The sequence below is a fragment of the Shimia marina genome (genome assembly GCF_001458175.1).
GTDB classification, from domain to species: domain Bacteria; phylum Pseudomonadota; class Alphaproteobacteria; order Rhodobacterales; family Rhodobacteraceae; genus Shimia; species Shimia marina.
Genome location: NZ_CYPW01000013.1, coordinates 1 through 57671 on the forward strand (window position 1 = coordinate 1; position 57671 = coordinate 57671).

Genomic DNA, 57671 nt, shown 5'->3' on the forward strand with positions numbered 1-57671 from the left:
TCGTCCGAAAATCTGCGTTTCATTGTCCATCCTTTGCTTGGACGGATTACTAACATCTCAATGGCCCGATTTCAGGGGGCTGGGTCAACCAGTACCAGCCCGAAGAATATGTGCTTGTGATCAACAAGGAACGTGACGCCGATCTGATGCGCGTGGCCGATCTGGCGACCGCATCAACCAGCGAAGGTTTGTCAGAACCAGTACTCTGGGGGGATGCCGGAGTGGAAACCACATCGCGCCCGCTCGGTGCGGTGTTGCAAGCGGATGATCAGGATGAACAGTATCTTCTGACACTGAAGCGGAACCTCGACACCGGCGATGTGGATCTCGTGTCTTACCGCAAGGGGGCATACTTCCGCCTGAATGACTTTGTCAGCGAATACAACTTCCCGGACTACGCCTATTCCGAAGAGCAGGAGTTTTACCGCACCTTCCAGAACCTTTTGAAGGTGGATGCAGGCTATCCAGATCTGCAACGGTACCATGCAGATGCGAAGCCTGATTGTATCAGCGGGCGCTGCACTGGCCGGTTTTATATCGGCCAGCGCGACCGCACATGCCTGTGAGAGCGGCACAACACCCACGGCATATGTGGAACAGGTCTACCCAACAGCGGAGGTTTTGCCTGAGAACCTGCTGCGCTTTTATATCTATTTCTCTGAACCAATGGCGCGAGAGTGGATATGGAAGTCAGTTGTTCTGCTGGACGCCAGTGGCGCGGTTGTTCCCGGTGCCTTCATCGAGAATAAATTTGATCTCTGGTCGCCAGATGACCGGCGTCTGACAGTGCTTTTTGATCCGGGTCGTGTGAAAACAGGGCTTGTGGCTCACAACACATTGGGCCGGGCTCTGGAGGCTGGCGAGAGTTATACCCTAAGGGTTGATGTGGGTGCGGAGGCACGCAGTGGCTGCGCTATGAGCCGCGCATACAGCAAGACCTTTGGCGTTGTTGAGGCTGACTTTGCGGTGCCAGACCTGGCCGACTGGCAGATCTTCGCGCCGTCAGCAGGTTCCAAAGACACCCTGCGCGTGGTCCTTGATGGCCCAACGGACCACCTGTCACTGGCCTACAGAATTCGGGTCAAGGATGCGCAAGGCAATCTGGTCCGTGGCGCTCTGCGCTTAGGCGACGAGGAGCGGGAATGGCTATTCACCCCCACAGCACCTTGGGCCGGCACTGCCTATCACCTCGAAGTCAACACAACACTGGAAGACATCGCTGGAAATCGCCTGACCGGATTGTTTGATCGCCCTTTGGTGACGGACGGCTTTAGCGAACCGAGCGGGGCGGTGGAAACGCTGTCATTCACCCCACGCCCAAACTGAAATTACACACAAAAGGACGACCAAAGTGAAACTCTACTACGCCCCCGGAACCTGTGCCCTTGCCCCTCATATTGCACTGGAATGGATAGGTGCTTCTTATGAGGCAGAACGTGTTGAGTTGGGCTCTGAGGATTATCTGAAGATCAATCCACTTGGCATGGTGTCCGCGCTGAAAGATGGCGACCACCGGATCATGACACAGGCAGATGCGATCCTGAAATACATTGAGATGTCATTCCCGGATGCAGATCTCGGCGTTGCCAAAGATCCGCTCAGCCAGTTTGAGCTAGATGAGGCATTGGCCTTTCTGACAGGCGATTTCCACCCGGCCTTCTGGCCCTTTTTCTCAGCTCCCCGATTTACGGTGAGCACGGAAGACAGCGCGATCAATGATGTGCGCGAGGCGTCCTTTGCCCGCATTGATCGGGTGATGACCCACCTTGAGGCACTTCTGAAGGATGGCACATATGTGGTCGGCGGCAAGCGCACCATTGCGGATCCCTATGCTTTTGCCATGACCCGCTGGACAGCGCACACCCCCAAACCTTGGCAAGACTACCCTGCTGTGAAACGCTTTATGGAAACCATGCTGGACGACAAAGGCGTGCAGAACGCGATGAAAGCGCAAGGATTGAGCTAACCATGACGCCCTATGACTACAACGCCCGTCAATACCATGTTGCGACACGTGACATGGTGAGCACGGAACTGTTGCAGGGCATCTTTCCTGCGGATCGTGCCACTTGGGACGACGATCCGCAGTTTCTGGGCTGGCCTGCCCATCTGCAACGACTGCACGCCGCAATATCAGAGGCCAGCGCGCGGTTGGTTGGTGGATTAGAGGCTGTGCTAGATGAGCCCGAAGGCAGTGTGCAGGAGGTGATGGGGCTGAGCGGCATGAACAGACTGGGCCTTGATCTGGTCGGTCACGTCCATGCGCATCACAGCTTTGAGGACAGCAATGTGCTGCCGGGGTTTCTTGACCGATTTCCCCAGCTCGTACAGGCGATAGACCTGCTGGAAAACGATCACAGCTACCTTGATCAAGCGCTGGACCAATCCGAGTTGGTATTCGCACGCCTCAATGGTGAAGGCACTTCGAAGGTAGCGGTGGCGGAAGCGCTTAAGCAGGCCGAGGCGCTCAAAAAGATATTGCATCGGCACACCTATGATGAAGAGGATATCCTGATCCCTGCAGTTCTGAGCGCCTATGGCTGACACACCCGAAGATATCCCACACCTCTTTGCCAAGGCCTGGAATGCACGAGACGCCCACGCGCTTGCCTCCCTCTTTGTTGAGGATGCAGATTTTGTGAATGTGGTTGGGCTTTGGTGGCACAACCGAGATGACATCGCGCGTGCGCATCACTATGGGCTCACAACCTTTTTCCAAAGCTCCGAGATTTCACCGCGACGCATCAAGGTGCGGCAGGTCAGTGATGATATCGCCATCATCCACACGCGCTGGCGACTGCAGGGCCAGCTTGGCAAAGAAGGCGAACAACTCAACACGCGTTTTGCGATTATGGTGTTTGTCGCAGAGCGACAGCGCTCTGGTTGGGCTGTTTTGGCTGCGCAAAACACCGATATTGTCCCAGGCGCGGAAACCAACACGATCAGCGACGGAACGATGCGAGCCGCAGATTATCGAAAATGAGACGGCCTTGGACAGGGCTTGCTCAATCGCACCTGATAATGATTGTTGAGTGCCGGCAAGTTGCCAAACTGCGATTCAAAATCATTTCACTGCGCCCCTACAGATTAGCCAGCTTATCAAGGTGCATGAGCCTAAGTGCACCAGCTCTTGGCTGAACGCCTATGTAAAACCACAAGTTCTTCAGCGGTTTTTGATCGCAAGAAATTTGTTTCGAAGACAACCATACCACGGCTGACAAACTGATCCTTGTGCACATTTGCTTTGGCTTCCGTAACAAATGGATGTTCGGAGACCAGGCAGTCTTGCACCCTCTTGGAAACGATGTAGCCCTGCAGATCCATATCGATCGTCTGAAATTGCAGCGTTTGGCCAGTTTGACTGGTGAATGTAAAATTTGCTGGGATGGCCATGCCAAACTCACAAAGTCTTCTTGCACTGACCTGCCCCCCGAAACCTCCCGCACTTTAATGTAGAGTTTGCTCAACCTTTTGAAGGAGTAAACGAATGCGGAAGACCGCCCTTCAATCGATTTATGCGACAAAGCGCCCGGGAGCAGTTAGCGCCCCCGGAAGTGTTTGGCTTAGAGACCTGCAGCGACTTCGGTGATGGCGTCGCGCAGGGTGCTTTCGATTTGATCAATCATGGGGGCATCCATGATCAGGGTCGGAGACAGGATCAGGACATTGCCAAGAGGACGGGCAATCAGGCCGCGTTTCTGGCAGGCGCGAGCGACTTTGAGACCAACTTGGGCCTCTGCTGGGTGGCTTGCTTTGGTCGCGCGATCCTTAACAAATTCGATCCCCATCATGAAGTGGCTGCCGCGCACTTCGCCAACCAGTTCGATATCCATCAAACCTCGCAGGTTGTTCTCGAACTGCTTACCAGTTGTCTGCACTCGTTCAGGAATGCCTTCACGTTCCATGATGTCGATATTAGTCAGACCTGCGGCGGCAGCGGCTGGGTGACCGGAATAGGTCATCCCATGCAGGAACATTCCATCAGGGCCTGAGATCACCTCGTGAATATCATCGGACACAATGGTTGCAGACAGCGGTTGATAGCCAGATGTCAGGCCTTTGGCAGTGGTGATAATGTCTGGCACCATTCCAAAGACATCTTCTGAGGCAAAGAAGTGACCAAGACGGCCAAAGGCCGTTACCACCTCATCGGCCACATATTTGATGTCATTGGCCTGGCAGATCTCCCATGCGCGTTTGTGGTAGCCCGCTGGCGCGGTTACAACTCCACCTGCACCTTGAATCGGTTCAGCGATGAACGCGCAGATGTTTTCCGCGCCGATGCGCTCAATGCTTTGTTTCAGATCGTCAATGAGGGCGTCGAGAAATTCGACTTCGGTCATCTCCCCGCCTTCGCGCCAGTGATGTGGTGAACGCAGGTGGTGCACCAGTTCGCTGGCAGCGTGCCAACCTTCAGAATAGCCCGGAGTCGTCATTGCCATCGCAAGGTGCGTGGAGCCGTGATAGGCACCATGCCGGGACAGAACCAGCTTCTTGTTCGGCTTGCCTTTGCGAATGTTGTAATGGTGCAGCATACGAATGGCACTGTCATTCGCGACCGAGCCGGAGTTGCCAAAATAAACGGCATTCAGATGCCCAGGTGCGAGTTGGGCGATTTTCTCGGCCAGAGCGGCAGCCGCTGGGTGTGTGAAGTTGTAGAAGGTCGAGTAGAAATCGAGCGTCTGAAGTTGGTTGGAAATCGCGGAAACCATTTCCTCATTGCCGTGACCGATATTCACGCACCAAAGCCCACCGATCCCGTCAATCAGCTCGTTGCCTTCACTGTCGTAGACATAAGCTCCCTTGGCTCGGGAAATCACAGTGCGGGCGCCTTGTTGTTTCAGCGCGTTCAAGTCAGCAAAGGACTGAATCAAATGCGCGTCCTGTGCAAGAATGTCGTTTGTATCTTTGGCCATAGTAAACCCCTTTGTTTTCTTGGTGCAATTCCGACAGGGAGGCGCACCGTGCATCGTAGCAGGCACTGGCACCCATATCGTATACCACTCATTTTCACAATTTATGTTACTTTCCTGATTTTGAGGGGTATATACCCCCAGAGGGGTACACTATGACTTTGTCTGTTTACGCATCAGATGCCTTGGCTGCTGCAATTCTTGCAGTTGGGACAGATAAATTCAGCGAAGCATTGCATCGCTGGATGGGGGCGGCATGTGTCTTCGATAATATCGCGATCATCGCGTTTTTCCAAAGCTGCGGGCCACAGGTCTTGATGACACATGCTAGAGACAGCCGCGTTTTTGAACGCATCGACAGCCACTATGTCAAAGGTGCCTATATGCTAGATCCATTCTATGGGCTGCACCAAAAACAGGCGGCAGATGGCGTTCACAGGCTCACCGAAGTTGCCCCTGACCAGTTCCAGCGGAACGAATATTTCAAATCATACTACGCCAATACCACCTTGATTGATGAACTCGCTTTCTTTTCCAGACTGTCGTCTTCGAGCTCGATCACAGTTTGCATCGGTCGAGATGCCACGACCGGTTCGCGATTTTCACCAAAAGACTACATGACTGCCCAGAACATTGCTCCTGTAGTGAATGCTTTGGTCAAGGCAAATTGGTCTGGTCTCACCTCCGAAACGCAAAGTGAACCAGAAGACATCGTTGAACACCTGCGCCAAAGACTGTCAGTCGATCAAAGCATCAATCTAAGTCCACGACAGGCTCAGGTAGCGCTATTGATTTTGCAGGGTCATTCCTCGATTTCAATTGGTCTGACGCTGGGTATCAGCCCCCAGACGGTGAAGGTTCTGCGCAAACAATTGTATCGTAAGTGTCAGATCTCTTCACAGGGAGAGCTCTATTACCTCGTCGCACCCTATTTGTCTGAAGCCGGGTAAATATCTGGGTCGCAACCAGAAATCCAATCTGGTTAGTCGCAGCCTAATTAGACGTAAGTTAGACAGTAATTTTACTCATTCCGAACTTGTGAAACCTTAGCTGCGAAACGTGCAAAGCGTGCTGTTGCGGCACCGAAAGCGTCAATTCGAACGGGGGGATACCTCGGGGCCGGTCACCGAAAGGATTGTGCGCCAAAGTCCGAGCTGTGGACCCTCAAGATGATTGCCTGATTGCGACCTCGTGGCCCCAAGCAGCACAAAACACATCAAAGCTTTGACCCAATGAGGTCAACGCAAGACGCAGACATAGGAAAGCGACACATGGCCATCGAGAAAACGGATACGCTGGTTGTTGGTGGTGGACAGGCGGGTATCGCGCTCAGCGAGCACCTTGGCGACAACAATGTGCCACATATCATTCTGGAGAAGAACCGCACCGCCGAAGCATGGCGGACGGGGCGATGGGATGCGCTGGTTGCGAATGGTCCTTGCTGGCATGACCGTTTTCCCAGCCTTGAATTCGAAGGCGATGATCCAGATGCATTTGTGCCAAAGGAACGCGTAGCTGATTATCTGGTAGAATATGCCGAGATGATCCAAGCTCCGATCCGCGAGGGTGTGGAAGCGCTGAAGGCTGAACGTCTTCCGGGCAAAGGTGGTTTTAAGGTGGAAACATCCGCTGGTGAAATTCACGCCAAACGTATCGTTGCGGCTACTGGCGCATTTCAGCATCCGGTTATCCCACCAATTGTACCTGAAACAGCGGGCGTCACTCAACTTCACTCGTTCTATTACAAGAACCCAGAGCAATTGCCTGAAGGTGCTGTTATGGTTGTCGGCGCCGGGTCTTCTGGGGCGCAGATCGCTGATGAGCTGAACCGTGCGGGCCGCAAGGTCTTCCTCTCTGTTGGACCACATGACCGTCCTCCACGCCGCTACCGTAGCCGTGATAACGTCTGGTGGCTTGGCGTTCTGGGGCTCTGGGACATGGCTGCTCAGAAGCCGGGCACAGAGCATGTGACCATCTCGGTCAGCGGTGCGCATGGCGGCCACACGATGGATTTCCGTCGTCTGGGCAATGAGGGTGTGACCCTTACAGGCATGACCCAGAGCTTTGAGAACGGCGTGCTGAGCTTTGCTGATGATCTGCAGAATAATGTTGCAGCCGGGGATGCTAACTATCTTGATATGTTGGATATGGCGGATGCTTATGTGGAAGGTATGGGACTGGATCTGCCAGAAGAACCAGAAGCGCGCGAAGCTTTTGCCGATCCGTACTGTCTGACAAACCCGCTGACTTCGGTCGATTTTGCCAAAGAGAGCATAGCCACCATTATCTGGGCCACTGGGTTCCGTCAGGACTTCAGCTGGATCAAAGCGGATGCCTTCGACGGTAATGGCGTCCCTATCCACACGCGCGGGGTTTCGAATGAACCCGACATCTACTTCCTTGGTCTGCCATGGCAGTCACGTCGCGGCTCTACCTTCATTTGGGGGGTATGGCATGACGCGAAGTATGTCGCCGATCAGATCGCGATTCAGCGTGCATACGCAGACTATGAAGGCGAGGCAGCCATCATCGCACCGGCAGCAGAATAAACACAGGACTTCGAAATGGCGCACACACGCATTCGCAAATTCAATACTGCAGAGACTTATCCGGAACAGAATCTAGACAACGACCTGTGTCAGGCTGTTGTTACTCAAGGGGGGAAAACTGTTTACTTGCGCGGTCAGTGCCCACAAAATCTAGATGATGCGGTTAACATCGACAGCCATGATCCTGTCGAACAAACCCATAAGGTGATGCAGAATATTAAGCAGCTGATCGAAGAATGCGGCGGCTCGATGGAGCATCTGGTCAAAGTTGTCGTCTACATCACCGATGTTCGCCACCGGGAAGCGGTTTATCGCACGATGGGTGAATATATCAAAGACGTGCATCCAGTGTCCACAGGGTTGGTGGTTCAAGCCCTCGCTCGCCCGGACTGGTTGGTCGAAATCGACGGCACCGCTGTCATTCCAGATTGATCCTTCTCTGATCAATCGAACATACCGGATAGCGCCTCTACTTCTCCCCAAGAGGTGCGGTCCGGTAACTGTGTTTTTAGGAGAGCATAATGACTTTTTCTTTGGTTGCCCGCTGCGCTGAGACTGGGATGTTTGGCCTGGCGATTTCTTCTTCTTCACCTGCGGTTGCAGCCCGCTGTTCATTTGCTCGTGCAGGTGTGGGTGCTGTAGCTTCACAAAACGTAACCGACCCCAGCCTAGGTCCGCTAACACTTGATCTTATGGGACAAGGTAAATCTGCGGGAGAAGCTATTGAGGCCATAAAAGCGCAGGCAAAGTTTATCGAGTACCGTCAGGTTCTCGCAGTGGACACGAACGGGCTTTCGGCAATTCACTCTGGCCCGAACAGCCTTGGCATATGGACCCAAGCTCAGGCTGAAAACGTCGCTTCAGGTGGTAACCTTTTGGACAATGACGAGGTGCCACAGGCGATTGTCGATGGGTTCCTGTCATCAACAGGTCACATCGGTGACCGCTTGATCGCTGCCATGCGTGCTGGTTTGACTGCAGGCGGTGAAGCAGGCCCGGTTCACTCTGCGGGGATGAAAATTGTCGATAAAGTCAGTTGGCCCGTGGCTGATCTGCGCTGTGACTGGACCGAAGACTGCCCCATTGAAACGATTGCGACGGCTTGGGACGTCTACAAACCACAACTGGACGCCTATATCCAGCGTGCCTTCGACCCGCGCGGGGCACCTTCTTACGGCGTACCAGGCGACGAATAATCAGGGAGAAATTCCATGTTGGACTACACTTACGAAGATTGGAAAAGCCGCGCTGATGCTCTATCCTTTCGCGGACAGGCCTTTATCAACGGCAAATTTGTTGATGCCGCATCGGGTAAGACCTTTGATAGCATCAACCCGGCCACTGGCGGTGTTCTGACTGCGGTTGCAGAATGCGACGAAGAAGACATCAATCGCGCTGTCGCTGCGGGTCGCACCGCGTTTGAGGGTGGACGCTGGTCTCGCATGGCGCCAGGGGATCGTAAGGCTGTCATGCTGAAACTGGCAGATCTGATCCGCGACAATCTGGAAGAGATGGCACTGCTGGACAGTCTTGATATGGGTAAGCTGGTCACCGACGCGGCTACAATCGACGCACCGGGATCTGCACATTTTTTCCAATGGTACGCTGAAGCCATCGACAAAGTGTATGACGAGGTCGCGCCAACGGGTCCCGGAGATCTGGCATTGGTCAGCCGTGTGCCTCTGGGGGTTGTCGGTGCCGTGACGCCTTGGAACTTCCCTCTGGATATGGCCACATGGAAAGCTGCCGCAGCTCTGGCCGCAGGCAACTCGGTTGTATTGAAACCAGCGGAGCAGTCGCCTTTGTCAGCCCTGCGCCTTGCAGAACTGGCCGCCGAAGCAGGCATTCCAGAGGGGGTCTTCAATGTCGTACCCGGCTTTGGTGTGACCGCTGGTAAAGCGCTGGGATTGCACATGGATGTGGATTGTCTCGCATTCACGGGGTCAACAGCCATCGGTAAGATGTTTATGCAGTATGCGGGGCAATCCAACCTGAAACAGGTCTGGCCGGAAACCGGAGGCAAAAGCCCAAACTTGGTGTTTGCGGATTGCGAGGATCTGGACGCCGCTGCTGACATGGCTGCCTTTGGCATCTTTTTCAATCAGGGCGAGGTCTGCTCGGCCAACTCGCGGCTTTATGTGGAACGCTCAATCAAAGACGCATTTGTCGAAAAGTTGATTGCCCGGGCGCAGGCTACGCAGCCAGGTGATCCGTTGAATCCGGCATCCAAAATGGGTGCGATTGTTGATGAAAAGCAAACTCAAGGCATCATGCGCTTTGTGGAACAGGGCAAAACCTCTGCCAATCTGGTGATAGGTGGCGAACGGGTCACCGTCGATGGTAAAGGTTGCTTTGTGCAGCCAACCATTTTTGATGACGTTGCGCATGACAATCCACTGGCCCGGGACGAGATCTTTGGCCCGGTTCTTTCGGTCATTCCCTTTGACACCGAAGAGCAAGCCGTGACCATGGCCAATGACTCGATCTACGGGCTGGCGGCATCGGTCTGGACTGACAACCTGTCCCGTGCGTGCCGTGTGTCTGACAAACTTATGGCAGGCACGGTTTCTGTAAATACAGTGGATGCCCTGTCTGCAATGACCCCATTTGGCGGCATGAAGCAGTCAGGCTTTGGTCGCGATTTGTCATTGCATTCGCTTGAAAAGTATACTGCTTTGAAGACCACATGGATCAAGTACAAGGCTTGATCCGTGCAACCACGGAGACGCGCCTTTGCCTTTCAGATATACGCTGCGACAGCTTGAGTACTTTGTTGCCGTCGGGAAGGCTGGAAGCATCGCCGCTGCCAGTGACCAACTCAATGTATCGTCGCCGTCCATTTCGGCGGCGATTACTCAGTTAGAGGTCGAGTTTGGCGTGACGCTTTTTGTACGAGAACACGCGCGTGGTTTGACACTGACGAAAGCTGGCCACAGGTTTATGGAACGCACAGAGTTTGTGTTGCGTGAAGCAGAATTGCTGGCGACGCTGGCAGGGGAGATCACCGGAAAGGTGCAGGGTATCCTCTCGGTGGGCTGTCTGGTGACATTTGCGCAAATTATCCTGCCGGGGCTGCGGCGGGATTTTGAACGCGATTATCCAGAGGTGCGGATCGAACAGCGAGAGCTTAATCAGGCCGATATCTTCAGCCAGCTACGCCGGTCAGAGCTGGATGTTGCCCTGACCTATGATCTGGATATTCCTAATGATCTGGAGTTTCAGCCGCTGCATGATCTGCCGCCCTATGTGGTGCTTGGGGAACATCACGCGCTCGCAGATCGCAGCGCACTGACGATTGACGACCTGCGGGATTTTCCTATGGTTCTGCTAGATCTGCCTTTCAGCGCTGAGTATTTTCTGTCGTTTTTCAGTGAAGCTGATTTCAAGCCCAACATCGCAGAACGTACCGCGGATATGTCGGTCATGCGCTCTCTGGTCGCCAATGGTTACGGATTTTCGATAGCCAACATTCGCCCTTTGAATACTTTGTCACCGGATGGCAAGAAACTGATGTGCGTGCCTTTGGTTGGAGATGTGCGGCCCATGCGCCTTGGGCTGCTGCGCGCACGCGCGGAGAACGAGACCAACACGCTCAAAACCTTTGTTTATCACTGTGCGAAAGCGGTTCGGTCGGGAACCCTTCCGGGGCTGCACGCTATGCATGATCAGACACATTAGCGATCTCCTAAGCTCTGCTTCGTCATTCCCAGATTTAAGTATTGGCACCGTTGTATAGAATTTGACCATCGCATCCCGCCGAGCGTGGATTGACCCGAAAAACAGGGATAATTCTGATGCCATCCACTCTGGATATCCTCGATAAGCTGATCGCCTATGATACGGTCAGCAAGAATTCTAATCTCGAACTGGCCGCTTATGTCGAAGACTATCTACAGGCGCGCGGCTTTATAGTTCATCGCATCACCGATCCCGGAGGCGAAAAGGCTGGACTTTATGCCGAAAAAGGCCCTGACGGTGACGGTATTCTGCTTTCGGCGCATACGGATGTTGTCCCTGTAGAGGGGCAGAATTGGACGAAAGATCCGTTTCGACTGACCCGTGATGGGGAGCGTATCTATGGTCGTGGCACCACAGATATGAAGGGCTACGTGGCTTCGGTCATGGCTTTGGCTGATCGTGCCGCCGACGTTGCGCTGCGCGAACCGCTTAAGATTGCATTGTCTTATGACGAAGAGGTCGGCTGCGTCGGTTTGCAGCATATGCTAGACCGCCTTGCACCAATGCTTGGGCAGCCACGTGCGTGTTTTGTTGGTGAGCCTACCGAGATGCAGGTGGCCGTTGGGCACAAGGGTAAAGCGGCGCTTCGGGCCGTTTGCCACGGTCAAAGCGGGCATTCGGCATTGGCACCGAAGTTTGTAAATGCCCTGCATCTCGCAAATGATTTCATGTACGAGCTACGCGCCTTGCAAGAGTTCTATGCCACAAGTGGGAATAGCGATCCGGCGTATTCGGTGCCATATTCGACGTTCCACGTCGGGATGATGTCTGGGGGGCGTGCGCTGAATATCGTCCCTGACACTGCTGAACTTACCTTTGAATATCGTCACCTCGCTTCTGATCTTGGCAAAGACATCCTGACGCGCATTCAAGCAGCAGCGGATAAGGTGAGCGCGCGTTACCAGCACCTCTGTTCTGAAGCGCGTGTAGAGGTTGAGCAATACAATGCTTATCCGGGGCTGGATGTCGCGGAAACGGATGGCATTGTGCCTTATGCTCAAAAGCTTGCCCAAAGCAACGCAACCACAAAGGTTGCCTTCGGGACCGAAGCAGGGTTTTTCAGCGAGCTGGGCATACCCACAGTTGTTTGTGGACCCGGCTCAATGGAAGGGCAGGGACACAAGCCAGATGAGTATCTTGCTATCGCCCAACTTAACGCCTGTGACGCGATGATGGATCGTATTCTGGAGGAGCTCAGGCATTGACCTGTTCGAACCCTTCCAACACATTGACCGCGTTCACGCCGATTTCGTCCACATCATAGCCGCCCTCCATCACAAATTGCGTGGGCAGGCCCAGTTTTGCAATGTCGCCGCCCATGGTCAGAAAGTCATCAGATTTGAGTTTGAAAAAGCTGATGGGGTCGTTTTCAAACGTGTCCACGCCCAAGGAAATGATAAGAGCATCTGCGCCGAAGTTTCGCACCTTTTCCAAACCGACCCTCAGCGCGTCGCGCCAGATTCTAAAGGGGGTTCCGGCGGGCATTGGGATATTCAGATTATACCCTTCACCTGCACCTTTGCCGGTTTCATCCGCGTGGCCCAAGAAATAGGGAAACGTCTCTAGTGGATCGCCATGCAGGGATACAAACAGAACATCCTCCCGGTTATAGAAAATGTCTTGCGTTCCGTTGCCGTGATGGAAATCGACATCCAGAATGGCCACCCGCGCCGCGCCCTGATCCAACAACGACTGTGCTGCAATGGCGGCATTGTTCAGAAAACAGAACCCGCCATAGCTGTCGGCAAAGGCATGATGGCCTGGTGGGCGGCACAGAGAAAACACGCCTGGGGCGCCCGCCTGCAAACGCGCGGCCCCTGTGAGCGCCACTTGAGCGCTGGCATAGGCGGCCTGCCACGTGCCTTGGGTCAGGCTGGTTTCGACAGAATTGGCGTAAAAACCCAGCTTACCTTCGACAAAGTTCGGGCAGGTCTGGGCCATGCGCCGAACGGGTAGGGCGGTGGGCATAGCTTCGCCTTTGAACCCTGCGGTGGTCCATTCGCCCCAAATAGTTTGCAAAAAGTTGACAAACCCGGCGTCGTGGATGGTATGGATCGGGTCCAGCCCAAAATCTTGCGGGTCTGATACTGGTCCAAGCTGTCGTTTTTTGATACGCTCCAGCACGTATTCGGCGCGGCTGGGTTTTTCATGTGGGGCGATCAACTCTCCGCCGAAGAACTCTGTTTTGGCGTCCCGCAGCCGGTGTTGTTCCGAAAAGATGGTTTCCATGGCCAGCCCAGTGTCTCAAACTTATAAAAAGCGGGCCACGCATTTGGCATGGCCCGTGTCAAATGGATCTGATTATTTCTTCAGTTCGGTCCAGATCTTGTCATAGACCGCTTGGGTCTGTTCGTCACAAACCTCGATGAAGACGCCGGGTCCTGCAGTTTCTGGAGGATTGTTTTCAGGTTGCGCCAGCAGATCGGGATCGAGGAACTCAGATGTTCCGGTCAGGCCATTGTTGTAGCGTGCAAAATTGGACACAGCTGCGATATTCTCAGGCTCCAAAAGGAAGTCCATGAACTTCAACGCGCTGTCCCGGTTCGGTGCGTCTTTCAACAACACGACACTGTCCATCCATGCCACATAGCCCTGGGTGGGAAAGGCGTATTCCACCGATGCCTTTTCCTGACGAGCCTTGGCGGCAAATCCGTCATAAATCATGCCGACATCCGCATCGCCGGAGACCAGAACCTCTTTGGCGGTATCTGAGTTGAACGAGGCCCAGTGCTGCTTGGCTTCTTGTAGCATGGCGTTGAGGGCTTTCAACTGCTCACGATCCGTGGAGCATTGTGGAATGCCCATGTGAATGGCAGCCAGTGCCATCACCTCGCCTTGGCTATCGAGCACATTGATGCGTCCTTGTAGCTCGGCCGGTGGGTTGAACAGAATATCGGTGGTCTGAATGTCACCATCATAGGCGTCGCGATTTACCGCAAAGCTGGTTGAGCCCCATTGATACGGGATCGACGAGGCGCGACCGGGGTCAAAGCTTGGATCAGACCAGTCCGGTGAGATATTGCCTTTGTTCTTCAGCTCACCCTCAGCAATGGTGTCCAGCATACCTTCGCCGGCCATGATCGCCACCATGTAGTCGCCGGGAACCGATACGTCATATGTCCCGATGCCGCCTGCTTTCAGGGAAGCCAGCATCGCTTCGTTGGAGTCATAGGTGTCCATGGTGACCGTGATGCCGGTCTCAGCTTTGAACTTGTCCAGCAATTCTTGGGGCATGTACTCAAACCAGTGGTACAGAACCAGTTCGCCTTCGGCAGTTGCCGCATTGGCACCAATGGTCAGGGCTAACGCAGCGACACCGCTTTTCATCATATTTTTCATGTATGTCTCCATCTGTTGGTTATTTTGTGTTGTCGGATTTACTGACGAAATAGCTGATGGTGACCATTACGATAGACAGGCTCAGCAAAAGGGTCGAAATGGCCATGATGTTTGGTTTGATGCCTTGTTTGACCGATCCAAAGATTGCCGTTGGAAGTGTCTCGACACCTGCACCTTTCACGAAGTTGGTGATGATGAAGTCATCAAGGCTCACGATGAAGGCCAGTAGGAAACCTGAAATGATTCCCGGCATCATGAGGGGCATAAGGATCTTGGTGAAGGCTTGTCGCTTGGTCGCGTAGAGATCAAGTGCGGCCTGCTCATAGCTGTCTTCAATGCCCTGCATTCGCGCCGAAATCGGCAGGTAGGCAAAAGGGATACAAAACGCGATATGGGCCAACAGGATGGTCAGAAGGCCACGCTGAAACCCAATCGAGTTGAAGAAGATCAGGGTCGCAACCGCCAAGACGATCTCGGGCACCATCAGTGGCAGGCTGATCAATCCAAAAGATACGGGACGTAGTCGGAAGCGTCCGCCGCGTACCATGCCCGTCGCAGCCAGAGTGGCGATGGCTGTGGCGGTCGTGGCGGCAATGATCGCAATGACAAAGCTGTTCCATGCGGCGGTTTTGAACTTCGCACTTTCTGGCCCGGAGAAGACATCCACATACCAACGCAATGAGAGACCTTCCCAATTGGTCAAAGACTGTGAGGCGTTGAAGCTGTAGATCGTAACCACAACCAAGGGCGCATAGAGTATGATCAGGCACAGCAGTGTGATGCCTTTGAAGCCAGTATAGGACTTGATGTCGAATTGCTTGCTTGCCATCGGTCAGCCCTCCGCCTTGTCAGCTTTTGCTTGTTGACGCGCCGAGAACATCAGGATGATCAACACCATACTCAGCAAGATCATTGATGCGGCAGCTCCGAACGGCCAATTGCCAGCGTTGCCCTTAAACTGTTCTTCAATCAGAGAGCCGATCATGAAATTCTTGGCCCCGCCCAGCAGGTCAGGTGCAAGAAACGATCCCATCGAAGGCACAAAGACCAGAATGCAGCCTGCGATAACACCGGGTTTGATGGCCGGGAGCACAACGCGACGCAGCGTGGTCAATTTCGAGGCGTAGAGGTCTGCTGCCGCTTCCGAAAGCGAGAAGTTATAGCGCTCAACCGCCGCATAGATCGGCAACACCATGAAAGGCAGGTAGGAGTAGAACAGCCCAAGTTGCACTGCGAAGTTGGTATTAACGATATGCAGAGGGCTGTCGATCAGGCCAATATTGATCAGGAAATCATTCAATGGCCCCTGATCGCGCAGCAGGAACTTCATGGACACGGTGCGGATCAACAGGTTGACCCAGTAAGGGATCGTGATCAGGAACACCCAGACCGGGCGCATTTCCTCGGATCGAGTGGCGATGAAGTAGGCTGTTGGGAAACCAATCGCGAGGCTCAGCAGTGTTGCTACACCTGCCTGCCAGATTGAACGCCAGAAGATGGAAATATAGGTCCATTCGAGCTTGGGTGGTTCGTCTCCGAACAGGCCACGATCAAAAAAGAACTGATCATAGGCCGACAGGGAAAATTCCCAGATCACACCGCCCCGAAACTCCTTTGTCAGAAAAGAGTAGATCAACATCATGATCACGGGTGCCAGCACGAGAATGCTGAGCGTTACCCATGATGGCAATAGCAACCATGTCCGGGCTTCTTTATAGGTATCGGTTGTCGCGCTGCCGCCGCTTGTTGCACCTGCTGCCATCAGTCAGCCAGGAGGCGGCCCGCCCCCAGCTCCATATTGACGTACATTTCAGTGCCCGGTTCAAAGATACGCTTGTTGCCGCGATCTGAGTTCGAAGTGCGAACGACAAAATCTGGACCGTCCTGTAGGTCCACGATGGTGGTGATGTCTGTTCCGACAAAGATGTTCTCTTTGATCCGCCCTTTCAGGCTTTCGGTTTCAGCTGGATTCTCAGACATAAAGAGGCGTTCGGGCCGGATCGACATATGTACCTTGGACCCGATATCGACCCCTTCGACCGCGTTACAGGTCAATTCGTGTCCGCCACCCAAGTGACAAACAGCTCGCCCATTGTTAATCGCGTCAACCGAAACTTCGAGCAAGTTGGTCTCGCCAATGAAATCCGCAACAAACATATTATGTGGGCGTTCATAGATATCTGTGGGCGACCCCAGTTGCTGCATTTCACCTGCTGACATGACCGCAATACGGTCGGACATGGTCAACGCCTCTTCCTGATCGTGTGTCACAAAGATGAAGGTGATCCCGGTTTCGCGCTGCAGGTGCTTCAATTCAAGCTGCATGGCCTTGCGAAGCTTCAGATCAAGTGCTGAGAGCGGTTCGTCCAGCAGCAGCACTTTTGGCTGGGGCGCCAGCGCACGCGCGAGCGCAACGCGTTGCTGTTGGCCCCCTGAGAGTTGGCTAGGCTTGCGGGCAGAGAATTGGGAAAGCTGTACAAGTTCCAGCATCTCACCAGCCTTAGTGCGGGCTTCGGACTTTGATTTGCCCCGCATCTCCAAGCCAAAAGCCACATTGTCCAGAATAGTCATATGCGGAAAGAGCGCATAGTTCTGGAAAACCGTGTTCACGGGGCGTTTGTTTGGGGGCAGGTTCGCGATTTCATCACCAAAGAGGTAGATGGCCCCTTCTGTCACGGCCTCAAATCCGGCGATCATGCGTAGCAAGGTGGTTTTGCCGCAACCGGATGGTCCCAGAAGCGTGAAAAACTCATTGTCCATAATGGACAGTGAGATCGTCTTGAGCGCTGTGAAGTCTCCATAACGTTTGACCGCGTCTCTTACATCGATTGCGATCTGTTTATTCTCAGCCAATTTGGCCTCCCCGAGGTGCCGCATGTTCTACCATGGGTATATCCGGGCGCTGCCACCTGTCTAAGAACGGACTTCCTCACTTTATCTTAGGTACAACCTAAGTACTGATTTTTGTGTTTAATATCAGTTTTTTACGTGGTTTTTTATCATTCACTCCGCGTGGCGATTTTGTGGGCTTAAACACCAATGGGTCCAATTCGGGCAGTTTAAAAAAGGCAAATTGTCGATCCGAATTGATCCACCGCTCAGCTTGAAAAAAACAACGGCACTTCCACAGCTAGATCTGCTGCTTTAAGCAGCGGCTATTGTACCCCTGTCTTCTATGCTGTTGTATTTTTGGCCGTGGGCCCGGCCCATATCGCGCAGACAGATGTCTACCTGAAGTGTCTCGTATAGATGTCGCAATCCGCGCAATGGTCACGCGGGCAACCTGGCATCTACATAAAGCGCGCCGCGCTCGGTGCGCGCCAAATCTGTTTCCACGCGATACGTGTGGCCAATTTCTGGCAAGGCGAGGATCCGATCTGGTGGCCCATCGGCAAGAATGACCCCATCCCGCAACAACACCAGCCGGTCACAGAATTTCGCCGCAAGGTTCAGATCATGTAGAGCTGCGATGACAACTGGCTTGCGACGTAGCATCTCGCCGCGGATTGATGTCATGATGGACAGTTGGTGATGCAGATCCAGGGCACTGGTCGGTTCATCCAGCAAGATGACATCCGGCGCACGTACAATTGTTTGCGCAACAGAAACCATCTGCGCCTGACCTCCGCTCAAATCCGCGATGCCGCGGTCTGACAGATGGGCAAGTTTCAGAGCGTGAAGTGTTTCGGCCACCCGATCAAGATTGTCAGATTTTACCCGCCAGCCGCTGGTTTGTTTCAACGCCAGCAAAACGCTTTCAAAGACGGTCAGCAAGGCGTTGCAGCCAAAGGCCTGCGGCATATAGGCGACCTTCTGTGCGCGGTCTCTCCGACCCATCCCAGCAATGTCGTTTCCGTTTAAGCTGATCCGCCCGGCAGTTGGCGTGATCAATCCGGCCAGCGTTTTAAAAAGCGTGGATTTGCCGGAGGCATTTGGCCCAATCAAACCGACAAATTCGCCGCCTTTCAGGTTGGGAACGGAGACGTCATGTAGAATTTCGACGCGGCCGTAGCCTGCTTTTAAGTTCTCGATATTTAGGGTCATGACAGTTTCTCTCGCCGTGTTCCGAGGATGATCGAGATAAACACGGGTACGCCGATCAATGAGGTGATGATGCCAATGGGATATATGATGCCCGGTGTGATGGATTTGGAAATCACCGAGGTCAGTGACAGCACAACCGCGCCAACCAATGCTGAAAGGGGTACAAAAAACCGCTGATCCTCGCCGACAATAAGCCGCGCGATATGCGGGCCGACCAGCCCGACAAACCCCACCGTGCCAACAAAGGAAACCGCCGTGGCCGCCAGAAGTGACACACAGATCAGCATCTCAACCCGCAGGCGCGCCACATCCACACCCATGCTTTCCGCTGTGGCCTCGCCCATGCGCAGCGCGGTCATGGGCCATGTGCGCAGCAGGCTGAAGGGAATGGCCAGGCCAAGCAGTAAAACGCCAATGCTGATCTTTTCCCAGCTGGCACGGCCAAGCGAACCCATCATCCAAAACACAATGCGCGCGATCTGATCTTCGGAGGCCATATATTGCATCAGTGCCAAAAGCGCCGAAAAAGTGAAGAAAATCGCAATGCCAAACAGGATCATGGTTTCTGATCCGACACCCTTCAGCCGGGTGGCCAACAGGATAAACCCACAGGTGAGCAGGGCAAAGACAAAGGCATTGATGGAGACCAGCAATGGGCCGACGGCGGGTATGATGCTGAAGCCCAAAACAATTGCCAGTGAGGCACCAAAGGAGGCGGCAGCCGAGACCCCTAGGGTAAATGGCTCGGCAAGCGGGTTGTTTAGAATTGTCTGCATCTGCGCGCCAGCCACAGCCAGCAATGCCCCAACAATCACGGCGGTGATGGCCACCGGCAGGCGATAATCCCACACAATCACCTTGAGCCGCACGCCGTTCGAAAGCGGATCTGTCAGAACCTGCCACACCGTTGACAGGCTGTAGTTTCCCGGCCCGGTGGCGATATCCACCAGAAAGCTCAGCAGAAGGATGGCGGCAACGACGAAGATCATGCCGTAGCGCCGCGCGGTTTGAGACGCATAGGACCGTCGCATCTCTGAGACGTATATATCGATTGTCATGGGGAATACCTTAAAGATGTTCGGGCCCGCCAAGGCGGGACCGAATTTTTGGCGGTGTTACATACCAGAGTTCAGCGTGCCCCAGAAAACGCCGGAGTATTCAATCGGCAGGAACTTCTCATGCAGCTCTTTCATGGTCGCCTCTGGATCCACATCGGCAAACAGCTCTGGATGTGCCCATTTGGCAAAGGCCTGCATCGCCACAAAGTGGTAAGGGCTGTTATAGAACTGATGATAGACGGAGTGGAAACGACCGTTTTTCACCGCAGACAGCTCTGGCCAGCCTTCGCGTGCCGCAAGACCTGCAAGGCGGTCCTGAACGGTTGCGTCATCCGCCTCATAACCGAACAGAACTGCGATGGTGTCTGGATTGGCTTCAGACCAGTTTGCACCTGTGCCGATGATCACAGCAGGGTCATCCGCAAACAGCGCTTCAAGGCTGACTTTGGTTTTGAAACCTGGGAATTTCATTGACCCCCAATTGCGCCCGCCGGCCAGATCCACCAAACGTCCAAGATTGGCCGCGCCATAAGTGGTGCAACACTTGGACGGGTTATAGCCAGCCGCGTTTTCAATAAAGACAATCGGGCGATCTTCGACCGGGATCTGCGACACGCGGGAATAGATCAGCTTGGTTTGCTGCTGATAGAAATCGGAGAACGCGTCAGCCTGATCCCGTTTGTCAAAAATTCGCCCCATCAGCTGGATGCTGGGGATAGAGTTTGCGGTTGGATCTTGGCGGAAGTCCACAAAGACGGTGGCCACACCCGCCTCTTCCAATTTTTCGATAATGTCGCTTTCCTGCGCCTTGAGCAGGTTGCCGAGGTTCATGAACACCACTTCGGTGCCCAGAGAAATCACCGCCTCAAGGTTCCACTCATCGGCATAGGGGCTGCCAAAGCTGGGGAGGTTCTTGATCTCGGGATAAGCGGCCAGATACTTGCGGTAAGCATCTGGGTCATAGTTGATCATGTCGTCTTTCCAGCCGACGACACGCGCAAATGGATTTTCTTGGTCCAGAAGTGCGATCGAATAGATCATGCGGCCTTCGCCGATCACAACTTTAGATGGGTTTTTTTCGACTTCGACAACGCGGCCTGCGATGTCGGTCACTTTGATGGTCTCTGCAAGGGCGATCGTGGCGGACGCAAAAGAAAGCGTGAGTGCTGCGGCAGCGGAGCAAAGACCCCGCGTCAGATTTTTGACGGTCATAGGTCTCTCCTTATTTCAGCGGCAGCAGGTGCCGCTCGCATGCGTAACTAATAATAATTGACTAAATTTGTCAAACTACTAGCGAGCTGCAATAGGTGAGGCTTATACGACTTACGGTTCTTTGCTGACTGTCTATGTGCGGGCCGCTTCAAAAGCCTGCCAGGCTGCCTCAAACTGTTCAAAATCAAAGCCTTCCTTGCGGGCGGGCTCCAGAACCAGTTTTTCGGTTTCTAGCAGTTTGAGGATGGCGGCTTCCAGCATTGGAATGACATCTTCGGGAATGACCAGCGCGCCGTGGCGATCGGCGTGGACCAGATCACCGTCCTGCACCGCCATGCCAAAAACCTCAACCGGGGTGCCCACCTCGCGCACATGCACAAAGGCGTGGCTGGGGCCGATGGAGCCTGCGACCACTGGAAAGCCCTCAGGCAGATCTCCAAGGTCGCGCATCACGCCGTTGGTGAGCGCGCCAGACACGCCTAAGCCCTTGTGAACATTTGTGTTTATCTCCCCCCAAAATGCGCCGACGGCATTGGGATAATCGAGATCTTGGACGACGGTGACACGGGGGGAGGGGCCTTCTGACATGTGTTTGTAATAGGCCATGCGGCGGGCGCGGATCACATCCGGGGCCTCTTGTGAGGGCTCCTGTGCGGCGATTTTGGCGGTGCGGGCGTAGCCGACCATGGCACCCTCTTCGGGGGCGGAGCAGAGCATGGTGCCCCGGGTGAACTGGGCAAAACCGCGCTGACCCTGTGCCACTTCAATGGCGTTACAGACGGTTGGTGTGTCGACAGATTGCAGGAGTTTGAGCAGGGAAGGGGTCATAGGGTTTCCAACCATGTTGTGAGCGCCGCTGTGGTGGCCTGAGGCTGTTCCAATGTGGGCAGATGACCCGCATCCGGCAGCACGGTGAGGGTGCTGTTGGGCAGCAGCTCATGCATAAGTTCGTGGCGCGCCACAGGGCAGAGGCGATCTTGTTCCCCACAGAGCACAAGCGCAGGATTGTCAAAGTATTTCAGCGTCTCGGTTTGATCAGGACGGTCGCGTAAGGCAATGGATTGGTTGATAAAAACCTGATCGCCCAGCGCCAGGGCCATATCTTCGCAGATCAGCTCCAGCGTGGCCGCATCCGAGCTTTCCGCAAGATAATGCGGGATCATCTGATCGCGCATCACATCGCGCAGCTCACCGTTTCGCACCATCTCGATCTGCGGGCCGCGCTTGGCTTTCACAGCCTCCAGTTCGGCCAGCGGGTTGGTGTCCATCAGGGCCAGACCGGCCACCCGTTCGGGCGCCAAACGGGCCACTTCCATGGCGAGAATGCCCCCCATGCTGAGGCCAGCAAGGGCAAAGCGGGGCGGGGCGTTTTGCAGCACATCCTGCGCCAGTTCGGTCATGGTGGCAAAGCCGCCAATGGGCGCAACAGAGACCATATGGCGCGCGGACAGGGCGGCAATTTGGGGGGCAAATAGCCGAGCATCACACATCATGCCGGGCAAGAAAACGATGGGTGTCATTGGCGACAGTCCTTCTAAAGCGCACGGGGAGGGCGGTGCGTTAAACACTTGCGCATCGTGCCAAAACCACCTGTCTGTATTACGTCGGTATTGCGTCGGTATTGCGGAGGTGTCATTTTCGGCATCTCGCTGTTAACTTTTGCGGCTGTTGCGTGGCGACCGTTGCGCCGCGCAAGTCCTTTCGTTAACCGACCCACGTCGCCCCGGCGGGGTCATTGGTTGCGGTGATGCGGTAAAGCCCGGCCTCACCTGTCATGGAGGGTGCGACGCTGTAGCTTTCGCCGGGCATGGTCAGAGCGGTGTCCCCGGCGGAGAGGGTGACCTCTACGTCATCAATCTTGATGCGCCAGTGGCCGCTGGCGGGCATCAGCACCACGGGCTGATCGGTTTTGATCTGCTCGGTCACAGCAGAGCCACGGGTGAGGAAATCCACCTCAAAGCCGGGCTTGTCTTTGATCATGGCATCTTCGCCAATCACCTTGGCGGGTTTGCTGGATCCCAGCGCCATCAAATCCCAATAGCGGGCGACATATTTGCCAACCACATCCTCAACCGGCACTTCGGGGTAGGCTTTCAGCTCTTCCTCAGACAGCAGCGGCATGGCGCGCACATTGTGGGGGAGCTCCTGCCCTTTCTTGCTGTCATAGAGCACGCCGTTGTCGCCCAGCATCAGGCCGTGGGCCTGTGCGTCCTCGATCACCTGCGGCGCCCATGTGACGCCGCCACCAGCGTCGTCGCCGCCAAGGATCGACATGATCATGCCGTAGTCCTGACCGACGTTTTCAAAGCCGCGGAAGATGCCGGTGGGAATGTTAAAGATGTCGCCTTCTTCGGCGATGAATTCACCGGCGGTGCCATAGCGGCCCCAGAAGAAGCGCCAGCGGCCTTTGGCCACAAAAAACACCTCGGCGGTGGTGTGGCTGTGCAGGGAGTTGCGGCATTTGGGCGGCTGGCCTGCGGCGCCGATGTTGAAGCCGATCTTGTCGGTGATGTGGACGTGCTGATCGGGGGATTCCGAGACACCGCCACCGACGATGGTGAAGTTCTCTTTCTGATCAGAGCCCGGTGTGTGGGCGTCAATGAAGGCAGTTTTGCAGGGTTGCAGCTCGCCGTAGCGGACGATGCGGGATTGGATGGTGCTCATGATGTGTCTCCGTTTGTTTGAGCCCCGCGCCCAGATGATCGATCGGGCGGAGGCGTTTGAGAGGGCGCGGTCCCGGCTCAAGGCCGGGACGGGGCGCGCACTCCGGGAGGACGGTTGTTCAAACGTCGGGCACGCAGAGAGGCGCGGTGTGCATGAAAGCGCCGCGCCGCCTGTGTGGCGTTGCGATATGAGTTTTTACCCTGCACCAAACGCGCCCTACAGCTCGCCGGTGTGCAGCAGGATCTGTTTCCAGATCGCGGTTTCGTCAAACAGGGTCCATTCGCGGCGCAGGCGGATGTCGCCGCCGATCAGCTCACCCCATTCCGCGTGGCTGATGCCGAGCACATAGAGATCGGCCCCTGTGGGTGCGCCAAGCGCGCCCCAGCCGTCGTGTTTGCCATGCAGGCTCCAGCGGATCGCGGAGCGAGGCGGCATGTTAGGATCGTCGCGGCCGATCTGGTGGTGGATGGTGAATTTTGCCGAGGGGAGAGAGGCGCGCAGGGACATCCAGAAGCGTTCGACCGGATCCCAGCTGTGGCCGGTGGCCCCGCCGGGATATTCGCTTTGCACCGCGCGATTGTAGTGCCGTTTGATCGCCGCCATATCGGCATCCATCATCGAGGTCAGCAAGTCGGCGTGGCGCTGGCCCCACGCATTGTCGTTGCCGGTGCCCTTGTAAGGGCCGTCGATGTCATTGGCCGGGGTGAAAGGTTTCACGCAGGCCTCGTGGCCGCCTTCGCGGGCAATCAGATCGCGGGCGAAGTCTTTGGGATCCCAACCCATCTGGCGCACCACCGCGCCGTTGTCGCGGATCAGCCATTCATCGTCGATGGCGTTGTTCTTGGCGTGGCAATCCGCGAGAATGCGGTAGGTGAGCTTGGTGCCGGTGGCCTTGCCAAAGACGCCATCGCCCAGATGGGTCGCGGTGGACATAATCCGGTGGCTGGAGAGCATGCCCTCCTCTGGTGTGCCCGACCAGATCACATCTTCGCCCAGCAGCGTACGATCGGGAAATTCCGCCAATGTTGCCATGGTGGCGCCAATCACGCCCGCGTTGCCGCGCGACACAGAGCCGGGCATGCGCACCGCCACATCCGGGGCGTAGTAATCATGCAAAGTGGCCATGCCACGGTCTTCCCAAATCTCTTTGGTGATGCCGATGATGTAGTCGGGGAAGTCCTTAAACTTCGGGTCAAAGCCTTGCATGGGGTTATCCTTCTTGCGGGGGCCAATTGGCAGGCAGGCGGGCGGAGCCGCGCACGATCAGCGGGGCCGATATGGAGACCTGGCGGGGGGCTGCGTTGGCGGGATCTTCGATATGGGCGAGCAGAGCGTCCACGGTTTCTGCCACCATCAGATTGGCGCGCTGGCGCATGGTGGTGAGGTCATAGGCCCGCCACGCGGCGGGGGGCACATCGTCAAAGCCGACCACAGAGACATCCTCGGGGATCTTGAGATCAAGGCAAAAGCGCAGCTCGTCCATCACTGCGAAGGCCATGTGATCATTGGCGACAAACACCGCGTCGGGGCGCTTGTCTGCGGCTACGTTGAACATGGCGTGGGCGGCGGCGCGGGCATGATCGGTGTCAAACTCACCACAGCTGCGGGCAAAGAGGCTCTGGCCCAGCTCGGCAAGACCAGCGCGGAAGCCTGCCTCGCGGTCGCGCTGCGTAGACGCCCCTTCCCATCCAGCGATATAGGCGATTTTCTGGTGGCCACCGGCGACGAGGAATTGAGCCAGCTCGCGCCCGCCGGCGAAGTTGTCTGAGGTGACGGAGCTCACACCCTGGGTTTTTTCAAAACGGTTGAAATGCACTACGGGGACATTGGCCTGAATGCATTTCTGCGACAGTTTGGAGGACATGGCCACAGAGGCGGTGACGATGCCATCCACCTGATAATCCAGGATTTCCTGCACCACATCGTCAATCGGGCCTGCGGTGTGTGAGGTCATGAAAACCAGCACGTGATAGCCTTGTTCCTGCAGCGCATTGGAGAGGATTTCCAGCGTCTCCGGGTAAAAGTAATTGTCCAGATAGGCCACAACCAGACCAATGATGCGGCTTTTGCCGGAGACCATGGCGCGGGCCAGCACGTTGGGGCGGTAGCCCAGCTCCTCAGCCGCCTTGCGCACTTTGTCCACGGTTTTCTGGCTCACCGAAGCGCCGGGGGTGAAGACCCGGCTGACCGCAGATTGGCTCACGCCGGCGCGCTCGGCCACTTGCAGGGAGGTGACTTTCTCCGCCATCAGTCGGCCGTCCAGCCGCCGTCAATCAGCATGGAGGTGCCGGTGACCAATGCGGAGGCCTTGGAGGCCAGATAGAGCACCGCGCCCATGATGTCCTCAACCTCACCCACACGGCCCAGTTTGATCTTTTCCGTGATCCAGGCGGCGCGCTCGGGATTGTCAAAGGTCGATTGCGTCAGCGGCGTGCGGATAAACGTCGGGCAGACCGTGTTTATGCGCACCTGTGCAGGGCCCCATTCGATGGCCATGGCTTTGACCATGCCCTCAAGCCCATGTTTGGTGGCGCAGTAGACCGCGCGGTCGATGCCGCCCACATGGCCCATCTGGCTTGAGATATGAATGATCGAGCCGGGTTTGCCCGCCGCGATCATGGCTTTCGCCGCATAAGTCGACAGGAAATAGGCCGCGCGCAGGTTCAATCCCGCAACAGCGTCAAAATCCTCCGGTGTGGTTTCCAGCGCAGGGCCGTGGCGCGCCAGACCGGCGGAGTTGACCACCACATCAAAGGCGCGCTCTGCCATTAGGGTGCCAAGCGCCTCAAGGTCGCTTTGATCGAGCGACAGCGCCTCCGCACTGTGGCCTGCGTCCTTAAGGGCGGCCACCGTGTCGTTGAGTTTGTCCACGCCGCGTGCGGCACAGACCACATGCGCGCCTGCCTCAGCCAGCGCCACGGCGCAGCCCTGACCAATGCCGGAGGACGCCCCGGTGACAAGGGCGGTCTGTCCGGTGAGTGAAAAAGACGGGGTGCGGGGCAAATCGGTCATCAGGTTACAGTCCCTCTGGCAATGTCAGATGCGCCAAATTGCGCGCTTTGTTGAACTCTCGCAAACGGGCAAAGACATCAACCCCAAGCTGGCGGTAGACATCCAGCAGATCAACGAGCACCCAGTTTTCGCGGATCTTGTCGCCTTCCACACGCCAGAAATCGAGGCTGCGCAGGCTGATATTTTTGCCGGAGGGCGCGATCCCCATCCAACCGTCCGCACTCAGGCTTTGCATCATATTGGGCCAGCCGGTGACCGCCGCATATTGGCTGTCGCCAAAGAAATGATGGGTGATTTCATCCTCATGCTGGCCGCGATCGGGCATGGCATTCAGAAACGGGGTCTGATGCCAGTTCCGAAAGCCGGAAATGCCGCGTGCGGTGCCAATGCCTGCCGGGCCATACCAGCTCATGCGCGGATGCCAGAAGCGGTCAAGTTCCATCACGCGCGGGTCGGGATCTTTTGGGTGTTTCACCAAAGCTTCCAGCATGTCGAGGATCAGCTGGCAGCTTTGCGCGCTTTGCTCTGCATCATAGGGCCCTGCCACAATGCCATCACAGGTGGCCGGGCCGGGCACGCGCCATTCACGCCCCAGCGCGGGGGCCATTGGCCAGGCGCGGGCCTGCATCATGACCTCGGGAATGTCCCAGATGGCCTGTATCTCCACCACTTTGCCACCGTCAAAGCGGAAAAACTCGTGGTAGCGCATGGCGATCTGATGGCCGGTGGGCGGGATATCAAGCCATGGGGCGGCAAACACCCCGGTGTAATGGCCGCCACAGCCAACCCAATCCTGTCCCAAAGCATCTGTGCCCGCCATGACAATGAAATCGCGCCGCTCCAGATCGGGCACCGCCGCAAAGAGCGGCGCGAAGGCACGCTCATAAAGCGCGTCTGGCCCGGTCAGATCCCCAAAAGGATGGCAGAGGTGGACCTCCACATCCGGCGTACAAAGCTGCGCCAAAGCATCCTGCACCGCAGTCGCCTCAAAATCATAAGCCGCCTCACGAAACGCCTTGATCGTTGCCTTATGCCGGGTGTGTCTGTCCATTTTCCTCTTGCTCAAAATATCCCGGGGAGTCTGAGGGGCTGGCCCCTCAGTCCCAAAACCGCCTCACTCGGCGGCGTCACGGTAAGGCGCGCCGGTGCCATAAGGCACGTTGATGCCGCCATAGCGGCGCACCCGGACGTTGCATTGCTCTGCGTGGCCAACAAAGCCTTCGAGCATGCAGAGGCGCGAGCCATATTCGCCAATCAGCGTGGCGGCCTCATCTGTGGTGACTTTCTGATAGCTGTGGGTTTTCAGATATTTACCCACCCAGAGACCGCCGGTATAGCGCCCCGCCTTCTTGGTGGGCAGCGTGTGGTTGGTGCCGATCACCTTGTCCCCGTTGGAGACATTGGTGCGTGCGCCCAGGAACAGCGCGCCGTAGCAGGTCATGTTTTCCAGGAACCAATCGTCACGGTCTGTCATCACCTGAACATGCTCAGAGGCGATGTCATCGGCCACTTCGAGCATTTCTTCATAGGTGTCACAGACAATCACCTCGCCGTATTCATCCCAGCTCACGCGCGCGGTGTCTGCGGTGGGCAGGATTTGAAGAATACGTTCGATTTCCACAAGGGTTTCTTCGGCCAGCTTCTTGCTGTTGGTGAGCAGCACGCAGGGGCTGTTATAGCCGTGCTCTGCCTGACCCAGCAGGTCGGTGGCGCAGAGTTCGGCGTCTGCGGCGGTTTCATCCGCAATCACCATAGTTTCAGTTGGACCGGCAAAGAGGTCGATGCCGACGCGGCCAAAGAGCTGGCGCTTGGCTTCGGCCACAAAGGCATTGCCGGGGCCGACGAGCATATGCACCGGATCAATGGTCTCGGTGCCGAGTGCCATGGCGCCAATCGCCTGAATGCCGCCCATCACATAGATCTCATGGGCGCCGCCCAGATGCATGGCGGCAATCACGGCGGCGTTGGGCTTGCCTTGAAACGGCGGGGTGCAGGCGATGATGCGCGGCACGCCAGCAACAGAGGCAGTGGCCACGGACATATGCGCCGATGCCACCATAGGGAATTTGCCGCCGGGCACATAGCAGCCCACGGATTGCACCGGGATGTTTTTATGGCCGAGGATCACGCCGGGCATGGTTTCCACTTCGATGTCCAGCATCGAGTCCCGCTGGGCCTGCGCAAAGTTGCGCACTTGTTCTTGGGCAAATTTGATGTCAGCCAGCTCACGCTCGGTCAAAGAGGCGATCAGCGCGTCGATCTCTTCTTGGCTCAGGCGGAAAGAGGCCGGGGAATAGTTGTCAAATTTCTCAGACAGCTCCCGCACGGCGGCGTCGCCGCGGGTTTCAATGTCTTTGAGCGTGGCTTCGACCACGGCGCGGGTTTTGGCATCATCTTCGGCGCGTTCCGCTTGGTCTTTGCCGCGTTTCAGATACTCGATGGTCATCTCACTGTCTCCCGCCCCGCAGATTACGCGGGGCCTCATTCATAGAGTGGGGCCCCGGGCTTGCGCCCGGGACATGGTTTATTTTGCCTCTGGACGGGGCGCTTCTTTTTCGCCGCGGTCATAGGCTTCCCAGCCTTCGCCGTTGAAAATGTCGACACCCAGCTGGGCAGCCACATGGGCGAAATCCACATTCACCCAGTTGTCGACAATCTTGCCGTCCACAACCTTCCAAAAATCCATGTAGCGGATTTCGACGCGTTTGCCGGTGGGGGCAATGCCGAGGAATTCACCGGAGTGGGTGGCTTCCTGACGGCCAAAGGCCGCGGCCCATTCGCCCATATAAAGACGTGCCTCATCAATGCAGGTTTTGTCGGAAAACGCCGCCTGGAACGGGCGCTGCCAGTTGTCCTGAAATTCCTTGAGACCGGTTTTGGTGCCGCAGCCTTGGTTGCCCATCCAGCGGAAGCCTTGGGTGAAGAATTCGCCGATGTCGTCGATGCGGTGGTCATTGAGACCATCCACCATGGTTTCGATCACGCGACGGGTGTCTTCGGTTTTGCTCATATCCGTGTCACGGGTCAGAACGGCTTGTTCGGGGCGAGAACCTTTCATGGTCTATCTCCTAGTAAAATGCGGTGTGTGGTGTGAGAGGGGCGCAAGGTACCCCGCTCAGAAAATCCCGTGGCAGCCTGTTGAGCGCCGGGTGGCGCGCCATGGCGCTGTGGCGGGCGGTGGCGCTCATCCTTTCACGGCCCCTGCGGTCAGGCCCGAAACAATCTGACGCTGGAAGAACATCACCAGCACAAAGAGCGGCGCGGTGGCGGAGACCACGGAGGCGACAGCAAACATCACGTTGCCTTCTTCCTGCGTGGAGCCAAGGAAGCCGTAGATCGCAGGCACCATGGTGCGGTTCTCTTCGCTGAGCAGCATCGAGGTGACCGAGAAGTCATTGTAGGCCAGCAGGAAGGAGAACAGGCCGGTGGTGATCACGCCGGGCCACATCACTGGGATGATCACATGGCGGAAGGCCTGGAACTGGTTGCAGCCGTCGACCTTGGCGCTTTCGTCCAGATCCTTGGGGATGTTCAGGAAGAAGGAGTGCAGCATCCAGAGCGTGAAGGGCTGGTTGATGGCGACAAGCACGATGATCGCGGTGGGGATATGGCCCCAGAGGTTCCATTCAAAGAACGGCAGCAGGTAGCCGGAGACCAGCGTGATGTGCGGCATGGCGCGAAACACCAGTGCAATCATCAAAAGCCAGAAGGAATAGTTGTGACCCGAGCGTGCCAGCGCGTAGCCGCCCAAGGTGCCAAAGGTCAGCGAGATGACAACGGTGAAGAACACAATGATGAAGGTGTTGATCGCCGCGCGCCAGAATTCTTCCTGCACCCAGGCGCCTTCATAGCCTTTGCCGGTGAAGGTGCCGCCGGTTTCAATCAATGTACGGGTGCCGGTGAGGGCTTGGGTCCAATCCGCCTTGGAGAAGAAATCCCCCTGCACTTTGAAGGAGCCCCAGAGGGTCCAGAGGAAGGGGAAGGAGGCGACAATCACCCAGAGCAGCACAAAGGCTGAGGAGATCACAATCAGGCTGCGGGAGGAGCGGTTTGCAATGGTGGAGGACATCAGACAGCCTTTCCTTTGAAGTCGCGCCATGTGCGCACCAAGACGGGGGCAAGCAGGATCGTGACCCCGATCACGGTCAGCACCGAGGTGGCGGCGGCAGAGTTGAAGCGGGTGATGTCGCTGCGCATATCCGCAAAGATGATGTAGGAGAGCGAGGGTGCATTGGCTTGGGCCGAGAAGCCAACCACCGGTTCAAACACCCTGAAATTGTCCATCAGCTGCATCAGCGAGATAAACACCGCCAGCGGCATCAGATGGGGGATCACCACATAGCGGATCTGTTGCCATTTGGTGGCCCCGTCGATCATGGCGGCCTCAAGGGAGTCGCTGTTCACGGTCTGAAGCCCTGCGTAGAAGACCACAAAGGCAAAGGGTGCGCCGCTCCAGATGCCGTAGACGATGAGGGTGATCCATGTGAGTGGTGGGGAGGCTTTCAGCGAGAGTTCCGGATCGTCAAAGATCCATTGCAATGATTTGCCGATCACCCCTTGGGCGTCGATCATCCAGAACAGGATCAGCGAGCCAATCAGTGGCGTGATGATCATCGGCAACAGGGAGACAAAGATCGTCGGGCCTTTGAGCGCAGGGGTGAGGCGGTTCACACCCAGCGCGATCAGCAGGCCGAGCACAATCACCATCGGCGTGACCACAAAGGTGTAGGTGAGCGTGAAGGCGAGCGCCTTGTAAAACGGCAGGTTATAAAGCTCGGCGAAGAAATCCCCGAGGCTTTCGCGATTGGCCCAGGCCTCGGCAACTTCCGAGCTGGCGAGGTGGCCGCGGTCAAAATAGGTGGCAAGGCCCGCAAACCGCCCCAGCGGCTGTTCGGCACGCAATTGCGCCGTGGCCTCGGTGTCCACAGAGCTTTCCTGCGTACAGCCAAAGGGGCCGCAGTTTTCGGTCACAACAAGGACCTGCTCATGTTCGATATACATGGACTGGACAACCACGGACACCAGCGGCAGCGCAATGAAGAGGATCATCGCAGCAAGGCTGGGCAGAATGAACCAGAGGAAGGTTTTATGGCGCATGTCAGATCGTCCCGTTCACGAAGGGGCAGGGGCGGCAGAACCGGGGGGAGTGGGCCGGTTCTGCCAAGGGATGGCTTCTTACTGAAGGAAGCCTTTTTCTTTGGCGGCAGAGACATAGGCGGCCTCCACATCGGCCAGAGCCTGCTCAGCAGATTCAGAGCCTTGCAGGAACTCGGAGAGTTCCGCGCCAAGGGCGGAGTGCATCAGACCCATGAAAGGGATCATCGGGTAAGGCTTGGTGCCACCCGTAGCGGTTGCCAGAACACCCGCGGAGGCCGCAGAGGGTTGATAGCCTTCGACAAGCCAGACGGCTGCGTCATTGTTGGCTTTCACATTTTCTGTGCTGATGCCGTTGAGCATGGCAACAAAGCTGGCTTCTGCGTCTTCATCACTCACGTTGGCTGCGATGGCAAAGCCGTCCCACCACAGGGAAGAGGCTGGCGTGCTGCCGCCGCCAACGGTTGGGGAGGAAACCAGCACGGTGTTGCTGACCACCTCGTCGGTGGAGCCTTCCGCATCAAGAATGCCGGTGCCGCGTGAGCCCCAGAGATGCGCAATCGCCAGATCGCCCGCTTCCCAGGAGGCCTGAACCGCGTTGGAGTCAAAGGTGAGGAAATCCGGGTTGGATTGCTCGGTCAGCGCTTTGAGCATGTTGAGCGCGGCCACGCCGGTTTCGTTGTTCGCATTTGGCTCTGCGGTGCCGGGTTTGAAGAACGCGCCGCCAAAGCCGAGGTACATGTTCACAAACTCTTCGCCGAGGTTCCAGCCGGTCTGGCTGGTGGTGGCAAAGGGGTGCTCCATCAGGCCAGCGGCTTTGATGGCTGCGCTTGCGGCCACAACATCCTCATAAGTGGTGGGCACGTCTACGCCAGCTTTCTCAAGGATGTCGGTGCGCACAAACAGGTGCTGGGCATTGGCCATAAACGCCACCGCCATCACTTTGCCATCGACAGTGATCAGCTGGTTCTTGGAGATGTTCTGGCCGTGCTTGGCAATCAGATCATCCAGTGGGCGGATCAGGCCTTCGCCGATCAGCGGCACAATCGCAGCGTTGGTGGTGACCACGGTGGAATATTGCGCCGGATTTGCGGTCAGCGCGGCGATTTGCAGATCGCGGTAATCTTTGTTGAGGTTGCTCTCAACCGTTACGCCGCCACCGGCGCATTGCTTGGCACCTTCGGCAACCGCCTGAATGGCGGCAAAATCATTACCCAGAATGTTGACGGTGCCGGAGGTCACGCCACAGCCCGCATAAGCGGTGGTTCCCATGAACACGGCCGCAGCGCCGAGCATTGAAAGTTTCGTCATAGACATATGTGTCTCCCTGTGTTGGGTCAAAGGGGCGCTGTTCACCCCGGTTGGCCTTTGCCGCCGCATATGCGAAGGCTGAACGCTGGGTTAAGATCCCAGTCTTGCGCCATCTTCGGCATTGAAGAGGTGGCAGATTTCAGTTGGCACGCTGAGGGACACCATATCGCCGATCTCGGCGCGGTAGGTTTTGTCCGCTTTCACAGAGACCAGCGCCTCGCCCACCCGCACAGAGATCATCGTGGCATCGCCAAGAAGCTCGAGCGTGTAGATCGGCGCGTTGATCTGGCCTGAACCTTGCGCAACCGTGGCGTCCTCGGCACGGAAGCCCAGGGTCAGCGGGCCGTCGGGGGCGTTGATCCCCGCGATTTCCACATGGGGCGCGCGGAACACGCCTCCAGTCACTTCGCCATCCATCAGGTTCATGGCCGGAGAGCCGATGAAGCTCGCCACAAAGGTGTTGGCGGGGTGGTCATAGATTTCGGTGGGGGAGCCAACCTGCTGCACCACGCCTTTTTTCATCACCACAACGCGATCTGCCAGTGTCATCGCTTCGATCTGGTCGTGGGTCACATAGATGGTGGTGGCCTGAAGGTCATGGCTCAGGTTCTTGATCTGGGCGCGGGTGGAGACCCGCAGCTTGGCATCCAGATTTGAGAGCGGCTCATCCATCAGGAAGACTTTGGGTTTGCGCACAATCGCGCGCGCCAAGGCCACGCGCTGACGCTGACCGCCGGAGAGTTCTGCCGGTTTGCGGTGCAGGAATTCGCCCAGCTCCACACGCTCTGCGGCCTGCATGACGCGGTCATGATGGGTGGCCGGATCAATGCCGCGCACCTTCAATGGGAAGCGGATGTTCTCATAGACGTTCATGTTTGGATAAAGCGCGTAGCTTTGAAACACCATGGCCACATCGCGGTCTTTGGGCTCAAGCTCGTTGACCACGGTGTCGTCAATGCGGATTTCCCCTTCGCTGACGTCCTCTAGCCCGGCGATCATGCGCATGGTGGTGGTCTTACCACATCCAGATGGCCCCAGCAGGACGAGGAACTCCTTGTCGGCGATGGTGAGGTCGAAGTTGTGAACACCCACGAAAGTGCCCCAGCGTTTGCCCACATTGCGAAGCTGAATTTCGGCCATTTTGGTCCCCCAAGCAGCATATGGTTGATCCAGATGCGTTTTGCATACGTTTGCAAAATGGTAGTGACGCGGCGTCGGTTTTGGCAAGACATTTTTGCATACGTATGCAAAAATACTTGAAACGACTCCGGGAGCCGCGTTGTTAAATGCGCATCAAATACATGTTTAATATGGGAAAATCACATGCGTGATGTTCAAGAGGCCAAGCACATTATTCGGGCATTTTATGCCGATCTGGAGGCAGCACCCGCCGAAGATGCGGGGGAAGTGATGGCCAGATATTGTGATTCTGAGTTGTTGTGGCGTGGATTTCACCCGTTTGATGAAATCCGTGGCGCCCGGGCCGTGGGGGCGAAATTCTGGACACCGCTGCGCCAGAGCCTGCGCCGGATGCAGCGCCGGATGGACATCTTTTTTGCCGCCCCAAACGGGCTTGATCCGGAGGGGGGCATCTGGGTGAGCAGCATGGGGCATCTGATGGGGCTGTTTGATCAGCCGTGGCTGGGCATTGCGCCCACCGGCAAGATGGCCTTTCTGCGCTATTGCGCCTTTCATCGGGTGCAGGATGGCAAGATTGTTGAGACCGCGATGTATTTTGACATCCCGCATCTGATGGTGCAGGCGGGTTTACAGCCTTTCCCGGAACAGACCGCGGCACAGCTGGTGCAGCCCGGCCCGATGACCCACGATGGGTTGCTTTATGAGGCGCAATCAGCAGAGGAAGGCGCCAAGACGCTTGCGGCGATTGAGGCGATGATCGGCGATCTGGGGCAATGGGATAATCCGCTGCCGCTTGAGGAAGAGCTGGCGCTGACATGGCATGATGACATGATCTGGTGGGGGCCAACAGGGATTGGTGCGACCTACACCATTGAGCGTTATGCCAAGCAGCATTCCGGCCCGTTTCGGGCAGGGTTCACCGAGCGCTCAAAGACCAATCACATCTGTCGCATGGCGGAAGGGCATTATGGTGGATTTTTTGGTTGGCCCAATTTTACCGCCGTGCCAAGCGGCGGGTTTATGGGGATGCCAGCGACCGGCAAAGCGGGGGAGTTCCGTGTGATCGACATCTATCGCCGCGAGGGCGACAAATTGGCAGAGAACTGGATTTTCATAGATCTGCTGCATTTCTGGAAACAGCAGGGTGTGGATATTCTGGCACGGACCAATGGGATAGGTTTTGCTGAATAAAGTGGTTTGAGAGACTTTCTCAGTGAACTCAAAACGAGAGCTGGAAGGCATGAAGAGGCCTTCCCTTTATGCGTGTTGTGCAGGATCAGGCATCGCGCTCCATGATCCATTCCACTTCTGGCGCAGCGACAAAGCGCCATTTGCGCAAGGGGCCTGCCATAACATTGAGATAATACATCTCAAACCCATAGGGCGCACCACAGGGGTGATGCCCACGCGGCACAAGCACCACGTCCCCATCGCTCACGGCCATGGTCTCATCGAGCTGCCCGTCATCGGTGTAGACGCGCTGAATGCCAAAGCCATCAGACGGGTTCAGGCGATGATAGTAGGTTTCTTCGAGGTAGGTGATGCGGGGGTAGTCATCTTCGTCGTGACGGTGGCTTGGGAAAGAGGACCAATGCCCAGCGGGGGTGAAGACCTCTGTCACCAACAGGCTGTCGGCATAGTCTTCTGCCTCCATCGCAATGTTATTGATGTAGCGCGTGTTGGTGCCCTTGCCGCGCTCGGTGAGCTGGATGCCATCCGGGCCGATGCGACGTGCTTCGTGGCCAGACTTTCCAGGGGCGGTGCAGACTGCGATTGTGCAGTCAGTTTCGGCCGTGGCCTTCCAGTCAGAGCCGTTGGGCACATAAAGGCAATGCGGGGGCGTCTTCTCAAAGACATTCATTCGCTCGCCTAGCACGCCCCAGTCCTGATCGGCGGCATGGATTGCGGCCTTGCCTTCGACCATCACCAAAATGACTTCGCGGTCACCTGTGAGCTCCGCAGCTGTTTCTCCCGGGCGCAGTTTATAAAGGCCGAAGCCGACATAGCGCCAGCCGGCACTGGCCGGGGTGATGTCGTGGACCTTACCGTGAGTGCCAAAGGGTTTGCGTAGAAGGTCACTCATGACAGATCCACCTTTGCTGCGATCTCTTTCAGGGTTTTAAGGCCCAGAGACTGATATTCAAACGGGTTGCGCACTTCTGGATCCTGCTCGGCCTCGATCACGATCCAGCCGTCATAGCCCGTGTCTTTCAGCGTGCCGAGAAGCGGTGCGAACTCCACGCCACCTTCGCTGTCGCCCGGAACGGTAAAGACACCTGCGCGCACACCATCCATGAAGGACAGGCCTTTTTCGCGCACCTCTTTCATCACAGCAGGACGCACGTTTTTGGCGTGGAAGTGGTGCATGCGGTCAGCGTATTTGGCCAGAATGGGCGCAGGATCTTGTCCGTTGCTGCCAAAGTATGCGTGGCCTGCATCAAACAGCAGTTTGGTGGCGGGGCCAGTCGCCGCCATGAAGGCGTCAATTTCTTCGGGTGTTTCCACCACGGTGCCCATGTGGTGGTGATAGACCAGTGTAATGCCCTGATCTGCGCAGTATTTCGCAATCTCTTCTACCTTGGCGCCAAAGGCCTGCGTCTCATCCGCGCTCAACACAGGCGCGTCATTCACAGGAACGTCCAGCCCCTGAACCGAGTTGGATGTTTCACAGACAATCGCGACCTTGCAGCCATTGTGCTTGAGCTTGTCCAGATGTGGCTGGATTGCAGCTTTCTCATCTGCCACCGACTGTGCCAGCAGGTTCAGAGAGTGCCAGCCGGAAACAAATTTCAGACCATGCCCGCCCAGCAGCTGTTTCAACGCCTCTGGATCGTCCTGCGGCCAGCGGTGGCCGTTTTCGATCCCGTCAAAGCCGATCTCACCCGCCTCACGCAGGATCTGTTCGGTGGGGATATGCGCGCCAAGGGTCTGATCGTCGTCATTTGCCCAAGCGATGGGGTTGGTGCCAAAAAGGATCATGTCGGTGTCTCAATTCACAAGGTTCTGGTCTGCCATCGCGGCTTCATAGGCTGCGCGGGCTTTTTGGAGTTTTTCACTTGCGGCCACTTCCGGCACAGCCACGTCCCACCAGAAGCCGCCACCAGCCTCGCCGGGGCCCTGCATCGGATCGGTTTCGATCACGATCACGGTTGGGATCGGTGAAGATTTGGCCTCGGCGAGTTTGGCCTCAAGATCCGCAATACTCGTGGCTTTGAGGGCATGGGCCCCCATGGAGGCGGCGTGGGCCAGGTAGTCGATTTCGGGCTGCGCTTCGATGCGGCAGTCGGCATAAAGGTTGTTAAACTGCTCGTTGCCGGTGTGCATTTGCAGGCGGTTGATACAGCCATAGCCGCGGTTGTCCGTCAGCACCACGGTGAAGGGCACACGGCGCATGACGGCTGTGGCCAGCTCGGAGTTGGCCATCATGTAGGAGCCATCTCCGACGAAACAGACAACATCCCGCTTTGGCTGGGCCAGTTTCAGGCCCATGGCACCGGCGATTTCATAGCCCATGCAGCTGTAGCCGTATTCCATGTGGTAGCCGCCCTGTGATGGCTGCCACAGCAGTTTGAGAGCGCCGGGCATGGTGCCTGCGGCGCACATGGCGATGGTGTCTTCTGAGGATGTGCGTTGCACGGCGCCAATGACCTCTGCATCCAGCGGGCGGTAGTCTGCGCCGCCTTTGCGATCAGCGCAGTGGCGATCCACGGCCGCCAGCCAATCCAGACGCGATTGGGCGTCAAATGCGCCGCTGTGATGATCTGCCAGTTTTTCAGACAGAGCTTCCAGCGTGATTTTGGCATCCCCTACAAGCGGGGTCGCGCCGTGTTTGTCAGCGTCATAGCCATGCACGTTGATGGAGACGATTTTGTGCGTGGGGTTTTGGAACAGTGCCCAACTGCCGGTGGTGAAATCCTGAAACCGTGTGCCAACGCCAATCACCAGATCTGCATCCACCGACAGGGCATTTGCCGCCGCCGATCCATCCACGCCCGAGGCACCAAAGTTCATCGCATGGGATTGTGCGAGGGCCGATTTGCCGGCCTGCGTTTCAATCACGGGAATGCCGTGTTTGGTGGCAAAATCCGCAAGCGTTTCTTCGGCACCGGAGTAGATCACGCCACCGCCACAGAGCAGAACGGGATTTTTAGCGGCTTTGATCAGCTCTGAGACCTCTGCCAATTCACGCGCGTCAGGCGCGGGGCGGCGGATATGCCAGATTTTGGGTGCAAAGAAGCTTTCCGGATAGTCATAGGCCTCGGCCTGTACATCCTGACAGAAAGACAGGGTCACCGGGCCACAATTGGCGGGGTCTGTCATGGTGCGCAGGGCGCGGGGCAGGGCTGTCAGCAATTGTTCGGGGCGTGTGATGCGATCGAAGTAGCGGCTGACTGCGCGAAAACAGTCATTGGCCGACACTGTGCCGTCGTCAAAATCCTCCACCTGTTGCAGCACGGGATCGGGGCGGCGGTTGGCAAAAACATCGCCGGGAACAAACAGAACTGGCAGGCGGTTCACATGGGCAAGGGCCGCAGCGGTGACCATATTGGTCGCGCCGGGGCCAATGGAGCTGGTCACGGCCTGCACGCGGCGGCGTTTATGCGCCTTGGCATAGGCAATGGCGGCATGGGCCATGGTCTGTTCGTTCTGGCCGCGCCAAGTTGGAAAGCTGTCACCCGCCGCATAGAGGGCTTCGCCGATGCCCGCGACGTTGCCGTGCCCAAAGATGCTCCATGCGCCTTCGACAAAGCGTTCTCCGTCCGGTGTCATTTGAACAGAGAGCCATTTCACCATGGCCTGCGCTGCGGTCAGTCGGATTGTCTTTGTCATTGTGCGTCTCCCTGTGCGTCACTCTGGGCCCCTGCGCGGGCGTCATCCCAGATGGAGGCCAAGCGACTGAACTTGGTGCTCATGTTTGTGATGGCTTCTGCATTGCTGAGGGTGCCCAGCATCCAGGCGCGGGCGGCCTCTGCGAAAATGGTGCGGCCCACAGCAAAGCCTTTGACCAAATCGTAGCTGGCTGCAAGACGGAAGCTCGCGGCCAGGTCCGCTTCTGGAGCGTCCAGCCCCAAGACGACGATCCCGCGGGTGTGCGGATCATTGCGGGTGATGGCCGTCACTGCCTTGCCCCATGCGGCATCGGAGGTCAAAGGCTCCAATTTCCACCAGTCGGGATAGATGTCCAGATCATAGAAATGCTGGATCACCCATGGCGTTGTGTCTTCGTCGACTGTGCCGACTTTGGAGGGGATGACTTCGAGAAGGAATTCCAGACCGTTGCGACGCGCGGCTTCGTACAGTCGCAGAACGGTGGCATCCTGTTGAGCCCATGTTTCGGCATCATCGTCCGGATGGCAGAAGCACAGGACTTTTACGACATTTTCCCGAGGCCAGGATTTCAGCGCGCCGCAGTCGCTGCCAAGTTCAGGCTCTAGGGTCAGAGGGCGCGATCCCGGCCACTCGGTTGGGCGGCCGATCCACAGACCTGACCCGCTGGCTTTGTGCAGCGCGGTCTTGCCGATGCGATTGTCACATAGAATGCCGTAGCCGGATTGGCCTGCTTGTACGTTTTGCGCCGCCTCAAGGCACAGTTCTTTGAACTGGCTGCCTTTTTCTGGCGTATAGCCGGGCATCTCTTCCAATTGGATACGATGGTCAAAGGCAAAGACCCGCATGGTGGACCAGTCGCCCTTGCGGTTGGTGGCCCAGTGGAGTTGCTCCAGAGCTTTGTCGTTGCGCAGGTCTGGCTGGATTACGCCGCGTTTGAGGAAAAACGCCAGTTCTTCCTGCGAAGGATAGGCCGGTGTGCAGCCATGACGGCTGACCGCCAGCGCGCCGCAGGCGTTGGCATAGGTCAGAGCCGTGGGCCAGTCGGCATCTTCCATCCAGCCTTTGAGCAGGCCCGACATGAACCCATCCCCTGCGCCCAGAACGTTGAAGACTTCGATCGGGAAGCCCGGACCGCTCTGTCCATCATCAAGACTGTCCGGGATATCACCTTCAAAGGCCACCGCGCCCATGGGGCCGCGTTTGCAGACCAGTGTGGCCTTGGAAACCGCGCGCACCGCGCGCAGGGCTTCGATGGTGTCGGTCGAGCCACCGGCAATGTGGAACTCTTCTTCGGTGCCGACAATCAGGTCAAAGTGATGCAGGGTGGATTGCAATTTTGCTGTAACAGCTGCGCTTTCGACAAAGCGGCTTTCGCCATCGCCATGCCCGGCCACGCCCCAGAGGTTGGGGCGATAGTCGATGTCCAGCGCGCGGCGTCCGCCATGTTTGCGCGCCAGCTCCAGTGCTTTGATCACGGCGGCGGCAGTTTGCAGGTGGGACAGGTGGGTGCCAGTGGCCACCACCGCCCGGCTGTCTGCGATCAGCGCCTCGTCTATGTCCGCTTCGCAGAGGGCCATGTCAGCGCAGCTCTCTCGATAAAAGATCAGGGGAAACTGTTCTTCATCCCGGATGCCAAGGATCACCAGCGCGGTCAGACGCTCCGGATCGGTGGCAACTCCGCGCACATCCACGCCTTCGCGGATCAGCTCTTCGCGGATGAAGCGGCCCATGTGCTCATCACCAACGCGGCTGATCAGGCCTGACTTGAGGCCAAGCCGCGCAGTGCCCGCTGCGATATTGGTGGGGGAGCCGCCAATATATTTTTCAAAGGAGCCCATGTCTTCAAGGCGGCCGCCGATCTGACTGCCGTAGAGATCCACACCCGCGCGACCGATGGTGATGATATCGAGAGATTTCTGCATGTTCATGTCCTTAGACGGTCCCGTCGAGGCTGCCTTCGAGGGTTGCGAGTTCCTGACCGCCTGCCATCAGATCCTGCAACTCTTCCTGAGTGATTTCGCCGCGTTTGGCGGTGCCCAGCGTCTGGCCACGGTTGAGCACCGTAAAACGATCGCCAACAGCCATGGCATGGCGCACGTTGTGGGTGATGAAGACAACGCCGATGCCCTGTTTGCGCACCTTGTCGATGGTTGCGAGCACATTGGCGGTCTGGCGCACGCCGAGCGCCGATGTTGGCTCATCCAAGATCAGCACTTTCGCCCCAAAATGCACAGCGCGGGCAATGGCCACGGTTTGACGTTCCCCACCCGACAATGTGCCCACAGCCTGATCCGGGCCACGCAGGTTGATGCCCATTTTGCGCATCTCATCCATCGTGACTTTGTTGGCATAGTCATGATCAAAGAAGGGGATGCCCGCGATTTTTTTGACGGGTTCGTTGCCCATAAAGAAGTTGCGGCTGACCGACATCAAAGGGATCATCGCGAGATGTTGGTGTACGGTGGCGATCCCGGCTGCGATGGCATCTCGTGGATCATCAAAGCTCATAGGCGTGCCCTCAAAGAGGATTTCACCAGATGTGGGTCTGTGTACCCCGGACATGGTTTTGATGAAGGTGGATTTGCCCGCGCCGTTGTCGCCCAGAAGGCAATGGCATTCCCCCGGATAGACATTCACAGAGACGCCTGCCAGCGCAATCACAGAGCCGAAGTGTTTCTGGATGTTCTTCATCTCGATGAGCGGCTTGCTTGGCGCCGGATCACCGTGGTGGAAAGTGGTATCTTCAGTCATCTCAATTCCCCCTTAGCGTTCGCCGGTGATCATGCGGCGGATGTAGGTGTTTAAAATCACGGCCGCGAGCAGGATCAGGCCCAAGAACACCCGGAACAGCGAGCTTTCGACGCCAGCAAAGAACAGGCCTTGCTGCACCACGCCGAAGATCAGCGCGCCTAAAGCTGCGCCCAGAACGGAGCCGTAGCCCCCTGTGAGAAGCGCCCCACCAATCACAACGGCGATGATTGCTTCAAATTCTTTCAACAGGCCACGGTCGGAGCCTGCGGAGCCAAACTCCATCACCTGACATGTGGCAAAAACCGTTGCGCAGAAGGCGGTGAACATGAACATCAGGATCTTGACGCGGTTCACGGGCACACCAGAGTTGCGTGCCGCTTCGGCATCGCCGCCTGCGGCAAAGATCCAGTTGCCAAATTTGGTCTTGGTGAGCAGCACATGGCCAAACACAACGAGGACCAGCGCCCAGACGATCAGCATTGGTACACCGTCAACAATGGGTTGGCCTTCACGAGAGCCGCGCGAAAAGGTCTCAATCAAACCGATGTCGCCGAGCCATGAAAAGAAGCCTGTAAGGATTTTGCCGCCAAACAGGAAAGCCAGCCAGTCGCCTTCTGCCGCGTCCTTGACGCCACCAATGATGGTTTTGCGCTCAATTGTCTGCGGGAAATAGATGGTGAAGCCGCGCAGGATGAACAGAAATGCGAGTGTCACAATAAAGCTTGGCAAGCCTGTGCGGATCACAATGAAGCCGTTGAGCGCGCCAAGCGCGAGGCAGATTGCAAATGTGACAAGAATGGCCATCCAGACAGGCCAGCCCAGGGTGACCGAAAAGATCGCGATCATCATGCCGGCAAAACCGATCATGGAGCCCACGGAGAGGTCAAATTCTCCGGCAATCATCAACAGGCAGGCGCCGACCGCGATGATCATGAACTGGGCGGAAACCTGACTCCAGTTCAGCACCCCTTTAGAGGTGAACATGCCGCTGTCGAAAGCAAACAGCGCGAAGAAGACAAAAACAGCGACTGTACCAACGATCCCACCCAGCTCTGGGCGGATCAGCGCTTCGCGAAACTTGGAGCGGGATTTGATCCGCTCATCCGTCGCGGATTGTGTTTGTGCATTTGACATAGGGTGCCTCACGGGTCCTTTTCGAGGTTCGTCAGGATTTCAGATGGAATGAGGGCGGCCAAATTGCTCCGGCCGCCCTGCGGGAGGAAATAGTTAGCGGTATTCGCCAGCGAATTTTTCCACCATTTCCAGACCATCGGCGGTTACGAAGCCGGGGCCGGAGTTGATGTTGTTGCCAGGCAGAACGCCAAAACGGTGGTAGTTGGTCATCACAACCACTGGCAGATAGGCCTGCAGGAAGGGTTGTTGGTCGATGCCCCATTTGATGGCGCCGGATTTGATGCCCTTCACAATTTCTTCGCCAAGATCAAACGTGCCGAAGTAAATTTCGCCGCTCAAGCCGTCTTCTTCCAGAGCCAGCAGAGTTGGGTCCGCAGATGTTGGGCCCAGTGTCAGGATGGCATCGGTTTCTGGATTGGCAGACAGGTAGGCCTGTACTTTGTTTTTGATTTCAGACGGGTCCTGACCGGAGTCGATCATCTGGTTGCCGAGATCTACGCCCAGACCATCCGCAAAGCCCTGGCAGCGTTCGGTTGAGGCCGGGTTGGAGATGTAGTGGTTCACACAGAGGAAAGAGCCAATGCCATCACCCTTTGCACGCAAGCCCGCCGCATAGCCCGCATCATATTCAGGCTGGCCCACATACATCAGCGCACCCAGTTCGCGCGCCTGATCAGGGGAGCCGGAGTTCATGATGATCACGTCAACACCAGAGTCGATCGCGGCTTGAATCGGGCCGGACAGAACATCGTAGTCCGCCAGCGTGGTGATGATCCCATCGGGGGAAGAGGCTGCAGCTTGCTCAATGATACGTGCCATATCGGCAAGGTCGCCGGTTGGCGGATTGCGATACTCCACCTCCACGTCCATGTGCTCACCTGCGAGTGCCAGACCGTTCTTGATCGTGTTCCACCAGCTGTCGCTGTCCGGTGCGTGGCTGACAAGAACGTATTTCTCGCCTTCGGCGGCTGCCGGTGCCAGAGCGCCAAGCGTGCAGACGGCTGCCGCCGCGACGGTGGTCAAAAGTTTCTTCATGATGTCCTCCCAATGACATTCACGGGCCTGTTGGCCCATGTAGCAAGTGTGACGCGACTCACTGTCCTGAGCGCCACAAAATGGAACATACATTCTATTTTGGTAAAAATTCAACATGAAATTCTACATTATGTGTTTTTCTCCGCACCGATGGAGACCGCCAATGTGATTGCAAGGCTCAGGGTCGCTGACAGGGACCGAAAGGCTCCGAAGTCTACCTCTGAGACACACAATGGTAAGACACCTTGAAGTTGGATCGGGCTGATCAATGTGTCGGTTATGGCCACAACAGGAATGTTTTGTTGGGCGCAATGTGTGGCCAAGGACACGGTATCTTCGGAATAAGGCGCGAAGGTGATTGCGATCAGCGCATCGCCAGGGCGTATGGCGTGCTGATGGTTGAGCTTTCCCGTACCATCGTGAAGCATCGCTGGGATTTGCATTTTTTCGAAAGCATAGACCAGATACGAGGCCACTGGAAAGGCCCGCCGCAACCCGACAACATGGATCATATTGGCCTTGCTGAGCTGGTTTACAGCGGCGTCGAGGCTTCGGGCATCAATGGTGTTGGTCAGGTTTTCAAGAGAAAGGCGACCGGCGTCGACAAACTCTGCCAAGAGCGCGGATGGGCTGCCAGCACCGCTTTCTCGCAAAGCGGACAGGCGGCTTTCATAGTCGGGAAATCCCGTGGATACGGAGTCTTTGAAAAGCTTTTGCATCTCTGTATAGCCGCGAAATCCCATGACCTGACAGAAGCGCATCATCGCGGAAGGTTGAACCTGAGCTGCGGTTGCAAGCTCTGCCACCGTACAAAACGCGATGCGATCAGAGTGCGCTGATAAGTACTCTGCACATTGCCGCATCCGTTTTGGGAGGCTGTCTGAGACATCGCGCAGGCGCTGATGAAACATCTCGACATTTTGTGGCGCGGCTGGGTTTTGCATATTGGCTCCCGTAGGTCTTGACAGAATGGCTTTGTGCGACGATAGCCGATATGGAATTTTTATTCCATACTCTTGGAGGGGGAATCACAGATGAGCGGCTCACTTGGTATTGGCCTCATTGGTACGGGCTATATGGGCAAGACACATGCTTTGGCCTATCGGAATGTGCATGCGGTGATGGGCGGGTTGCCTCCTGTCCGTTTGAAGACCTTGTGTGATACTCCGTTTGCCAAGGCGGAGGAAATGGCAGCGCAATTTGGCTTTGAGGCGGCCAGCGATGACTGGCGGAGTCTGTTGACTGATCCAGAGATTCACATCGTTTCGGTGACTACGCCGAATAAACTGCACAAGGAGATGGCGCTTGAGTTGATTGCGGCGGGCAAGCATGTGTGGTGCGAAAAGCCAATGGCGCTGACGCTTGAGGATGCGGCTGAGATGGAAGCCGCGGCGCGTACGGCTGGAGTGGTGACCCTAACGGGCTATAACTATGTCAAGAACCCGGTTTTCAAGCTGGCACAGGAGCTGATTGCAGAGTGCGTGATTGGCACGCCTGTGCACTTCCGTGGTTGGGTGGATGAAGACTATCAGGCTGATCCCGATCTGCCATGGACGTGGCGCGCGCGCATTGAAGATGCCGGTCTCGGAACGCTTGGCGATCTCGGCTGTCATTTGGTGTCTATGGCCTATGGTTTGTTGGGGCCGATTGAGAGCCTTATTGGCGATATGCAAACCGTACATGCCACGCGACCCATGCCGGATGGATCGGGGCATGGTGAGGTTGAGAACGAAGATACCGCCAGCGCATTGGTGCGTTTTGCCAATGGGGTGCAGGGGTCTCTTTCCACATCGCGCTCCGCCTGGGGGCGTAAGAACCGGCTTGCGTTTGAAGTGCATGGCTCAAAGGGGATGATCTGCTTTGATCAAGAGCGGATGAATGAGCTCCAGCTCTATGAGAATAGCGGCCCCAAGGCTCAGCAGGGGTTCAAAACCATTCTGGCAGGGCCGGAACATGCGCCTTACGGGCACTTCTGTCCGGCGGCGGGGCATCAGCTTGGCTTCAACGATTTGAAGGTGATCGAGGCGGCGGAACTCTTGGGGGCAATTGACGAAAGTCGCTCTGCTTACCCGGATTTCACGGCTGCATTGGAGTTTGAAAAAGTGATCCACGCCATTGCGGAAAGTGCCCGGACAGGCGCGCGCATCACGATTGGAGGATAAGGGATATGACATTGCGTATTGCAATTCTGGGAGCTGGGCGTATCGGGCAGGTCCACGCGCGGGCGGTGGGGGGCAACCCTCAGGCCAAGCTGGTTGCGGTGATGGATCTGTATGATGCAGCAGCGCAGGCATTGGCCGAGGGCTACGGCGCTGAGGTGCGCAGCATTGATGCCATTGAAGCGGCGTCTGATGTGGATGCGGTGATCATCTGTACCCCGACCGACACCCACGCGGATCTCATTGAACGCTTTGCCAAAACTGGCAAGGCGATCTTCTGCGAAAAGCCAGTAGATCTGAGCGCAGCGCGTGTGCGGGCCTGTCTGGAGACTGTTTCGGAGACGGATGCCAAATTGATGATTGGCTTCAATCGTCGGTTTGATCCGCATTTTGGTGCTTTGAAGGCGGCCATCGATAGTGGCGAGATTGGTGATGTGGAGCAGGTCACCATTACCTCCCGCGATCCCGGTCTACCGCCGCATGAATACATTGGCGTGTCAGGTGGTATTTTCCGTGACATGACCATTCATGATTTTGACATGGCGCGCTTTTTGTTGAGCGAGGAGATTGTGCAGGTCTATGCCACGGCTTCGGCTTTGGTGGATCCAAGCATTCGGGAGCTGGGGGATTATGATACGGCAACGGTTGTGTTGACGACCGCGTCTGGCAAGCAGGCCACCATCCTCAATTCGCGCCGGGCGACCTATGGGTATGATCAGCGCATTGAGGTGCTTGGCTCAAAAGGGATGGTGCAGGCGGAAAATCAGAGGCCAGTCAGCATTGAGGTGGCCACGGCGGATGGATATACACGCCCACCGCTGCATGACTTTTTCATGACGCGCTACGTTGATGCTTATGCGGCGGAGTTGAATGCGTTCATTTCTGCGCTGAATAGCGGCGAGCCCATGTCACCGGATGGCAGAGATGGATTGGATGCTCTGCGTTTGGCTGATGCTGCGTTGCAGTCTGCTAAAACAGGTCAAGCTGTTGCGCTGCTATAGCAGCGCAAAGCTGTCGTTGTATGTTCGTGTGAGGGAAAGGGATGCGCTTTAGCATCCCTTTTTATATTGGCTTACAGGAGGTGGCGGCCCTTGAGGGGGCAAAGACACTCTCGCGAAAAAGTGACGCGGGTTACATTGAGTGCGATTGAGTGCGATGAATGCACCCCGTATGGCTAACGTGACTTAACGGGAGATAGTTCTTTGGCTCAGGTTCGTGCAGCAGATGTATTGGCACAGCGGCTTTATGCTGCGGGGTGCCGCCATGCTTTTGGTATGCCGGGAGGCGAGGTGCTCACCTTGGTGGATGCGCTCGAAAAAGCGGGCATTACGTTTGTTTTGGCCAAGCACGAAAACGCTGCAGGATTTATGGCAGAAGGCGTTTACCACCGCACAGGCGTGCCGGGTATTCTTGTTGCCACTGTGGGCCCCGGCGCGCTGAACGGTATCAATGTTGTTGAGAATGCACGGCAAGATCGTGTGCCATTGATTGTCCTGACCGGTGCCGTGGATGCCGGTGAAGCGGAGACCTATACCCATCAGGTGCTGGATCAACCGCAGGTCTTCCGCCCGATTACCAAACACAGTTTTACCTTTGTGCCGGATGCGGCGCAGGTGATTGCCGATAAGGCGGTCAATCTGGCCATGGATCCGCAGCCCGGCCCTGTTCACATTGATGTCCCGATCAGCGCGGCGGATACTCTGGTGGAGGCGCAAGGCGCGCCCTTGCGGGCGACCCATGATCCGGTTGTGCCTGCGGCGGCGGTTTTGAAGCAGATGGCCACAGATTTGAGTGCTGCGCAGCGCCCTGTGATGGTGGTGGGCGTTGATGCAATTGAGGCGCGCGCTGCGCAGGCTGTCAGGCGTTTTGCAGAGCAGCAGAACATTCCCGTCATCACAACTTACAAGGCAAAAGGGGTGGTGCCGGAAGATCATCCTTTGGCACTTGGGGGCGCTGGGCTTTCGCCAAAGGCCGACGCTCTGCTTTTGCCGATCCTGCGTCAGGCGGATGTGGTTCTGGCGGTGGGGTATGATCCGATTGAAATGCGGGTTGGGTGGAAAAATCCTTGGGATCCGGTCGCGCAGAAGGTCATCGAGCTGACCACGGTGGCAAACACGCATTACATGCACCATGCGACGCAAACCGCATTGGTGGATATTGCTGCCGCGCTGGAGGCTCTCGCGGCGGTGTCGCCCTCTGACCACGCCCTGCGCTGGGCTGGTGGGGAGATTGACGCCGCAAAAGCGGCTTTGGATGCGGCTTTCCCACGGGTGGAAAACTGGGGGCCTGCTGCGGTGATGGATACCTGCCGGCAAATATTGCCACGCGATACGGTGGCGAGTGCCGACAGTGGGGCGCATCGGATTTTGCTGAGCCAAATGTGGGAGTGTTATGAGCCGCGTGGTCTGGTGCAATCTTCCGGGCTTTGTACGATGGGATGCGCGGTGCCGCTGGCGATGGGCATGTCACTGGCGGAGCCTGAGCGTGTTTCGGTGTCTTTCTCCGGGGATGCCGGCTTTTTGATGGTTGCTGGGGAACTTGCAACAGCTGCGGAACTGAAGCTCAAGACGATTTTTGTCGTCTTTGTCGACGCCTCGCTTGCGTTGATTGAAAAGAAACAGCGCGAGCGGCAGTTGCCCAATGCAGGCGTGGATTTTGTGCAGCATGATTTTGCGGCGCTGGGGCGTGCACTTGGGGGGGACGGTGTGACGGTGAGGGATCGCGACACCCTACGCGCCGCACTGCAGGATGCTGTGACGTCAGACCGGTTCACCGTGATTGCCGCTGTTATTGAAAAGGAGGCCTATGATGGACGCCTCTGATACGCCGCAGGCCCTTGCGGGATTGGTCGTTTTGGATCTGAGCAGGATTTTGGCCGGCCCCACCGCCACTCAGATGCTGGGAGATCTAGGCGCGACGATCTACAAGATTGAAAACCCCAAAACCGGTGGGGATGACACGCGCAGCTGGGGGCCGAACTATGTGCAGGACACAAATGGGGGAGAGACAGATCTCTCGGCCTATTTTGTGGCTGCCAATCGCAACAAGATGTCGGTTGCTGCGGACCTTGCGACCGAGGAAGGTGTGCGACTGGTCAAAGCGCTGGCGGCAAAAGCAGACGTTGTGATCGAAAACTATAAACCGGGCGGTTTGGAGAAATTTGGTCTCGATCATGCGGCTATGCTGAAGGATCGGCCTGATTTGGTGTATTGTTCGATTTCCGGCTTTGGTCAGAATGGCCCCAATCGGGACGTGCCGGGCTACGATCTGATGGCGCAGGGCTATGGCGGGATCATGTCGCTGACCGGAGAGCCGGATGGACGCCCAATGAAAGTGGGTGTTGGGATTGCAGATGTCATGTGTGGAATGTACGCCACGATTGGCATCCTGGCCGCTTTGCGTCATCGGGACAAAACTGGCGAGGGCCAGCATATCGACCTGAGCCTTGTGGACGCGCAAATGGCCTGGTTGATCAATGAAGGCACGAATTTTCTCGTATCCGGCAAGGATCCGGCCCGTCGTGGTAATGCGCACCCCAACATCGTGCCTTATGATGTTGTGGCCTTATCAGATGGGCATGCGATTATCGCCGTGGGCAATGATAGCCAGTTCGGGCGCTTTGCCGAGATTATTGGTGCGCCAGAGCTGTCAGAGGACCCCCGGTTTACCACCAATCAAAGTCGCTTGGAGCATCGAGAGCTGCTCAAAGCTAAGATTGATCCCCTGTTAGCAAAGATGAAGCGCGATGACCTGCTGGAGAAAATGGCTGCTGCAAAGGTGCCAGCAGGGCCTATTCAGACCGTGCGGCAGGCGCTGGGATCGGATCAGGCGCAGGCGCGTGGAGCGGTTGTGCATATTCCTGATGCAGATTCGCAGGCGAGCAGAGTGCCGGTGTTGGGCAACCCCTTGAAATTTTCGCGCACGCCAGTGCAGTATCGGAAGGCGCCTCCACATTTTGGGCAGCACACGTTACAGGTCACGCGCGATTTCTTGCCTGATCTCTGACGAAAAGTAGAAAATCCAGCAGGGTTTGAAACATTCGAGCCGTTGATATCACGGAATAGTTTGTCCGCTTCACGTTCTTGTTGGCTCATACCTGTTCGGCTTCATGGGGTCGAAATTCTTGGTATGTATCGAGTAACTTTTGGAAGAGGTGTCGCCCGTGAAAGACCTGTGTTTTGGAGATATAACTCTATCGGACCCATCTGCATTGGAGGACTGGAATGGTGTTATTCTCGGCTTTCTGGCACATGGTGCATCTACGCCCGAGCATCTAAATACTGTCCTCGCCAAAGACCCTGAGTGCGCCATGGCGCTGGCAGTGAAAGGTTTTGCGTTGCTGATGCTGGCGCGACGGGAGTTGGTTGACATCGCACATGAGGCCCATCGTGATGCGGTTGCATCAATTCAGGCACGCCCGGTTTCAGCGCGGGAGCAAGCCTGGGTGACGGCATTGGGCCTGTGGTTGTCTGGGCGTCCCTCACAATCGGTACAGATCCTTGAAGGCGTTTTGGCGCAATCCCCCGAAGATACGCTCACTGCAAAGCTTGGGCACGGCATTCGCTTCATGTTGGGCGATAGCCAAGGAATGCGGCGCTCTATCGAGCGTGTGCTGCCAGCGCATGGCGCTGACCATCCTCTGCGGGGATACCTGCTTGGCTGTTTGTCCTTCGCAATGGAAGAAACAGGGGCCTATCAGCAGGCCGAGGCCGCAGGACTTGAGGGGTTGTCGCTGGCATCAGACGATGCATGGGGGCTGCATGCGGTTGCGCATGTCTACGATATGACGGCGGACAGCGCGCGCGGTATCAAGCTTTTGTCTGAGAATGAGGCCGGTTGGGCGCATTGTAACAACTTCAGATATCATGTGTGGTGGCACAAGGCGCTTTTGCATCTTGATCTTGGGCAGCCCGATGAGGCGCTTGCGCTTTACGACAAGAAAGTGCGCATGGACCGCACGGATGACTATCGCGACATTTCCAATGCTACCTCTCTGCTCATGCGTCTTGAGCTGGAAGGCCATACGGTGGGCAATCGTTGGGAAGAGATTGCTGAGCTGGCCGAAAACCGGACGCAAGACGGATGTCTTGTTTTTGCTGATCTCCACTACATGCTCGCACTCGCTGGGGAGAGCCGGGACACTGCGCGCGGACGTATGATTGGGCGCATGCGCAATACACAAGACACTCAGGGCAATGAAGCGGATGCGATTGTTGTGGATCCAGGTGCCGCGGCAGCCAGTGGTTTGGCGGCTTTCGGGGAAGGTCGGTATGAAACGGCCTTCCGCAATCTGGAAGCGGCGCGCCCGCGGATGGCGCTGATTGGGGGGTCCCATGCGCAGCGTGATGTTTTTGAGCGGATTACAATCGACTCAGGCCTGCGCGCAGGCCATGTGGAGAAAGTACGCCGTATTCTTGACGAGCGCACCGCTTTGCGTGGCGGCAAGCAAGACCGTTTTGCGGAAGCCCGGTATCTGCAGATCTCTGAGATGGGCGACACCATGAAAGTGCCTGCACAATAAAAGATGTGGCTGAACAAGGTCATATGGAGGGTTCGGGCGGAACAGTATACCAAGCGTCATCGTTTCAGCTTTGCCCTACTATAGGTAAGACCCAAAGCACAGATCGCAAACCTTAAAGATGAACATATGACCACTGCTGATTTTGCCCTATCTTCTGCGCCAGCTGTCCAAAGACAGCCAGGACAACGTGATCCACGCCTCGACTTCTTTCGGGGCATCGCAATGTTCATCATCCTGATCGCACACACACCCGGAAACTGGTTGACCCTTTGGATTCCTGCGCGGTTTGGTTTCTCTGATGCGACAGAGACATTTGTGTTTTGTTCCGGAATGGCTTCCGCCATTGCCTTTGGCGCAACTTTTGATCGGGCTGGGTGGTTGTTGGGAACGGCACGTGTGCTGTTCCGCGTTTGGCAGGTTTATTGGGCGCATATTGGTCTGTTCTTTGCCACGCTTGCGGTGACAATTTACATGACCGAACTGGATGTCACGACGCGCAATTACTGGGGGCAACTGAACCTTTGGGCACTTTTTGCAGAGAGTGAAAAGTGGAGTAACCCCAATGTCTTACTGAGTTTCATGACATTGCGTTGGGTGCCAAATTATTTCGATATTTTGCCCATGTATATGGTCGTGTTGTTGATGATGCCTGTGATCATTGCGTTAAAAAATGTGCATGTGGCGCTTGCGATGGCAGCTTCTGTTGCGCTTTGGTTTTGCACGCAGATTTGGGATTTTGGGTTTAGCGCCGAGCCCTGGTCAGATCGGCAATGGTTTTTTAATCCCTTTGGCTGGCAGCTGATATTCTTTACCGGCTTTGCCTTGATGGCAGGCTGGCTTCCAAAACCGCCCGTTCATCGGGGGCTTATCGTAATCGCAGTGGCGGTTGTGCTGGTAACGCTCCCATTTGCCTACTTCCGTATCATTGGTGTGAGCCCGGAGATTCAAGCGTGGCGCAGTGATTGGGCCGTTTTGATCAACAAATCCGATTTTGGCGCGCTGCGGTACGTGCATTTCTTGGCAACCGCCTATCTTGCATGGGTCGCGGTGGGGGAACGTGGCGTGCGCATTTTACCGCCGCAACAGGCCGGTTTCCTCGCTCGTGTCTGGACCGTCATGCTGGCTATCATTATGAAAGTAGGCCAGCAGAGCCTTGCAGTGTTTACCGCGTCAATGCTGATTGCGCGGGTTTTGGGAATGATCTTGGATGTTATTGGGCGGACGCCGTGGACCATGTTGTGGGTTAACTTGTTGGGAGCGACTTTGATCGTCGCTGTTGCTTATGGTGCGGGATGGTTCAAAACGCACCCTTGGAAAGTCAAAAAAGCCAAAGAGGTGCAGCATGCGTCGGCGTGAGTTTCTGACGGGATTGGCCGCGCTTGCCGCAAGCCCTGCATGGGCAGACCGGTTGTCTTTGGGCGCATCCACGCCTTTTGATTTGGCAGAGCTGATTGCGCAAACCAAGGCGCTGGCCGAGGCGGCTTATAAGCCTATGCCAGCTGTGCCGGACGCCTGGCAGACACTGTCGTATGACGAGTACCGGAAAATCTGGTTTGATCCGCGCAATGCTGTTTGGGAAGGCACCGATGTGCCACTGCGGTTGGATGTCTTTCCGGCGGGCCTGTATTTTCCGCGGCCCGTGGATGTGCATGTTGTAAAGGACAATGTGGCACAGCGGGTTCCTTTTGAGATTGAAGCCTTTGATCGTACAGATGATTTTCCAGACTTGCCAACCGCTGGCATGGGGTATTCCGGTCTGAGATTGCGCGGGCCTTTGGAGCGGGCGGATATTCATACGGAATTTGCTGTCTTCCAAGGGGCAAGCTATTTTCGCGCGATCGGCACCGGGCAGATCTATGGCCTTTCCGCACGTGGGCTGGCCATTGATACGGCAGAGCCTTCCGGGGAAGAGTTTCCGGATTTTCGTGCGTTTTGGGTGCAAGCTCCAGAACCGGGGCAGAATACGACATTGGTGCATGCTCAAATGGACAGCCCCTCTGTTGCGGGGCTTTACACGTTTGAGATCACGCCGGGTGAGACGCTGCATATGGGGGTGACTGCCCGTTTGTTCCCCCGCCAAGAGATGCAGCATGTGGGTATCGCCCCGCTGACGTCCATGTTTCAATTTGACGAAACCAACCGTGATCGGTTTTCGGATTTTCGCCCTGCGGTGCATGACAGCGATGGCCTCCTGATGCTCAATGGGGCAGGGGAAACGATTTGGCGTCCGCTGGCCAATCCCAAAGCGCTTCAGGTGAGTGGCTTTCAGGACAACAATCCGCGTGGTTTTGGCCTTATGCAGCGGGCCGACAGATTTTCCGATTTCCACGACCTTGAGGCGCTCTATCATCGGCGCCCCGGTCTTTGGGTGAAACCGCGTGAGGATTGGGGGCGTGGCCACGTAGCGCTGGTTGAAATCCCCACGGATCGAGAGATCTATGACAATATTGTAGCCTATTGGCGGCCCGCCACCCCTTTGCAGCCTGGGGATGCACCGGTGTTTTCATACGACCTCTATTGGGGGCCTGAGACAACGCCGGGTGTACCGGACCTTCCAAAAGTTCTGAACACGCGCGCGGGGAAGGGATTTGAGCGCGGCATTGTCTTTGCCATTGATTTTGAGGCGGACGCACGCTTCCCAGAAGACTTTGGCACAATCGACCGGATTGTCCGCAGCAGTGCGGGAGAGGTGACGCAGGGGGTTGTGCAACGCAACCCGGATACCGGTGGCCCCCGTTTGGCCTTCACCTTTGAGCCCGGCGACGCCACGGTCGCGGAGTTCCGTGTTCAGCTTCGGTCAGGGACTGAGCCTCTTTCGGAAACATGGCTCTATCGGTGGACCAAGTGATGTTGGATCAGGCCGAGCAACGCAGCGATATGCCCACCCCGGCACCTCTGGATTTTCATATACAGGACTTCCGGGCGGCGCTTCACGCAGAGACGTCTGTGGATTTTCGCTCACCTCTCTTTTGGCGCGTGATGGTGTTTGGGGGAGCGATGGCAGGCACTCTGTGCCTGATCCTACTGCTCTCCGGTTTTTTTGCGCAAAATGGGATCCATTGGCTTGAGCTTGTTTTGCTGGTCATCATCGGGGCGACCTTTGCGTGGATTGCCTTAAATGTGGCCTCGGTGGCTGCGGCGGTCATGCGCAGGGCACGCGGCAATGGGCTGGTGCAAAACCAATCAACGGACGCGCCTGCACTCACGACTGCGCTTTTGGTGCCGATTTATAATGAAAGCCCGAAGGATGTTTTTGGCAATGCAGCTGCCATGTTGGCGGACATCAGTCGCCTGCATTCTGACAACAGGTTTTCATTGTTTATTCTCTCTGATTCCAGAGGAGAAGAGATCGCGGAACAAGAGTGGCGGGCGTTTCAATGGTTGCGCAGTGTGTGCCCAGAAAAGGTTGGTCTGCACTATCGCCGCCGTGCTGAAAACGTCGATAAGAAGACGGGGAATCTGGCCCAGTGGATTCGCGGTTGGGGGGCAGGCTATGATGCGATGCTTGTTCTGGATGCGGACAGTCTGATGAGTGGGCGCGCGATCATAGAACTCACAGAAGCGCTGCGCCGGGACTCGTCTGCTGGGCTTATTCAATCTTTCCCTTCGTTGATTGGTGCGGAAAGCTTTTATGGGCGTGTACAGCAATTTTCCTCGGCCACTTATGGGTGGCTTTTGGCCGAAGGGTTGGCTCTTTGGACGGAAAATGAAGCGAACTATTGGGGCCATAATGCGATCATTCGCACAAGAGCTTTTGCGGGGTCTGCTGGCTTGCCCTATCTCAAGACCTGGCGCGGACGTGAGCAGATGATCCTGTCACATGACTTTGTCGAAGCTGGATTGTTGCGCCGTGCCGGGTGGGCGGTGCGGTTTCTGCCTGTGAGAGGGAGCTTTGAAGAAACACCGGCCACGCTTGTGGATTACATTATTCGGGACAGGCGCTGGTGTCAGGGCAATATGCAACATCTGAAGCTGTTGCGGACCAAAGGGTTTCATCCGGTATCGCGGCTGCATTTGTTCTTTGGTGCGCTGGGCTATCTGATGTCCCCGGCTTGGTTGTTTCTGTTGGTGGTTTGGTCGGCTTTGGGACTGACCGACATGACACCGGAAGGATATTTTTCGGAGCAAAATCCGCTCTATCCTTTGTGGCCTGAGATGAATACCTCGCAGGCGGTGTCTTTCCTGTTGTTTATGTATGGGATTTTGCTGCTTCCTAAGCTCGTTGCCACAACCATGATTATGTCTGTGCGCCGGATCAGGCGCCGGTTTGGGGGATCTCGGGCACTGTTAGGAGGCGTGTTGTTGGAGGTGGTGGCCTCTGTGCTTTATGCGCCCATCATGATGATTCAGCAAAGCATGGCGGTTGCGCGCATCTTGTTAGGGCGGCCTGTCACGTGGGCACCCCAGCGCAGGACGGCGAAACGGTTTGCTCTGCGCTCCCTGTTGCGGTTTCACTGGATTGAAACCGTACTCGGAATTTTGCTCGCTGTGGGTATTCTTGGTGGGGGTATTTCTGTCTGGTTGTCACCTATTGCGATCAGCCTTGCCTTTTCTGTGCCGCTTTCTGCCTTGAGCGGGCTCAATATCAGTCAGCTGCGCTTTAAGTCCGGACGCCTGAACACGCCGCAATCGCTCCACGTGCCGCCGATTTGGGCACGTGCACAGGAAGCGCGTTCGGAGGTGGAGAAGCAGTTGAAGCAAGCCCCGGTTGCGGCGGCAGAGTAGGCAAGCGGCCGCACTGTTCAGCGCGTTTCAAACCAGTCGATTGCGAGATCGGCCCAACCGGACGGCACCCGATGACCTCCGGGGTGCAGGGCAAATTGAATTGTGGTGTCAGCGCTACAATCTGTCCAACCGCGAATTTGATAGCGGCCCGATACCGAAAATTCATCGGGCCGGTTGCGGGTGCACTCTCCTGCTTCGCGAAAGATTTCCAGTGTTTGGAAAATGTCTCCTTGAACAAGCGCATTGGAATCATCGCGTGATGTGCCACGAAGGATGCGGCCTTCAAGTGGGACAACTGGATCTACCCAGCCGTGTGTCATATGAAGATTGACCGGTGCAGCGCAGCGTTGTGGGTGAGGTCGCCAGAAGCCTCCAGCGACTGCGGCATAGGCGGCGAAAGCATCAGGTGTCTCGCAGGCCGTATAGACGGTCATGAAGGCACCATTGGAAAAGCCGGAGAGAAGAACCTGGTCGCTTGAGATGTCAAATCGATCAGCGAGGTCTTGTTTCAGGGTCTTGAGGAAGTTGATTTCTTGGGCTTGCTCCGGGCCTCGGAAAGCCCATCGAAATCCGCGCCGACCTTCGCCCATGGGCAAGCCAGTCGGGGCCACAAAGGCATAGCCGCGTTCCAATACACTTTTCACGAGCGCGCGGTTTTGCGTGAGGCCTTTTCCAGATCCGCCATAGCCATGCATGAAAATCACCGCCGGGTTGCCCGCAGCCGGAGTTTCCGGGAGTTCGATGTCATAAATACGGTCACTCAGTGTGCAGGCCGCGCTATCTGCACCGCAGCCTGCCAAAACGGGAGAGGCTCCAAGAACGCCAATTGCGCTGACGGCGAGCAAGCGTTTTATCACTGTGGTCACCTATCCCTGTCGTATGTCACGGTTGGCAGGCCCTTGCTCAACCAGCCCGGCCCGGCGGAGGAGCCTAACATGCCTTCTGGCACGTCAAAAACGTTTGTCAGACCGGACGCGTGAAAATTCTGATAGACGCGCCGGGATCGGACCCCGCGTGCGCAGATCAATGCGATGGGTTTTCCTTTCGCCGCAGCGGTCGCGGCTTCAAAGAAGTCTTTGCGCCGCATGTCAATTGGGATGGCATGTTCGGGAACACCGCTGCGCGCCCATTCGTCGGGACGGCGGATGTCAATCAGAACAATCTCGCCCTTTGCGGCTTTTTGGTGGGTGTCTTCCACCGTGAGACGCTGGCTTGTGGCCTGGGTTGGCCAAGCGAGGAAAGCGGCAGTGGCTGTTACCGCTGCCGCGCCGCCAAGTGTCAAAAAGGCGCGCCGGGTGAGGACCCGGCGCGTGTTGGACGTATTCACTTTATGGCCTTACTTGAGTGGCGCTGGCGTGCTGAACCCTGGGATGGCATTGGTCGATGCCGCGTTGGATTCGATGGAGACCCAGTTTTTCTCGGACAGTGTCAGGTTGCCGGGA

55 protein-coding genes (1 of these 55 running past the window's edge) are annotated in these 57671 nt (G+C 56.6%); 21 read left to right on the forward strand and 34 right to left on the reverse strand.

Translation table 11 applies throughout. The features are described from left to right. The first annotated feature begins 116 nt into the window (after positions 1-116). The 5 genes from SHM7688_RS07390 to SHM7688_RS07410 are packed head-to-tail and all read left to right on the forward strand — an operon-like array spanning position 117 to position 2983. Positions 117-566, forward strand: a complete 450-nt coding sequence (locus SHM7688_RS07390; RefSeq protein ID WP_144432521.1) for a hypothetical protein — start codon at positions 117-119, stop codon at positions 564-566. Next, complete coding sequence (locus SHM7688_RS07395) at positions 490-1326, forward strand: hypothetical protein (RefSeq protein WP_149687331.1); 837 nt, start codon at positions 490-492, stop codon at positions 1324-1326. The genes SHM7688_RS07390 and SHM7688_RS07395 overlap by 77 nt, the downstream gene beginning before the upstream one ends. A gap of 25 nt (positions 1327-1351) precedes the next feature. Further along, on the forward strand, positions 1352-1966 hold the full coding sequence (locus tag SHM7688_RS07400; RefSeq protein ID WP_058239306.1) for a glutathione S-transferase family protein: 615 nt from the start codon (positions 1352-1354) through the stop codon (positions 1964-1966). Positions 1967-1968: 2 nt separating this feature from the next. Beyond that, positions 1969-2544: a hemerythrin domain-containing protein gene (locus SHM7688_RS07405; RefSeq protein WP_058239307.1), complete on the forward strand. Its 576-nt coding sequence runs from the start codon at positions 1969-1971 to the stop codon at positions 2542-2544. Then, entirely contained in the window at positions 2537-2983 is a 447-nt protein-coding gene (locus SHM7688_RS07410) for an SgcJ/EcaC family oxidoreductase (protein ID WP_058239308.1), read from the forward strand. Before SHM7688_RS07405 ends, SHM7688_RS07410 begins: the two co-directional genes overlap by 8 nt. Positions 2984-3114: 131 nt before the next feature. On the opposite strand, the gene SHM7688_RS07415 is transcribed toward SHM7688_RS07410, so the two are convergent. After that, positions 3115-3393: a hypothetical protein gene (locus SHM7688_RS07415; RefSeq protein WP_058239309.1), complete on the reverse strand. Its 279-nt coding sequence runs from the start codon at positions 3391-3393 to the stop codon at positions 3115-3117. A gap of 170 nt (positions 3394-3563) precedes the next feature. Continuing rightward, entirely contained in the window at positions 3564-4916 is a 1353-nt protein-coding gene (locus SHM7688_RS07420; protein ID WP_058239310.1) for an aminotransferase class III-fold pyridoxal phosphate-dependent enzyme, read from the reverse strand. A 152-nt stretch (positions 4917-5068) separates the two neighbouring features. Here SHM7688_RS07420 and SHM7688_RS07425 point away from each other — a divergent pair, with 152 nt between their 5' ends. From SHM7688_RS07425 to argE, 7 genes are all read left to right on the forward strand, one after another. After that, complete coding sequence (locus tag SHM7688_RS07425) at positions 5069-5863, forward strand: helix-turn-helix transcriptional regulator (RefSeq protein WP_058239311.1); 795 nt, start codon at positions 5069-5071, stop codon at positions 5861-5863. 321 nt (positions 5864-6184) lie between these two features. Beyond that, positions 6185-7462: a flavin-containing monooxygenase gene (locus tag SHM7688_RS07430; protein WP_058239312.1), complete on the forward strand. Its 1278-nt coding sequence runs from the start codon at positions 6185-6187 to the stop codon at positions 7460-7462. A gap of 15 nt (positions 7463-7477) precedes the next feature. Next, positions 7478-7894 carry a RidA family protein gene (locus tag SHM7688_RS07435; RefSeq protein WP_058239313.1) on the forward strand — a complete coding sequence of 139 codons (417 nt, stop codon included), beginning with the start codon at positions 7478-7480 and terminating at the stop codon, positions 7892-7894. A gap of 89 nt (positions 7895-7983) precedes the next feature. Beyond that, entirely contained in the window at positions 7984-8658 is a 675-nt protein-coding gene (locus SHM7688_RS07440; RefSeq protein ID WP_058239314.1) for a DUF1028 domain-containing protein, read from the forward strand. Positions 8659-8673: 15 nt separating this feature from the next. Next, positions 8674-10170, forward strand: coding sequence for an aldehyde dehydrogenase (locus SHM7688_RS07445; RefSeq protein WP_058239315.1), 1497 nt, complete (start codon positions 8674-8676; stop codon positions 10168-10170). A gap of 25 nt (positions 10171-10195) precedes the next feature. Beyond that, positions 10196-11140: a LysR family transcriptional regulator gene (locus SHM7688_RS07450; RefSeq protein ID WP_058239316.1), complete on the forward strand. Its 945-nt coding sequence runs from the start codon at positions 10196-10198 to the stop codon at positions 11138-11140. A gap of 116 nt (positions 11141-11256) precedes the next feature. Beyond that, the gene (gene argE, locus SHM7688_RS07455) at positions 11257-12405 is read left to right on the forward strand and encodes an acetylornithine deacetylase (protein ID WP_058239317.1); all 1149 of its coding nucleotides are present in this window, start codon (positions 11257-11259) and stop codon (positions 12403-12405) included. Here argE and SHM7688_RS07460 read toward each other — a convergent pair. The 21 genes from SHM7688_RS07460 to SHM7688_RS07560 all read right to left on the reverse strand — a co-directional run bounded on the left by SHM7688_RS07460 (position 12395) and on the right by SHM7688_RS07560 (position 34074). Further along, complete coding sequence (locus SHM7688_RS07460; RefSeq protein ID WP_058239318.1) at positions 12395-13429, reverse strand: histone deacetylase family protein; 1035 nt, start codon at positions 13427-13429, stop codon at positions 12395-12397. The two genes, argE and SHM7688_RS07460, sit on opposite strands and share 11 nt — an antisense overlap. A 72-nt stretch (positions 13430-13501) precedes the next feature. After that, complete coding sequence (locus SHM7688_RS07465) at positions 13502-14539, reverse strand: extracellular solute-binding protein (RefSeq protein ID WP_058239371.1); 1038 nt, start codon at positions 14537-14539, stop codon at positions 13502-13504. Between the two features lie 19 nt (positions 14540-14558). Then, entirely contained in the window at positions 14559-15368 is an 810-nt protein-coding gene (locus SHM7688_RS07470; RefSeq protein ID WP_058239319.1) for an ABC transporter permease, read from the reverse strand. Positions 15369-15371: 3 nt separating this feature from the next. Beyond that, complete coding sequence (locus SHM7688_RS07475; RefSeq protein ID WP_058239320.1) at positions 15372-16301, reverse strand: ABC transporter permease; 930 nt, start codon at positions 16299-16301, stop codon at positions 15372-15374. Continuing rightward, positions 16301-17416 (reverse strand): ABC transporter ATP-binding protein, encoded by a 1116-nt coding sequence (locus SHM7688_RS07480; RefSeq protein WP_058239321.1) that lies wholly within the window; start codon positions 17414-17416, stop codon positions 16301-16303. The genes SHM7688_RS07475 and SHM7688_RS07480 overlap by 1 nt, the downstream gene beginning before the upstream one ends. A gap of 393 nt (positions 17417-17809) precedes the next feature. Continuing rightward, positions 17810-18583 (reverse strand): ABC transporter ATP-binding protein, encoded by a 774-nt coding sequence (locus SHM7688_RS07485; RefSeq protein WP_058239322.1) that lies wholly within the window; start codon positions 18581-18583, stop codon positions 17810-17812. Continuing rightward, complete coding sequence (locus tag SHM7688_RS07490; RefSeq protein ID WP_058239323.1) at positions 18580-19641, reverse strand: FecCD family ABC transporter permease; 1062 nt, start codon at positions 19639-19641, stop codon at positions 18580-18582. Before SHM7688_RS07490 ends, SHM7688_RS07485 begins: the two co-directional genes overlap by 4 nt. A 57-nt stretch (positions 19642-19698) precedes the next feature. Further along, positions 19699-20853, reverse strand: a complete 1155-nt coding sequence (locus tag SHM7688_RS07495) for an ABC transporter substrate-binding protein (RefSeq protein ID WP_058239324.1) — start codon at positions 20851-20853, stop codon at positions 19699-19701. Positions 20854-20985: 132 nt separating this feature from the next. Then, positions 20986-21681, reverse strand: coding sequence for an RraA family protein (locus tag SHM7688_RS07500; protein ID WP_058239325.1), 696 nt, complete (start codon positions 21679-21681; stop codon positions 20986-20988). Next, entirely contained in the window at positions 21678-22373 is a 696-nt protein-coding gene (locus SHM7688_RS07505; protein WP_058239326.1) for an alpha/beta fold hydrolase, read from the reverse strand. Before SHM7688_RS07505 ends, SHM7688_RS07500 begins: the two co-directional genes overlap by 4 nt. Positions 22374-22557: 184 nt before the next feature. After that, on the reverse strand, positions 22558-23517 hold the full coding sequence (locus tag SHM7688_RS07510; RefSeq protein WP_058239327.1) for a cupin domain-containing protein: 960 nt from the start codon (positions 23515-23517) through the stop codon (positions 22558-22560). Positions 23518-23733: 216 nt separating this feature from the next. Further along, positions 23734-24723: a nuclear transport factor 2 family protein gene (locus SHM7688_RS07515; RefSeq protein WP_058239328.1), complete on the reverse strand. Its 990-nt coding sequence runs from the start codon at positions 24721-24723 to the stop codon at positions 23734-23736. A 4-nt stretch (positions 24724-24727) separates the two neighbouring features. Next, a complete protein-coding gene (locus SHM7688_RS07520) occupies positions 24728-25765 on the reverse strand; it encodes a LacI family DNA-binding transcriptional regulator (RefSeq protein WP_058239329.1) in 1038 nt (345 codons plus the stop codon). Further along, the gene (locus tag SHM7688_RS07525) at positions 25765-26529 is read right to left on the reverse strand and encodes an SDR family NAD(P)-dependent oxidoreductase (protein WP_058239330.1); all 765 of its coding nucleotides are present in this window, start codon (positions 26527-26529) and stop codon (positions 25765-25767) included. The genes SHM7688_RS07520 and SHM7688_RS07525 overlap by 1 nt, the downstream gene beginning before the upstream one ends. 4 nt (positions 26530-26533) lie before the next feature. Beyond that, positions 26534-27580 (reverse strand): ester cyclase, encoded by a 1047-nt coding sequence (locus SHM7688_RS07530; RefSeq protein ID WP_058239331.1) that lies wholly within the window; start codon positions 27578-27580, stop codon positions 26534-26536. Positions 27581-27643: 63 nt separating this feature from the next. Then, positions 27644-28975 carry a histidinol dehydrogenase gene (gene hisD, locus SHM7688_RS07535; RefSeq protein WP_058239332.1) on the reverse strand — a complete coding sequence of 444 codons (1332 nt, stop codon included), beginning with the start codon at positions 28973-28975 and terminating at the stop codon, positions 27644-27646. Positions 28976-29053: 78 nt separating this feature from the next. Further along, positions 29054-29587 carry an ester cyclase gene (locus SHM7688_RS07540; protein WP_058239333.1) on the reverse strand — a complete coding sequence of 178 codons (534 nt, stop codon included), beginning with the start codon at positions 29585-29587 and terminating at the stop codon, positions 29054-29056. 126 nt (positions 29588-29713) lie between these two features. Continuing rightward, positions 29714-30598, reverse strand: a complete 885-nt coding sequence (locus tag SHM7688_RS07545) for a carbohydrate ABC transporter permease (RefSeq protein ID WP_058239334.1) — start codon at positions 30596-30598, stop codon at positions 29714-29716. Next, positions 30598-31626, reverse strand: coding sequence for a carbohydrate ABC transporter permease (locus SHM7688_RS07550; protein ID WP_058239335.1), 1029 nt, complete (start codon positions 31624-31626; stop codon positions 30598-30600). Before SHM7688_RS07550 ends, SHM7688_RS07545 begins: the two co-directional genes overlap by 1 nt. 78 nt (positions 31627-31704) lie before the next feature. Beyond that, a complete protein-coding gene (locus tag SHM7688_RS07555) occupies positions 31705-32940 on the reverse strand; it encodes an ABC transporter substrate-binding protein (RefSeq protein WP_058239336.1) in 1236 nt (411 codons plus the stop codon). Positions 32941-33024: 84 nt separating this feature from the next. After that, the gene (locus SHM7688_RS07560; protein ID WP_058239372.1) at positions 33025-34074 is read right to left on the reverse strand and encodes an ABC transporter ATP-binding protein; all 1050 of its coding nucleotides are present in this window, start codon (positions 34072-34074) and stop codon (positions 33025-33027) included. 183 nt (positions 34075-34257) lie between these two features. On the opposite strand from SHM7688_RS07560, the gene SHM7688_RS07565 reads away from it, so the two are divergent. Next, positions 34258-35265 carry a nuclear transport factor 2 family protein gene (locus tag SHM7688_RS07565; protein WP_058239337.1) on the forward strand — a complete coding sequence of 336 codons (1008 nt, stop codon included), beginning with the start codon at positions 34258-34260 and terminating at the stop codon, positions 35263-35265. An 85-nt stretch (positions 35266-35350) separates the two neighbouring features. On the opposite strand, the gene iolB is transcribed toward SHM7688_RS07565, so the two are convergent. The 8 genes from iolB to SHM7688_RS07605 form a co-directional block, all read right to left on the reverse strand. Beyond that, a complete protein-coding gene (iolB, locus tag SHM7688_RS07570; protein ID WP_058239338.1) occupies positions 35351-36157 on the reverse strand; it encodes a 5-deoxy-glucuronate isomerase in 807 nt (268 codons plus the stop codon). Next, positions 36154-37053, reverse strand: a complete 900-nt coding sequence (gene iolE, locus SHM7688_RS07575) for a myo-inosose-2 dehydratase (RefSeq protein WP_058239339.1) — start codon at positions 37051-37053, stop codon at positions 36154-36156. Before iolE ends, iolB begins: the two co-directional genes overlap by 4 nt. A 9-nt stretch (positions 37054-37062) precedes the next feature. Beyond that, positions 37063-38904: a 3D-(3,5/4)-trihydroxycyclohexane-1,2-dione acylhydrolase (decyclizing) gene (gene iolD, locus SHM7688_RS07580; RefSeq protein ID WP_058239340.1), complete on the reverse strand. Its 1842-nt coding sequence runs from the start codon at positions 38902-38904 to the stop codon at positions 37063-37065. Then, entirely contained in the window at positions 38901-40826 is a 1926-nt protein-coding gene (locus SHM7688_RS07585) for a bifunctional 5-dehydro-2-deoxygluconokinase/5-dehydro-2-deoxyphosphogluconate aldolase (protein WP_058239373.1), read from the reverse strand. The genes iolD and SHM7688_RS07585 overlap by 4 nt, the downstream gene beginning before the upstream one ends. Positions 40827-40836: 10 nt before the next feature. Further along, positions 40837-41655 (reverse strand): ATP-binding cassette domain-containing protein, encoded by an 819-nt coding sequence (locus SHM7688_RS07590; protein WP_058239341.1) that lies wholly within the window; start codon positions 41653-41655, stop codon positions 40837-40839. A gap of 12 nt (positions 41656-41667) precedes the next feature. Continuing rightward, a complete protein-coding gene (locus SHM7688_RS07595) occupies positions 41668-42789 on the reverse strand; it encodes an ABC transporter permease (protein WP_058239342.1) in 1122 nt (373 codons plus the stop codon). A gap of 93 nt (positions 42790-42882) precedes the next feature. Next, positions 42883-43824 (reverse strand): sugar ABC transporter substrate-binding protein, encoded by a 942-nt coding sequence (locus SHM7688_RS07600; protein WP_058239374.1) that lies wholly within the window; start codon positions 43822-43824, stop codon positions 42883-42885. 128 nt (positions 43825-43952) lie between these two features. After that, positions 43953-44768, reverse strand: a complete 816-nt coding sequence (locus SHM7688_RS07605) for a MurR/RpiR family transcriptional regulator (protein ID WP_058239343.1) — start codon at positions 44766-44768, stop codon at positions 43953-43955. A gap of 90 nt (positions 44769-44858) precedes the next feature. On the opposite strand from SHM7688_RS07605, the gene SHM7688_RS07610 reads away from it, so the two are divergent. From SHM7688_RS07610 to mdoH, 8 genes are all read left to right on the forward strand, one after another. Further along, a complete protein-coding gene (locus SHM7688_RS07610; protein ID WP_058239344.1) occupies positions 44859-45986 on the forward strand; it encodes a Gfo/Idh/MocA family protein in 1128 nt (375 codons plus the stop codon). A 5-nt stretch (positions 45987-45991) separates the two neighbouring features. Further along, a complete protein-coding gene (iolG, locus tag SHM7688_RS07615; RefSeq protein ID WP_058239345.1) occupies positions 45992-46984 on the forward strand; it encodes an inositol 2-dehydrogenase in 993 nt (330 codons plus the stop codon). 201 nt (positions 46985-47185) lie between these two features. After that, a complete protein-coding gene (locus SHM7688_RS07620) occupies positions 47186-48805 on the forward strand; it encodes a thiamine pyrophosphate-binding protein (protein ID WP_058239346.1) in 1620 nt (539 codons plus the stop codon). After that, on the forward strand, positions 48792-49988 hold the full coding sequence (locus SHM7688_RS07625) for a CaiB/BaiF CoA transferase family protein (protein ID WP_058239375.1): 1197 nt from the start codon (positions 48792-48794) through the stop codon (positions 49986-49988). Before SHM7688_RS07620 ends, SHM7688_RS07625 begins: the two co-directional genes overlap by 14 nt. Positions 49989-50145: 157 nt before the next feature. After that, a complete protein-coding gene (locus SHM7688_RS07630) occupies positions 50146-51504 on the forward strand; it encodes a tetratricopeptide repeat protein (RefSeq protein WP_058239347.1) in 1359 nt (452 codons plus the stop codon). Positions 51505-51630: 126 nt separating this feature from the next. Beyond that, on the forward strand, positions 51631-52860 hold the full coding sequence (locus SHM7688_RS07635; RefSeq protein WP_058239348.1) for an OpgC family protein: 1230 nt from the start codon (positions 51631-51633) through the stop codon (positions 52858-52860). Next, positions 52847-54352: an OpgD/OpgG family glucan biosynthesis protein gene (locus SHM7688_RS07640; RefSeq protein ID WP_058239349.1), complete on the forward strand. Its 1506-nt coding sequence runs from the start codon at positions 52847-52849 to the stop codon at positions 54350-54352. The genes SHM7688_RS07635 and SHM7688_RS07640 overlap by 14 nt, the downstream gene beginning before the upstream one ends. Continuing rightward, positions 54352-56229, forward strand: a complete 1878-nt coding sequence (gene mdoH / locus SHM7688_RS07645) for a glucans biosynthesis glucosyltransferase MdoH (RefSeq protein ID WP_058239350.1) — start codon at positions 54352-54354, stop codon at positions 56227-56229. The genes SHM7688_RS07640 and mdoH overlap by 1 nt, the downstream gene beginning before the upstream one ends. A gap of 17 nt (positions 56230-56246) precedes the next feature. Here mdoH and SHM7688_RS07650 read toward each other — a convergent pair whose 3' ends face one another. The 3 genes in view from SHM7688_RS07650 to SHM7688_RS07660 are tightly spaced (at most 9 nt apart) and all read right to left on the reverse strand, a layout consistent with a single transcriptional unit that may run on beyond the window. Beyond that, positions 56247-57086, reverse strand: a complete 840-nt coding sequence (locus SHM7688_RS07650) for a CE1 family esterase (protein ID WP_158500675.1) — start codon at positions 57084-57086, stop codon at positions 56247-56249. Between the two features lie 5 nt (positions 57087-57091). Further along, positions 57092-57556 (reverse strand): rhodanese-like domain-containing protein, encoded by a 465-nt coding sequence (locus SHM7688_RS07655; protein ID WP_058239352.1) that lies wholly within the window; start codon positions 57554-57556, stop codon positions 57092-57094. Between the two features lie 9 nt (positions 57557-57565). Then, positions 57566-57671 carry the final stretch of a YHS domain-containing (seleno)protein gene (locus SHM7688_RS07660; RefSeq protein ID WP_058239353.1) on the reverse strand. It continues 407 nt past the right edge of the window, so the window shows 106 of its 513 coding nt (coding positions 408-513); its start codon lies off the right edge, out of view; it ends in the stop codon at positions 57566-57568.

Excerpts from the sequence above, each read along its gene's own strand:
- SHM7688_RS07600 (WP_058239374.1), bottom strand. The coding sequence starts at position 43,824 with ATGAAGAAACTTTTGACCACCGTCGCGGCGGCAGCCGTCTGCACGCTT.
- SHM7688_RS07410 (WP_058239308.1), top strand. The coding sequence starts at position 2,537 with ATGGCTGACACACCCGAAGATATCCCACACCTCTTTGCCAAGGCCTGG.
- SHM7688_RS07565 (WP_058239337.1), top strand. The coding sequence starts at position 34,258 with ATGCGTGATGTTCAAGAGGCCAAGCACATTATTCGGGCATTTTATGCC.
- SHM7688_RS07495 (WP_058239324.1), bottom strand. The coding sequence starts at position 20,853 with ATGACCGTCAAAAATCTGACGCGGGGTCTTTGCTCCGCTGCCGCAGCA.
- iolB (WP_058239338.1), bottom strand. The coding sequence starts at position 36,157 with ATGAGTGACCTTCTACGCAAACCCTTTGGCACTCACGGTAAGGTCCAC.
- SHM7688_RS07425 (WP_058239311.1), top strand. The coding sequence starts at position 5,069 with ATGACTTTGTCTGTTTACGCATCAGATGCCTTGGCTGCTGCAATTCTT.
- SHM7688_RS07635 (WP_058239348.1), top strand. The coding sequence starts at position 51,631 with ATGACCACTGCTGATTTTGCCCTATCTTCTGCGCCAGCTGTCCAAAGA.
- SHM7688_RS07430 (WP_058239312.1), top strand. The coding sequence starts at position 6,185 with ATGGCCATCGAGAAAACGGATACGCTGGTTGTTGGTGGTGGACAGGCG.
- SHM7688_RS07395 (WP_149687331.1), top strand. The coding sequence starts at position 490 with ATGCGAAGCCTGATTGTATCAGCGGGCGCTGCACTGGCCGGTTTTATA.
- SHM7688_RS07405 (WP_058239307.1), top strand. The coding sequence starts at position 1,969 with ATGACGCCCTATGACTACAACGCCCGTCAATACCATGTTGCGACACGT.
- SHM7688_RS07500 (WP_058239325.1), bottom strand. The coding sequence starts at position 21,681 with ATGACCCCTTCCCTGCTCAAACTCCTGCAATCTGTCGACACACCAACC.
- SHM7688_RS07525 (WP_058239330.1), bottom strand. The coding sequence starts at position 26,529 with ATGACCGATTTGCCCCGCACCCCGTCTTTTTCACTCACCGGACAGACC.
- SHM7688_RS07555 (WP_058239336.1), bottom strand. The coding sequence starts at position 32,940 with ATGTCTATGACGAAACTTTCAATGCTCGGCGCTGCGGCCGTGTTCATG.
- SHM7688_RS07515 (WP_058239328.1), bottom strand. The coding sequence starts at position 24,723 with ATGCAAGGCTTTGACCCGAAGTTTAAGGACTTCCCCGACTACATCATC.
- SHM7688_RS07590 (WP_058239341.1), bottom strand. The coding sequence starts at position 41,655 with ATGACTGAAGATACCACTTTCCACCACGGTGATCCGGCGCCAAGCAAG.
- SHM7688_RS07490 (WP_058239323.1), bottom strand. The coding sequence starts at position 19,641 with ATGACAATCGATATATACGTCTCAGAGATGCGACGGTCCTATGCGTCT.
- SHM7688_RS07415 (WP_058239309.1), bottom strand. The coding sequence starts at position 3,393 with ATGGCCATCCCAGCAAATTTTACATTCACCAGTCAAACTGGCCAAACG.
- SHM7688_RS07445 (WP_058239315.1), top strand. The coding sequence starts at position 8,674 with ATGTTGGACTACACTTACGAAGATTGGAAAAGCCGCGCTGATGCTCTA.
- SHM7688_RS07640 (WP_058239349.1), top strand. The coding sequence starts at position 52,847 with ATGCGTCGGCGTGAGTTTCTGACGGGATTGGCCGCGCTTGCCGCAAGC.
- SHM7688_RS07545 (WP_058239334.1), bottom strand. The coding sequence starts at position 30,598 with ATGTCCTCCACCATTGCAAACCGCTCCTCCCGCAGCCTGATTGTGATC.
- SHM7688_RS07485 (WP_058239322.1), bottom strand. The coding sequence starts at position 18,583 with ATGACCCTAAATATCGAGAACTTAAAAGCAGGCTACGGCCGCGTCGAA.
- SHM7688_RS07510 (WP_058239327.1), bottom strand. The coding sequence starts at position 23,517 with ATGAGCACCATCCAATCCCGCATCGTCCGCTACGGCGAGCTGCAACCC.
- mdoH (WP_058239350.1), top strand. The coding sequence starts at position 54,352 with ATGTTGGATCAGGCCGAGCAACGCAGCGATATGCCCACCCCGGCACCT.
- SHM7688_RS07550 (WP_058239335.1), bottom strand. The coding sequence starts at position 31,626 with ATGCGCCATAAAACCTTCCTCTGGTTCATTCTGCCCAGCCTTGCTGCG.
- SHM7688_RS07595 (WP_058239342.1), bottom strand. The coding sequence starts at position 42,789 with ATGTCAAATGCACAAACACAATCCGCGACGGATGAGCGGATCAAATCC.
- SHM7688_RS07475 (WP_058239320.1), bottom strand. The coding sequence starts at position 16,301 with ATGGCAGCAGGTGCAACAAGCGGCGGCAGCGCGACAACCGATACCTAT.
- SHM7688_RS07470 (WP_058239319.1), bottom strand. The coding sequence starts at position 15,368 with ATGGCAAGCAAGCAATTCGACATCAAGTCCTATACTGGCTTCAAAGGC.
- iolG (WP_058239345.1), top strand. The coding sequence starts at position 45,992 with ATGACATTGCGTATTGCAATTCTGGGAGCTGGGCGTATCGGGCAGGTC.
- SHM7688_RS07420 (WP_058239310.1), bottom strand. The coding sequence starts at position 4,916 with ATGGCCAAAGATACAAACGACATTCTTGCACAGGACGCGCATTTGATT.
- SHM7688_RS07435 (WP_058239313.1), top strand. The coding sequence starts at position 7,478 with ATGGCGCACACACGCATTCGCAAATTCAATACTGCAGAGACTTATCCG.
- hisD (WP_058239332.1), bottom strand. The coding sequence starts at position 28,975 with ATGACCATCGAGTATCTGAAACGCGGCAAAGACCAAGCGGAACGCGCC.
- SHM7688_RS07520 (WP_058239329.1), bottom strand. The coding sequence starts at position 25,765 with ATGGCGGAGAAAGTCACCTCCCTGCAAGTGGCCGAGCGCGCCGGCGTG.
- iolE (WP_058239339.1), bottom strand. The coding sequence starts at position 37,053 with ATGATCCTTTTTGGCACCAACCCCATCGCTTGGGCAAATGACGACGAT.
- SHM7688_RS07460 (WP_058239318.1), bottom strand. The coding sequence starts at position 13,429 with ATGGAAACCATCTTTTCGGAACAACACCGGCTGCGGGACGCCAAAACA.
- SHM7688_RS07480 (WP_058239321.1), bottom strand. The coding sequence starts at position 17,416 with ATGCGGCACCTCGGGGAGGCCAAATTGGCTGAGAATAAACAGATCGCA.
- argE (WP_058239317.1), top strand. The coding sequence starts at position 11,257 with ATGCCATCCACTCTGGATATCCTCGATAAGCTGATCGCCTATGATACG.
- iolD (WP_058239340.1), bottom strand. The coding sequence starts at position 38,904 with ATGACAAAGACAATCCGACTGACCGCAGCGCAGGCCATGGTGAAATGG.
- SHM7688_RS07505 (WP_058239326.1), bottom strand. The coding sequence starts at position 22,373 with ATGACACCCATCGTTTTCTTGCCCGGCATGATGTGTGATGCTCGGCTA.
- SHM7688_RS07530 (WP_058239331.1), bottom strand. The coding sequence starts at position 27,580 with ATGGACAGACACACCCGGCATAAGGCAACGATCAAGGCGTTTCGTGAG.
- SHM7688_RS07465 (WP_058239371.1), bottom strand. The coding sequence starts at position 14,539 with ATGAAAAATATGATGAAAAGCGGTGTCGCTGCGTTAGCCCTGACCATT.
- SHM7688_RS07560 (WP_058239372.1), bottom strand. The coding sequence starts at position 34,074 with ATGGCCGAAATTCAGCTTCGCAATGTGGGCAAACGCTGGGGCACTTTC.
- SHM7688_RS07605 (WP_058239343.1), bottom strand. The coding sequence starts at position 44,768 with ATGCAAAACCCAGCCGCGCCACAAAATGTCGAGATGTTTCATCAGCGC.
- SHM7688_RS07440 (WP_058239314.1), top strand. The coding sequence starts at position 7,984 with ATGACTTTTTCTTTGGTTGCCCGCTGCGCTGAGACTGGGATGTTTGGC.
- SHM7688_RS07540 (WP_058239333.1), bottom strand. The coding sequence starts at position 29,587 with ATGAAAGGTTCTCGCCCCGAACAAGCCGTTCTGACCCGTGACACGGAT.
- SHM7688_RS07585 (WP_058239373.1), bottom strand. The coding sequence starts at position 40,826 with ATGCAGAAATCTCTCGATATCATCACCATCGGTCGCGCGGGTGTGGAT.
- SHM7688_RS07625 (WP_058239375.1), top strand. The coding sequence starts at position 48,792 with ATGGACGCCTCTGATACGCCGCAGGCCCTTGCGGGATTGGTCGTTTTG.
- SHM7688_RS07610 (WP_058239344.1), top strand. The coding sequence starts at position 44,859 with ATGAGCGGCTCACTTGGTATTGGCCTCATTGGTACGGGCTATATGGGC.